Annotated in this window: 65 protein-coding genes, 1 tRNA gene and 1 pseudogene (2 of these 67 running past the window's edge); 39 read left to right on the top strand and 28 right to left on the bottom strand. The window is 65.5% G+C overall.

From position 1 onward, the window contains the following. Nucleotides 1-410, top strand: partial view of a Rieske 2Fe-2S domain-containing protein gene (locus I1E95_RS00625; RefSeq protein ID WP_197166905.1) — the 3' portion only. Its footprint begins 919 nt before the window's first position; 410 of the gene's 1,329 nt are visible here — the last part of the coding sequence; the start codon falls outside the window, past its left edge; its stop codon occupies nt 408-410. Nucleotides 411-428: 18 nt separating this feature from the next. Here I1E95_RS00625 and I1E95_RS00620 read toward each other — a convergent pair whose 3' ends face one another. Both I1E95_RS00620 and I1E95_RS00615 read right to left on the bottom strand, forming a co-directional pair. After that, a complete protein-coding gene (locus I1E95_RS00620; protein ID WP_197164439.1) occupies nt 429-1,724 on the bottom strand; it encodes a Y-family DNA polymerase in 1,296 nt (431 codons plus the stop codon). A gap of 8 nt (nt 1,725-1,732) precedes the next feature. Continuing rightward, on the bottom strand, nt 1,733-2,221 hold the full coding sequence (locus tag I1E95_RS00615; protein WP_231594754.1) for a LexA family transcriptional regulator: 489 nt from the start codon (nt 2,219-2,221) through the stop codon (nt 1,733-1,735). Nucleotides 2,222-2,442: 221 nt separating this feature from the next. Here I1E95_RS00615 and I1E95_RS00610 point away from each other — a divergent pair, with 221 nt between their 5' ends. The 3 genes from I1E95_RS00610 to I1E95_RS00600 are packed head-to-tail and all read left to right on the top strand — an operon-like array spanning nt 2,443 to nt 4,659. Continuing rightward, a complete protein-coding gene (locus I1E95_RS00610) occupies nt 2,443-3,117 on the top strand; it encodes a class I SAM-dependent methyltransferase (RefSeq protein WP_197166895.1) in 675 nt (224 codons plus the stop codon). Nucleotides 3,118-3,156: 39 nt separating this feature from the next. Continuing rightward, the gene (locus I1E95_RS00605; protein WP_197164437.1) at nt 3,157-3,378 is read left to right on the top strand and encodes a hypothetical protein; all 222 of its coding nucleotides are present in this window, start codon (nt 3,157-3,159) and stop codon (nt 3,376-3,378) included. Between the two features lie 36 nt (nt 3,379-3,414). Next, the gene (locus I1E95_RS00600; protein ID WP_231594753.1) at nt 3,415-4,659 is read left to right on the top strand and encodes an NAD(P)-binding protein; all 1,245 of its coding nucleotides are present in this window, start codon (nt 3,415-3,417) and stop codon (nt 4,657-4,659) included. On the opposite strand, the gene I1E95_RS00595 is transcribed toward I1E95_RS00600, so the two are convergent. Then, the gene (locus tag I1E95_RS00595) at nt 4,641-5,036 is read right to left on the bottom strand and encodes a hypothetical protein (protein ID WP_197164435.1); all 396 of its coding nucleotides are present in this window, start codon (nt 5,034-5,036) and stop codon (nt 4,641-4,643) included. The genes I1E95_RS00600 and I1E95_RS00595 overlap by 19 nt on opposite strands. 61 nt (nt 5,037-5,097) lie before the next feature. Between I1E95_RS00595 and I1E95_RS00590 the strand changes: the two genes are divergently transcribed. The 5 genes from I1E95_RS00590 to I1E95_RS00570 all read left to right on the top strand — a co-directional run bounded on the left by I1E95_RS00590 (nt 5,098) and on the right by I1E95_RS00570 (nt 9,390). Further along, nucleotides 5,098-5,703: a hypothetical protein gene (locus I1E95_RS00590; RefSeq protein ID WP_231594752.1), complete on the top strand. Its 606-nt coding sequence runs from the start codon at nt 5,098-5,100 to the stop codon at nt 5,701-5,703. 46 nt (nt 5,704-5,749) lie between these two features. Continuing rightward, nucleotides 5,750-7,240 carry an IS66 family transposase gene (locus I1E95_RS00585; RefSeq protein WP_197161742.1) on the top strand — a complete coding sequence of 497 codons (1,491 nt, stop codon included), beginning with the start codon at nt 5,750-5,752 and terminating at the stop codon, nt 7,238-7,240. A gap of 119 nt (nt 7,241-7,359) precedes the next feature. Further along, the gene (locus tag I1E95_RS00580; protein ID WP_231594751.1) at nt 7,360-7,929 is read left to right on the top strand and encodes a mechanosensitive ion channel family protein; all 570 of its coding nucleotides are present in this window, start codon (nt 7,360-7,362) and stop codon (nt 7,927-7,929) included. 22 nt (nt 7,930-7,951) lie between these two features. Then, entirely contained in the window at nt 7,952-8,578 is a 627-nt protein-coding gene (locus tag I1E95_RS00575) for a hypothetical protein (RefSeq protein WP_197164431.1), read from the top strand. 116 nt (nt 8,579-8,694) lie between these two features. Beyond that, nucleotides 8,695-9,390, top strand: a complete 696-nt coding sequence (locus I1E95_RS00570; protein WP_197164429.1) for a DUF305 domain-containing protein — start codon at nt 8,695-8,697, stop codon at nt 9,388-9,390. A 47-nt stretch (nt 9,391-9,437) separates the two neighbouring features. Here I1E95_RS00570 and I1E95_RS00565 read toward each other — a convergent pair whose 3' ends face one another. The 3 genes from I1E95_RS00565 to I1E95_RS00555 are packed head-to-tail and all read right to left on the bottom strand — an operon-like array spanning nt 9,438 to nt 10,197. After that, nucleotides 9,438-9,716, bottom strand: a complete 279-nt coding sequence (locus I1E95_RS00565) for a hypothetical protein (RefSeq protein WP_197164428.1) — start codon at nt 9,714-9,716, stop codon at nt 9,438-9,440. Continuing rightward, nucleotides 9,713-9,928 (bottom strand): DUF3721 domain-containing protein, encoded by a 216-nt coding sequence (locus tag I1E95_RS00560; protein ID WP_231594749.1) that lies wholly within the window; start codon nt 9,926-9,928, stop codon nt 9,713-9,715. Before I1E95_RS00560 ends, I1E95_RS00565 begins: the two co-directional genes overlap by 4 nt. A gap of 26 nt (nt 9,929-9,954) precedes the next feature. Continuing rightward, complete coding sequence (locus I1E95_RS00555; RefSeq protein WP_197164424.1) at nt 9,955-10,197, bottom strand: DUF3721 domain-containing protein; 243 nt, start codon at nt 10,195-10,197, stop codon at nt 9,955-9,957. 63 nt (nt 10,198-10,260) lie between these two features. Between I1E95_RS00555 and I1E95_RS00550 the strand changes: the two genes are divergently transcribed. Next, nucleotides 10,261-10,686: a heavy metal-responsive transcriptional regulator gene (locus tag I1E95_RS00550; RefSeq protein ID WP_231594748.1), complete on the top strand. Its 426-nt coding sequence runs from the start codon at nt 10,261-10,263 to the stop codon at nt 10,684-10,686. A 27-nt stretch (nt 10,687-10,713) separates the two neighbouring features. Here I1E95_RS00550 and I1E95_RS00545 read toward each other — a convergent pair whose 3' ends face one another. Beyond that, nucleotides 10,714-12,252 carry a SulP family inorganic anion transporter gene (locus I1E95_RS00545; RefSeq protein WP_197164422.1) on the bottom strand — a complete coding sequence of 513 codons (1,539 nt, stop codon included), beginning with the start codon at nt 12,250-12,252 and terminating at the stop codon, nt 10,714-10,716. A 71-nt stretch (nt 12,253-12,323) separates the two neighbouring features. On the opposite strand from I1E95_RS00545, the gene I1E95_RS00540 reads away from it, so the two are divergent. Both I1E95_RS00540 and I1E95_RS00535 read left to right on the top strand, forming a co-directional pair. Then, on the top strand, nt 12,324-12,824 hold the full coding sequence (locus I1E95_RS00540; protein WP_197164420.1) for a thermonuclease family protein: 501 nt from the start codon (nt 12,324-12,326) through the stop codon (nt 12,822-12,824). 72 nt (nt 12,825-12,896) lie between these two features. Then, complete coding sequence (locus I1E95_RS00535; protein WP_197164418.1) at nt 12,897-14,423, top strand: FAD-binding domain-containing protein; 1,527 nt, start codon at nt 12,897-12,899, stop codon at nt 14,421-14,423. Nucleotides 14,424-14,753: 330 nt separating this feature from the next. On the opposite strand, the gene I1E95_RS00530 is transcribed toward I1E95_RS00535, so the two are convergent. Continuing rightward, nucleotides 14,754-15,020 carry a hypothetical protein gene (locus I1E95_RS00530; protein ID WP_197164416.1) on the bottom strand — a complete coding sequence of 89 codons (267 nt, stop codon included), beginning with the start codon at nt 15,018-15,020 and terminating at the stop codon, nt 14,754-14,756. On the opposite strand from I1E95_RS00530, the gene I1E95_RS17210 reads away from it, so the two are divergent. Continuing rightward, nucleotides 14,974-15,300 (top strand): DUF2256 domain-containing protein, encoded by a 327-nt coding sequence (locus I1E95_RS17210; RefSeq protein WP_370594563.1) that lies wholly within the window; start codon nt 14,974-14,976, stop codon nt 15,298-15,300. The genes I1E95_RS00530 and I1E95_RS17210 overlap by 47 nt on opposite strands. Before the next feature lie 106 nt (nt 15,301-15,406). Here the strand turns inward: I1E95_RS17210 and I1E95_RS00520 are convergent, their stop codons facing one another. Next, nucleotides 15,407-16,129 (bottom strand): glycosyltransferase, encoded by a 723-nt coding sequence (locus I1E95_RS00520; RefSeq protein WP_231594747.1) that lies wholly within the window; start codon nt 16,127-16,129, stop codon nt 15,407-15,409. 571 nt (nt 16,130-16,700) lie between these two features. Between I1E95_RS00520 and I1E95_RS00515 the strand changes: the two genes are divergently transcribed. The 3 genes from I1E95_RS00515 (at nt 16,701) to def (ending at nt 20,294) form a co-directional block, all read left to right on the top strand. Continuing rightward, entirely contained in the window at nt 16,701-18,989 is a 2,289-nt protein-coding gene (locus I1E95_RS00515) for an ATP-dependent RecD-like DNA helicase (protein WP_231594746.1), read from the top strand. A gap of 237 nt (nt 18,990-19,226) precedes the next feature. Beyond that, nucleotides 19,227-19,598: an AbrB family transcriptional regulator gene (locus I1E95_RS00510; protein WP_197164408.1), complete on the top strand. Its 372-nt coding sequence runs from the start codon at nt 19,227-19,229 to the stop codon at nt 19,596-19,598. A gap of 24 nt (nt 19,599-19,622) precedes the next feature. Continuing rightward, the gene (gene def, locus I1E95_RS00505) at nt 19,623-20,294 is read left to right on the top strand and encodes a peptide deformylase (RefSeq protein WP_197164406.1); all 672 of its coding nucleotides are present in this window, start codon (nt 19,623-19,625) and stop codon (nt 20,292-20,294) included. Between the two features lie 207 nt (nt 20,295-20,501). On the opposite strand, the gene I1E95_RS00500 is transcribed toward def, so the two are convergent. Next, nucleotides 20,502-21,638: an SDR family NAD(P)-dependent oxidoreductase gene (locus I1E95_RS00500; RefSeq protein ID WP_197164404.1), complete on the bottom strand. Its 1,137-nt coding sequence runs from the start codon at nt 21,636-21,638 to the stop codon at nt 20,502-20,504. Next, entirely contained in the window at nt 21,635-23,167 is a 1,533-nt protein-coding gene (locus I1E95_RS00495; protein WP_231594745.1) for a serine hydrolase, read from the bottom strand. Before I1E95_RS00495 ends, I1E95_RS00500 begins: the two co-directional genes overlap by 4 nt. A 507-nt stretch (nt 23,168-23,674) precedes the next feature. On the opposite strand from I1E95_RS00495, the gene I1E95_RS00490 reads away from it, so the two are divergent. The 5 genes from I1E95_RS00490 (at nt 23,675) to I1E95_RS00470 (ending at nt 29,574) form a co-directional block, all read left to right on the top strand. After that, nucleotides 23,675-24,805, top strand: a complete 1,131-nt coding sequence (locus I1E95_RS00490) for an alpha/beta hydrolase (protein ID WP_231594744.1) — start codon at nt 23,675-23,677, stop codon at nt 24,803-24,805. A 577-nt stretch (nt 24,806-25,382) separates the two neighbouring features. Then, the gene (locus I1E95_RS00485) at nt 25,383-26,792 is read left to right on the top strand and encodes a polyketide synthase (protein ID WP_197164392.1); all 1,410 of its coding nucleotides are present in this window, start codon (nt 25,383-25,385) and stop codon (nt 26,790-26,792) included. Between the two features lie 100 nt (nt 26,793-26,892). Then, entirely contained in the window at nt 26,893-28,149 is a 1,257-nt protein-coding gene (locus I1E95_RS00480; protein WP_197161565.1) for an IS256 family transposase, read from the top strand. Between the two features lie 201 nt (nt 28,150-28,350). After that, the gene (locus I1E95_RS00475) at nt 28,351-28,515 is read left to right on the top strand and encodes a hypothetical protein (protein WP_197164390.1); all 165 of its coding nucleotides are present in this window, start codon (nt 28,351-28,353) and stop codon (nt 28,513-28,515) included. Nucleotides 28,516-29,217: 702 nt separating this feature from the next. Beyond that, nucleotides 29,218-29,574 carry a hypothetical protein gene (locus I1E95_RS00470; protein WP_197164388.1) on the top strand — a complete coding sequence of 119 codons (357 nt, stop codon included), beginning with the start codon at nt 29,218-29,220 and terminating at the stop codon, nt 29,572-29,574. 441 nt (nt 29,575-30,015) lie between these two features. Here the strand turns inward: I1E95_RS00470 and I1E95_RS00465 are convergent. Next, a tRNA-Leu gene (locus I1E95_RS00465) sits at nt 30,016-30,099 on the bottom strand. 57 nt (nt 30,100-30,156) lie between these two features. On the opposite strand from I1E95_RS00465, the gene I1E95_RS00460 reads away from it, so the two are divergent. Genes I1E95_RS00460 through feoB form a run of 5 tightly spaced genes read left to right on the top strand, consistent with a single transcriptional unit; the run spans nt 30,157 to nt 34,084 of the window. Next, complete coding sequence (locus I1E95_RS00460; RefSeq protein ID WP_304623246.1) at nt 30,157-30,411, top strand: NAD(P)H-quinone oxidoreductase subunit L; 255 nt, start codon at nt 30,157-30,159, stop codon at nt 30,409-30,411. Then, nucleotides 30,408-30,743, top strand: coding sequence for a DUF3007 family protein (locus I1E95_RS00455; RefSeq protein ID WP_197164386.1), 336 nt, complete (start codon nt 30,408-30,410; stop codon nt 30,741-30,743). The genes I1E95_RS00460 and I1E95_RS00455 overlap by 4 nt, the downstream gene beginning before the upstream one ends. Before the next feature lie 43 nt (nt 30,744-30,786). After that, nucleotides 30,787-31,617, top strand: coding sequence for a tryptophan synthase subunit alpha (trpA, locus tag I1E95_RS00450; protein WP_197164384.1), 831 nt, complete (start codon nt 30,787-30,789; stop codon nt 31,615-31,617). Between the two features lie 23 nt (nt 31,618-31,640). Beyond that, the gene (locus I1E95_RS00445) at nt 31,641-32,279 is read left to right on the top strand and encodes a DUF938 domain-containing protein (protein ID WP_231594743.1); all 639 of its coding nucleotides are present in this window, start codon (nt 31,641-31,643) and stop codon (nt 32,277-32,279) included. After that, nucleotides 32,276-34,084, top strand: coding sequence for a ferrous iron transport protein B (gene feoB, locus I1E95_RS00440; protein WP_197164380.1), 1,809 nt, complete (start codon nt 32,276-32,278; stop codon nt 34,082-34,084). The genes I1E95_RS00445 and feoB overlap by 4 nt, the downstream gene beginning before the upstream one ends. Here feoB and I1E95_RS00435 read toward each other — a convergent pair. The 3 genes from I1E95_RS00435 to I1E95_RS00425 are packed head-to-tail and all read right to left on the bottom strand — an operon-like array spanning nt 34,020 to nt 34,670. Continuing rightward, a complete protein-coding gene (locus I1E95_RS00435; protein WP_231594742.1) occupies nt 34,020-34,328 on the bottom strand; it encodes a FeoA family protein in 309 nt (102 codons plus the stop codon). The two genes, feoB and I1E95_RS00435, sit on opposite strands and share 65 nt — an antisense overlap. Nucleotides 34,329-34,344: 16 nt before the next feature. After that, on the bottom strand, nt 34,345-34,494 hold the full coding sequence (locus I1E95_RS00430; RefSeq protein WP_197164378.1) for a hypothetical protein: 150 nt from the start codon (nt 34,492-34,494) through the stop codon (nt 34,345-34,347). Between the two features lie 11 nt (nt 34,495-34,505). Then, nucleotides 34,506-34,670, bottom strand: a complete 165-nt coding sequence (locus I1E95_RS00425; RefSeq protein ID WP_322781462.1) for a hypothetical protein — start codon at nt 34,668-34,670, stop codon at nt 34,506-34,508. A 276-nt stretch (nt 34,671-34,946) separates the two neighbouring features. On the opposite strand from I1E95_RS00425, the gene I1E95_RS00420 reads away from it, so the two are divergent. Together I1E95_RS00420 and I1E95_RS00415 are read left to right on the top strand one after the other, a co-directional pair. Next, nucleotides 34,947-35,333 carry a molecular chaperone DnaJ gene (locus I1E95_RS00420; protein ID WP_197164374.1) on the top strand — a complete coding sequence of 129 codons (387 nt, stop codon included), beginning with the start codon at nt 34,947-34,949 and terminating at the stop codon, nt 35,331-35,333. A 78-nt stretch (nt 35,334-35,411) separates the two neighbouring features. Then, nucleotides 35,412-35,681, top strand: coding sequence for a YciI family protein (locus I1E95_RS00415; RefSeq protein ID WP_197164373.1), 270 nt, complete (start codon nt 35,412-35,414; stop codon nt 35,679-35,681). A gap of 24 nt (nt 35,682-35,705) precedes the next feature. Here the strand turns inward: I1E95_RS00415 and I1E95_RS00410 are convergent, their stop codons facing one another. Further along, entirely contained in the window at nt 35,706-36,116 is a 411-nt protein-coding gene (locus I1E95_RS00410) for a c-type cytochrome (RefSeq protein ID WP_197164371.1), read from the bottom strand. 25 nt (nt 36,117-36,141) lie between these two features. Further along, entirely contained in the window at nt 36,142-36,375 is a 234-nt protein-coding gene (locus tag I1E95_RS00405; RefSeq protein WP_197164369.1) for a DUF3136 domain-containing protein, read from the bottom strand. A 167-nt stretch (nt 36,376-36,542) separates the two neighbouring features. Here I1E95_RS00405 and I1E95_RS00400 point away from each other — a divergent pair, with 167 nt between their 5' ends. Both I1E95_RS00400 and I1E95_RS00395 read left to right on the top strand, forming a co-directional pair. Then, complete coding sequence (locus I1E95_RS00400; RefSeq protein WP_197164367.1) at nt 36,543-37,022, top strand: GNAT family N-acetyltransferase; 480 nt, start codon at nt 36,543-36,545, stop codon at nt 37,020-37,022. A 10-nt stretch (nt 37,023-37,032) separates the two neighbouring features. Beyond that, nucleotides 37,033-37,617, top strand: a complete 585-nt coding sequence (locus tag I1E95_RS00395; protein WP_197164365.1) for a Nif11 domain/cupin domain-containing protein — start codon at nt 37,033-37,035, stop codon at nt 37,615-37,617. Here the strand turns inward: I1E95_RS00395 and I1E95_RS00390 are convergent. The 5 genes from I1E95_RS00390 to I1E95_RS00370 form a co-directional block, all read right to left on the bottom strand. After that, nucleotides 37,508-37,999: a phosphate-starvation-inducible PsiE family protein gene (locus I1E95_RS00390; RefSeq protein WP_197164363.1), complete on the bottom strand. Its 492-nt coding sequence runs from the start codon at nt 37,997-37,999 to the stop codon at nt 37,508-37,510. The two genes, I1E95_RS00395 and I1E95_RS00390, sit on opposite strands and share 110 nt — an antisense overlap. After that, nucleotides 37,999-38,220, bottom strand: a complete 222-nt coding sequence (locus tag I1E95_RS00385; protein WP_197164361.1) for a hypothetical protein — start codon at nt 38,218-38,220, stop codon at nt 37,999-38,001. Before I1E95_RS00385 ends, I1E95_RS00390 begins: the two co-directional genes overlap by 1 nt. A gap of 108 nt (nt 38,221-38,328) precedes the next feature. Further along, nucleotides 38,329-38,691 (bottom strand): hypothetical protein, encoded by a 363-nt coding sequence (locus I1E95_RS00380; RefSeq protein WP_197164359.1) that lies wholly within the window; start codon nt 38,689-38,691, stop codon nt 38,329-38,331. Next, the gene (locus I1E95_RS00375) at nt 38,691-39,113 is read right to left on the bottom strand and encodes a YkvA family protein (protein WP_231594741.1); all 423 of its coding nucleotides are present in this window, start codon (nt 39,111-39,113) and stop codon (nt 38,691-38,693) included. Before I1E95_RS00375 ends, I1E95_RS00380 begins: the two co-directional genes overlap by 1 nt. 95 nt (nt 39,114-39,208) lie before the next feature. Beyond that, complete coding sequence (locus tag I1E95_RS00370; RefSeq protein WP_197164357.1) at nt 39,209-40,132, bottom strand: sigma-70 family RNA polymerase sigma factor; 924 nt, start codon at nt 40,130-40,132, stop codon at nt 39,209-39,211. A gap of 212 nt (nt 40,133-40,344) precedes the next feature. On the opposite strand from I1E95_RS00370, the gene I1E95_RS00365 reads away from it, so the two are divergent. Together I1E95_RS00365 and I1E95_RS00360 are read left to right on the top strand one after the other, a co-directional pair. Beyond that, nucleotides 40,345-40,851 carry a DUF2214 family protein gene (locus I1E95_RS00365; protein WP_197164355.1) on the top strand — a complete coding sequence of 169 codons (507 nt, stop codon included), beginning with the start codon at nt 40,345-40,347 and terminating at the stop codon, nt 40,849-40,851. A 9-nt stretch (nt 40,852-40,860) separates the two neighbouring features. Beyond that, nucleotides 40,861-41,610 carry a matrixin family metalloprotease gene (locus I1E95_RS00360; RefSeq protein WP_231594740.1) on the top strand — a complete coding sequence of 250 codons (750 nt, stop codon included), beginning with the start codon at nt 40,861-40,863 and terminating at the stop codon, nt 41,608-41,610. Here I1E95_RS00360 and I1E95_RS00355 read toward each other — a convergent pair. Beyond that, nucleotides 41,607-41,963 carry a hypothetical protein gene (locus tag I1E95_RS00355; RefSeq protein ID WP_370594562.1) on the bottom strand — a complete coding sequence of 119 codons (357 nt, stop codon included), beginning with the start codon at nt 41,961-41,963 and terminating at the stop codon, nt 41,607-41,609. The two genes, I1E95_RS00360 and I1E95_RS00355, sit on opposite strands and share 4 nt — an antisense overlap. A gap of 37 nt (nt 41,964-42,000) precedes the next feature. Beyond that, a complete protein-coding gene (gene hisIE / locus I1E95_RS00350) occupies nt 42,001-42,699 on the bottom strand; it encodes a bifunctional phosphoribosyl-AMP cyclohydrolase/phosphoribosyl-ATP diphosphatase HisIE (protein ID WP_370594561.1) in 699 nt (232 codons plus the stop codon). A 41-nt stretch (nt 42,700-42,740) separates the two neighbouring features. Between hisIE and I1E95_RS00345 the strand changes: the two genes are divergently transcribed. The 4 genes from I1E95_RS00345 to I1E95_RS00330 are packed head-to-tail and all read left to right on the top strand — an operon-like array spanning nt 42,741 to nt 46,229. Continuing rightward, the gene (locus I1E95_RS00345; RefSeq protein WP_197164353.1) at nt 42,741-43,208 is read left to right on the top strand and encodes a 6-carboxytetrahydropterin synthase; all 468 of its coding nucleotides are present in this window, start codon (nt 42,741-42,743) and stop codon (nt 43,206-43,208) included. A 5-nt stretch (nt 43,209-43,213) separates the two neighbouring features. Further along, nucleotides 43,214-44,179, top strand: a complete 966-nt coding sequence (locus tag I1E95_RS00340; RefSeq protein WP_197166878.1) for a permease — start codon at nt 43,214-43,216, stop codon at nt 44,177-44,179. After that, nucleotides 44,155-44,850 carry a TIGR03943 family protein gene (locus I1E95_RS00335; protein ID WP_197164351.1) on the top strand — a complete coding sequence of 232 codons (696 nt, stop codon included), beginning with the start codon at nt 44,155-44,157 and terminating at the stop codon, nt 44,848-44,850. Before I1E95_RS00340 ends, I1E95_RS00335 begins: the two co-directional genes overlap by 25 nt. Further along, nucleotides 44,847-46,229 carry a hypothetical protein gene (locus I1E95_RS00330; RefSeq protein ID WP_197164349.1) on the top strand — a complete coding sequence of 461 codons (1,383 nt, stop codon included), beginning with the start codon at nt 44,847-44,849 and terminating at the stop codon, nt 46,227-46,229. Before I1E95_RS00335 ends, I1E95_RS00330 begins: the two co-directional genes overlap by 4 nt. Here I1E95_RS00330 and I1E95_RS00325 read toward each other — a convergent pair. Then, nucleotides 46,218-47,021 carry a metal ABC transporter permease gene (locus I1E95_RS00325; protein ID WP_197164348.1) on the bottom strand — a complete coding sequence of 268 codons (804 nt, stop codon included), beginning with the start codon at nt 47,019-47,021 and terminating at the stop codon, nt 46,218-46,220. The two genes, I1E95_RS00330 and I1E95_RS00325, sit on opposite strands and share 12 nt — an antisense overlap. A 71-nt stretch (nt 47,022-47,092) precedes the next feature. Here I1E95_RS00325 and I1E95_RS00320 point away from each other — a divergent pair. Further along, nucleotides 47,093-47,344, top strand: a pseudogene (locus I1E95_RS00320) (transcriptional repressor); the annotation flags it as partial. A 294-nt stretch (nt 47,345-47,638) separates the two neighbouring features. Here the strand turns inward: I1E95_RS00320 and I1E95_RS00315 are convergent. Continuing rightward, nucleotides 47,639-48,865: an IS256 family transposase gene (locus tag I1E95_RS00315; protein ID WP_197161492.1), complete on the bottom strand. Its 1,227-nt coding sequence runs from the start codon at nt 48,863-48,865 to the stop codon at nt 47,639-47,641. 336 nt (nt 48,866-49,201) lie between these two features. Then, nucleotides 49,202-49,897, bottom strand: coding sequence for a metal ABC transporter ATP-binding protein (locus I1E95_RS00310; protein ID WP_197164346.1), 696 nt, complete (start codon nt 49,895-49,897; stop codon nt 49,202-49,204). A 130-nt stretch (nt 49,898-50,027) separates the two neighbouring features. On the opposite strand from I1E95_RS00310, the gene I1E95_RS00305 reads away from it, so the two are divergent. Next, complete coding sequence (locus tag I1E95_RS00305) at nt 50,028-51,074, top strand: metal ABC transporter substrate-binding protein (RefSeq protein ID WP_231595012.1); 1,047 nt, start codon at nt 50,028-50,030, stop codon at nt 51,072-51,074. 74 nt (nt 51,075-51,148) lie between these two features. Next, nucleotides 51,149-52,126, top strand: coding sequence for a multicopper oxidase domain-containing protein (locus I1E95_RS00300; RefSeq protein WP_231594739.1), 978 nt, complete (start codon nt 51,149-51,151; stop codon nt 52,124-52,126). 136 nt (nt 52,127-52,262) lie between these two features. On the opposite strand, the gene I1E95_RS00295 is transcribed toward I1E95_RS00300, so the two are convergent. Further along, a protein-coding gene (locus I1E95_RS00295; protein WP_197164332.1) for a hypothetical protein crosses the window boundary here: on the bottom strand, nt 52,263-52,284 show its 3' portion. Its footprint extends 149 nt past the window's final position; 22 of the gene's 171 nt are visible here — the last part of the coding sequence; the start codon falls outside the window, past its right edge; the stop codon is at nt 52,263-52,265.

Genomic DNA, 52,284 nt, shown 5'->3' with positions numbered 1-52,284 from the left:
AGGCCCGAGGCGGCAGTGCGGCCCTCAGCCGCGCCTGCCACCTGGCCACCGGCGCCGATGCCTATGTCAAGGCCCTCCGCGACTGGGTGGTGAGTGGGGCGGGTGAGCCGTTCCCGGATCAGCCGCTGCCGCCGCGCCTGGGGCGCACGGCCCTGGTGGAGCGCTATGAGAGCCACACCCGCCACTGCCGCAGCTGCTCCGGTGCCCTGCGCCGGATCCGGCGCTGGCGACCTTTGCTGCCGCCCCTGGCCTGGCTGAGCCTGCTGGCGATCGCCTGGTTCCACACCCCCGTGGCCCTGGCCGCCGGTGTGGGCGTGGCTGCCCTGGCGGGTGCCGGCTTCTGGAAGCTCGGCCAGTGGGAACGCCTGCTGCTGGCTGGCAGCGACCGGCCGCCCCGCAACAGGAGCTGAGCGGTTGCCGGGCCACCCTCAGCCGCTGTGCACCACCGGGATGTCGGCCAGGCGGGTGGTGGCGGCCCGCGACAGGCGCTGGCGTTTCATCGCCCAGGCCGGCTGGAGGCCGCAGGCGGCCCACTGCACCGTGCCGCGGCCGTAGCGGCGGTTGAGGCCATCGATGGTGGCCATCAGCGCCTCACGGCGCTGCTGCTGCTCCGGCGGCAGGGGGGCGAGCAGATGGTGCTGCAGCTGCTCCAGTGGCTGCAGGTTCTGCAGCAGCACCCCGGCCTTCTGCAGGGGTTTGTGGGGGCGGAACAGCCGCTCGGCCAGGGGAAGCGCCGCCGCCAGCAGCACGCTGGTGTCGTTGCTGGCCAGCGGCAGTGCCACGGTGGCGGCGTTGGCGTAGAAACTCGTGCCGTTGAAGGGGCTGCTGCGCACGAACACGGTGATCGTGCCGGCGCGCTGGCGCTGGCGGCGCAGCTTCTCGGCGGCGCGGCTGAGGTAGGTGGCGATCGCCTCGCGCAGCTGGCCCAGCTCGCGCACCGGTTCGCTGAAACTGCGGCTCACGCAGGTTTCCTGCTTGGCGGGCGGAGCGGCCACCAGGGGCAGGCAGCTGTGGCCCCGCAGTTCCTGCTGCAGGCGCAGCCCCACCACGCCGGCTTTGCTGCGCAGCTCGCCGCTGGCCATGTCTCGCAACTGGAGCGCAGTGGCCACGCCGCGCAGCCGGCACCAGCGCGAGAGCCTGCGGCCGATGCCCCAGACGTCCTCGACCGCGACGGCCGCCAGCCAGGGGTCGGGATCGGCCAGCGCCCCCAGATCGAACACGCCGCCGTGGGCCGGATCGGCCTTGGCCAGCTTGTTGGCCAGCTTGGCGAGCACCTTGGAGGGGGCGATGCCCACCGCCACGGGCAGCCCCAGGTGACGCCGCACCTGCCGGCGCAGGGCCCGCCCCCAGGCGCTGAGGTCGCCGGCTTCGGGGCCAGCGGCGGTGGGGCGGTGCAGCCGGCCGAAGGCCTCGTCGATCGAATAGATCTCCAGCTCCTCCACCCAGGGCTCGAGGGTGAGCATCAGCCGCTGGCTCATGTCGGCGTAGAGGGCGTAGTTGGAGCTGCGCACCACCACCCCGTGGCGCTCCAGCTCCCGCCGCACCTGGAAGTAGGGCTTGCCCATGGGGATGCCCAGGGCGCGCGCCTCGGCGCTGCGGGCCACGATGCAGCCGTCGTTGTTGGAGAGCACCACCAGCGGCCGCCCGATCAGCGATGGATCGAGCGCCGCCTCGCAGGAGGCGTAGAAGTTGTTGCCGTCGATCAGCACGGTGGCCCAGGCCATGGGCGCCCTCAGAGCGGGTGGATCACGTGGATGGCGACCCCCCAGAGGCGGGTGTCGTCGGCATCGCTCAGCTCCAGGGGCGGATAGGCGGGATGGGCGGCCTCCAGCCGCAGCCGGCCCCGGTGCCGCACCAGGCGCTTGAGCGTGAAGGCCCCGTCCAGCACCGCCACCACCACCCGGCCGTGGCGGGGTTCGACGCTGCGGTCGACGATCAGCAGGTCGCCGTGATGGATGCCGGCGCCGATCATCGAATCACCGCTGACGCGCAGGAAGAAGGTGCTGCTGGGGCGGGCGATCAGCTGCTCGTTGAGGTCGATGCCGGTTTCGACGTAGTCGTCGGCGGGACTGGGGAAGCCGGCCGCCACGCTGTCGCCGGCCAGGGGCAGCAGCAGGGGCCGGCGCCGCTCGCGCAGGGGCAGGGGCGTGAACGGTTCGCTGAACCCGCCGGTGATGGCCACTGAGTGGCCGGCTGGGTCGACGGCCGGGTCGGTGGTCATGGGCAGCCGTACAGGGATCGCCAGAGTAGTTCAGGTGTACTGATGTCTGTTGCGTGGCGCCCGCACGACCGAAGACGCACGACGGCAGGGTCTCCGTGTCCCTGCGGCGATCTGATCGGCCATGGGGTGGTTTCCGCTCCGCAGGCCAGCGCCCGGTGGCTCCGCCACCGGGCTTTGTTCTGGCCAGCATGGGGCGCGTCGATGACGTTGGGGAGCGGGCCATGGTGGTGCAGGTGCTGAGCGAGGCGGAGCGCTTCAAGCTCGACCGCTCCGATGACGCCGCCTTCTACGCCGAGCCCCGCTTCGTGCACCACCTCGACGGCGCCTTCCGTGACCGGCTGACGGCGCTCTACCGCGAGCGGATCCCGCCCTGCGCAGTGGTGCTGGACCTGATGAGCAGCTGGGTCAGCCATCTCCCCGAGGAGGTCCGCTACGAGCGGGTGATCGGCCATGGCCTCAACACCCGGGAGCTGGAGGCCAATCCGCGCCTGGATCAGCACTGGGTGCAGAACCTCAATCGCGACCAGGTTCTGCCCCTGGCGGACGCGAGCGTGGACGCGGTGCTGATCGTGGCGGGGTGGCAGTACCTGCAGCAACCGGAGGCGATCGCGGCGGAGCTGCTGCGGATCCTGCGGCCCCAGGGGCAGCTGATCGTCGCCTTCTCCAACCGGATGTTCATGCAGAAGGCCCCCCAGATCTGGGCCGACGGCAGCGACCGGGATCACCTGGAGTACGTGGTGCGGGTGCTGGTTGCCCAGGGCTGGCCGATGCCGGAGCTGGTCGCCGAGTCGACCCGGGCGGAGGGGCCGCTGGGCTGGCTGGGGGGCCACGGAGATCCGTTCTTTGCGGTGATCGCCCGGAAACCGGGGCCCGGCCACCGCGCCAACCACAGTTAACAGTTCTTTACACTAGGCTGTCTGGAAAGCCGGAAAACCATGACAACCCTCGTCAACGTGATCGGCCCACTGCTGTACATGGGCTGTTTCGCCGTCATTCTCGGCGGCGCGTTCGCCCTGATGACCCAGACCCTGCGCAGCAGCGAGCGGGTCGCCACGCCCCGCCGTCGCCACCCTGAAGCCCCCAGCCCCGGTGAGGAGGTGATGGTGGTCGACCTCAGCCGTGAGCGGCTTGAGCAGCTCTACCAGCAGGCTTCCTGAGGCCCTGCGTGACCCTGTGATCTGAGGCTGTTGGCGTTGAGTCCGGGGCAAGGTTGTGATCCTGCTGCTCCGTCGCTGGCTGTGATCGGTGCCGGGGTGTCCGGTTGTGCTCTGGCGGCCAGGATGCGCCGGCTGGGCTGGCAGGGGCCGATCAGTCTCTGGGAATCCGGCCGGGGGCCAGGAGGTCGTGCCGGCACGCGCCGTTCCCGCCACGACCTCCTGGGGCGACTCGATCACGGAGCACCACTGCTCTCGATCAGCAGCAGTCCCGCGCCAATGCTGCTGGCTTCCTTGCTCGATGGGGGCTGGGTCGAGCCCTGGTCCGGTGCACTGGCACTGCTCGATGGAGAGGGCCGGCTGATCCCCGGGGGCACCGATCCGCTCACGCAGGGGGATCTGTACCGGGGCAGAGGCGGAATGGATCAGCTCTGCCGGGGGCTGCTGGAGCTTGGTGGCAGCGGCCTCGAGCTGAACAGCCACTGCCTGGTGCGCCATCTGGCCCGGAGCGCGGACAGCGGCTGGGAGCTGCTCGATCAAGAGCGGCAGCGGCTGGGGGGCGCCGACTGGCTGGTGCTCAGTGGCACTCTGCTGGTGCATCCCCGGTGCCAGGCGCTGCTGGGCTGGCCCGAACCACCCTTGCAGCCGCTGGTCAGAACGCTGGGGGATCCGCGGCTGGAGCGGGCTGCCGCCGCCATCGCCGCCATCGACACCAGTCCGCGCTGTGCCCTGATGCTGCTGATCCAGTCCGACGCGGCTGAAGCCTGGCGGGGGCTTCCCTTCCGCCTGCTCAGCTTCGAGGCGGCAGCCCAGAGCCGTTGGGGTCTCTCGCGGCTCTCGATTCAGCCCCTGGAGGATGGACGCTGCGCCGTGGTGGCCCACTCCACGGCTGACGTGGCCAGGCTCCACGCCGGCGTGGCCGGATCGCGCTCCTCGGTGGCCCGGCTGCCCGGGGTCATCTCGTCGCCCCAGCGGGAGCAGGCGCTGATCGAGACCCTTGCCTCGGCCCTCTCGGCGGTGATGGAGCCCTGGATCGCATCGCTGGAGCTGGAAGGCGCCGATCCTCAGCTGATGCGCTGGGGGGCGGCTTTTCCGGAGGGAGAGGGCCTGGCCAGCGAGCTGACGCTCTGTCCGCAGAGCCGGATCGGCTTCTGTGGTGATTTCGTCAGCGGCCCCGGTCTCGGCCGGATCGAGGGTGCCCTGCGCAGCGGCGAAGAGCTGGCGGAGCAGTTGCTGGCGGAGATGGGGTCCGCGTCAGTGTCCGTTCAGGAGCAGCCGGCCTGATCCCTGCGCTCCAGCCAGCTGTCGGCCTCCCTGGCCAGGGCCGCACCTCGGGCTGTGTAGAAGACCAGGTGCCGCCGGTTGCGGTAGAGGGGTGCGCGTGTGGCCTGCAGTTCAGCTTCGGCGCGATGACGGCAGCTGAGCAGGGCGTCGAAGTCGATCGGCTCCGTCCCGGGCTGGGCCGACTCGGCCTGCTGGCTGATGGCGGGGCAGAGGCGCTGGCGCACGGCTTTGAGCAGAAGAATTTCCTGCTGCAACGCCTGATCGGCAAGGGCCTGGTAACGCTCCTGCAGGGTCGTGCAGCTCAGGACGTCCTGCGCCAGGGCCGAGGAGCTCAGCAGCCAGCCGGCGGCCATCAGGCTGAGGAGTCTGATCACCACCGCATCACCCTCAGGTCTTGCCGGTGAAGTGTATGGGGCGTTGCTGAGGCGTTGGGATGGCGTGGCGCAATGGCGGAAAAAGTTTGTTACCCTGACGAATTATCAAGAATTGCTTATGGCGGAATTCGGTATCTCGTTGCTGATCGCCACAGCGAAAGCAGTGCTGGGCAGCGCCCTGGTGCTGGTGTCGCTGCGGTTGACGGGTGGTTGGTTGATGCGTCTGGCCAGAAGAACTCCTGGTGACACGGACGGTCAACTGTTGCGCTCGGTGCTGACCACCGCCGCCCCCATCGGTTACCTCGGCGCGTTCTGGTGGGGTTGGCGCTCGCTGGTGGCTGATGTCGAGGCGCTCAACTTCGGCGAGGGTGTCGATCGCATGCTCGCAGCGGTCATGCTCTTCCTGGCCATCGTGCTGATCGTGCGGCTGCTCAATCGGGTGCTGCTGTTGCTGCTCGATCGCTCCCTGCGCCGCCTCAGGCGTGAGAACCAGCTCTCGGTGCTGCGGGGCCTCGAGCCAATGATTCGCTCAGGCGTGTGGATCCTGGGCCTGCTGGTGTTTCTGCAGAACCAGGGCGTTCAGATGGGTGCCATCTATGCCTCTCTGGCGGGGTATCCGTTCAGGGGGCGTGACAGCTCGCGGCGAACATCGGCCCTGCTGAACCCTTGACGACAGCTTGATTTCCGGTTGCATCTCAGGTAGAGACCCGCCTGTGATGACCGCACATCCGGCTGGAATTCCAGAAGCCGACTGGCTGGAAACTCCCGCCAGCGTCAGAGCGCTGATCAACGCCCAGCAGCAGGAGATCGAGCTGTTGCGCGGCCAACTCACCTCCTTGGCCACCGAGTTGGCAAACCTGCGTGAGCGGATCGGACGCAGCTCTCGCAACTCATCCAAACCTCCCTCCAGTGATGGTCTGGGTTTTAAGCCGCCAGAACGGCGCAAGGGCAGTGGCCGCAAGCGGGGCGGCCAGCAGGGCCATCCCGGATCCGGACCAGAGCTGCTGTCGATCGAGCGGGTGGATCAGGTGGTGGATCACCACCCTGATGCCTGCCGCCGCTGTGGCACCTTGCTCCAGGGAGAGGATCTCGATCCCCTGCGCCATCAGGTGATCGAGATCCCGCCGATTACCCCGCTGGTGATCGAGCACCGGCTGCATCGCCTGGTCTGCCCCTGCTGTTCCACCAGCACCTGCGCCTCGTTGCCGGCGGATGTGGAGGCCAGTCACTACGGCCCAAGGCTCAGTGCACTGGTGGGCCTGCTGGGCAGTGCCTTTCCGTTGAGTTTCAGCAAGACCCAGGCCCTGCTCCAGCAGCTGGTAGGAGTGGAGATGAGCCGCGGCGCGATTGGACGGGTCCGCCAGCGCTTGAGTGCAGCACTGGAGCAGCCCATGCAGGAGGCCCTTGCTTTTGCCCGCGTGCAGCCGGTGGCCTACGTAGATGAAACTGGCGCCCCCACCGGCAATGCCGACGGCAACAATCCCACTGGAAAGCGGGGCTGGCAGTGGGTCATGGTCACCGCCGTGGTGACGGTATTTGTGCAAGGGCTGAGTCGATCGACGACCGCTGCCATCGAGCTGCTGGGGAACGCCTTTGGCGGGATTGTGGTGAGCGATCGCTTCTCGGCCTACAACCACCTGCCCACCAAGCAGCGCCAGCTGTGCTGGGCGCACCTGATCCGCGACCTGACGGCCATCGCCGAACGCCCGGGCGCCAGCGCTGAATTCGGAGCCCAGCTGCTGGGCCTGCAGCAGCAGCTGTTTGGCCACTGGCACCGCTACAAGGAGGGAAAGATTGACTGGCCCGCCTTGCAGCAAAGCTGCCGGCCGATCCGCCAGACCTTTGAGACCACGCTGCAGCGGGTAGTAGAGCTCGGCTACCAGCGCGGCGAGCGAACGCCTTGGGCCAGCACAGTGCGCACGTGCCAGCAGCTCCAGAAGGTGACAGGTGGGTTGTGGACCTTCCTGGAGAACGAGGGAATAGAGCCCACCAACAACGCCGCAGAACGTGCCCTGCGCCAATCGGTGATTCAGCGCAAGATCAGTCAAGGAGTCCAATCCCGCCAAGGTGCGATCTGCCGGAGCCGCCTGCTCACGGTCACCACTACCCTCAGGCAACAGGGGCGGGATGTCTGGGAGTTCCTGGAGCAGGCCTGGATCGCCCATCACCGCGATGGGGTGATGCCGTCACTGCTGAGCGATCCCTGAAGGCAGAAGAAAGGACAAGGAAGAGTCTCTGATCGCTCAGCGGTGAGCGATCAGGCTTGCATTCGTGCGGTGGGGCGTCCCGACCCCTGAACGCATACCTGGCGGGGGCCGGCATCGGCGTGGGCCTGGCGCTGAAGGGGCCGATCTCCAACTTCCTGAACTACCTCACCATTCTCTTCGATGAACCCTTCCGAATCGGGCAGTTCATCTGTTTTGATGACGTCCTGGGGACGGTGGAAGGGGTGGGAATCCGCTCCACAATTATCCGCAGCCTCAGCGGCGAACGCATCGTGATCAGCAATGAAGATCTGCTGGGAAAGGTGATCCAGAATTACGGGGATCTGCCCAAGCGGCGGGTAGCCACCACGATCGGTGTGGTCTATCAGACGTCGGTCGAAACGGTCAAGGCGATTCCCGCCCTGGTTGAGGCGGCGATCCGCTCCAAGCGCCCGGCGGAATTCGATCGCTGTCATTTCACGCGTTTCGCCGACAGCGCCCTGGAATTCGAATTCGTCTATTTCATTCCCGATGCCGATATGGTCCTGTTCCTGGATGTGCAGCAGGAGATCAACCACGCCATCATGGAAACCTTCCAGAAGCACGACATTGAGTTCGCCTATCCCAGTCAGACACTCTTTCTGGAATCTTCCCGGGTGGCGACCAGGGAGGTGGCTCTGGCCGTCGGTTGAAGCTCCATCGTGCGGTTGGCCCATGAACGCACGACGCACCACGACCGGGCTGGGGGCGCTGATGCTCACGGCTGCCCTGGCCAGTGCCGTCGCTCAGGGGCTGCGGCCACTCCCCGTCTGGAGCCAGGCCGTCGAATCCGATCCCGCCGCTGCCGCTTCCAGGGGGGACTCCCTCAGCTTTGGAGGCCAGCGCTACTGGCATCGCTTCACCGCCGGTGGGCAGCATGAGTTCACCCCTGAGGGGCAGGGCAACCTGACCACCTGGCGTGACATGGTGACCCTGAACGTGCACGAGAGCGTGCGTAACGGTGACCAGCTGGCGGGCCTGGCCAACGGGGTGCTTGCCAATTACCGCCGGGCCGGCAGGGTCATCCGCACGGCGTCACGGCCCAGAACGGATGCCCGACCGGCGGAGCACCTGATCGTGGCCCTGCTGCAGGCACCCGGTCTGGTGGAGGCGGTGCTGGCCCGGGTGGTGCTGGTGGATGGCGTCGGGGTCGTGGTGGTGCGCTCCCACCGTGCCTACGGAGCCAGGGCGGCCGACTCGGCGGGCGACTGGCTCGCGGCCAATGGCCCGACACTGGAAACCAGCCTGATGGCCTGGAGTGTGACACCTGCCCCGGCTCAACTGCGTCAGCTCCAGCGCTGAGTGGCCAGGCCTCAGCCGCTCCACGTCTCGAGTTGTCACCTGCTGGGCACGGCAGCGAGGGCTTGACTCTCCAGTGGAGTGGAGACCATACGGTTGGCCTGCTCTGTTCTCCAGCGATGCGCCACTCCTCGCTCCCTGTCCTGCTGATCAGCCTCGGCGCAGTTGCCCTGATGGCTCCGGCCGCCCGGGCGCAGATGGATCCCGGCATGGATCACCGGCATCATGACCACTCGATGCCCGTGGACCATGGTGACCACGTCCATGACGTGGGCCCCGCCGGTGCCACCTACGACCTGCGCTTCCTCGACGGCATGGTTCAGCACCACACCGGTGCGCTGCGCATGAGCGAAGTCGTCTTCGACATCGGCCAGCCCGGCGTCGGTGCCCTCGGCAGGAGGATCTGGCGCGATCAGGCCGATGAGATCCGGGCGATGGGGCTGTGGCGCAAGGCCTGGTATCCCCAGGCGCCGGTGTACCCCGTGGCGCTGGCGCCCGGCGGTGATCCCGACAGCCTGTCGGGCCTCACGCGCATGAGTCAGTCCCAGATCGAGGGGATGCGCATGATGGGCTCCGGACCCACCAGGGAGAACCGGGTGGTGTGGTTCCTCGAAGGCATGCTCGAGCACCACGGTGGGGCGCTGAAGATGGCCCATGACGCCCTGGCCAAGAGCACCAACACCACCATCCGGCGCTTCGCCCGGGACGTGATCCTCGCCCAGCGGGCCGAGATCATCGAGCTGAGACGCATGCTCGCGTTTGAGGGACTGCACAAGCCGGAGTATCACAAGTTCGACGCTCTCTTCCGGCTCTGAGCACAACTCCGGTCCGGCTTGCTCCGGTCAGGAGGTCTCATGGACGTTCAGTTCTGGGGGCTTTGGCCCCGACGCGCACCGATCAGCAGGCCCAGACCCGAGCCGGCCACCACCAGGGTGAGCAGGCCGAGGATGGCGGAGTACCAGGGCTGCAGGTTGATCAGCCCGAAGTTGCCGGTGTGCAGCTTCATCAACCAGAAGGCCTCGATCTCCCGGGCCGAGAGCAGTCCGTAAAGGGACCCGGAGAGGGCGGTGAGGATGATCGGCAGGGCCGCCAGGGGCACGAGGGCACGGTGCAGGCGGCGCAGTTGATGGCGGGTTCTCATTCATTCTGCAGCGCCTTGTGCAGCGCCTGCTCATTGGCGCAGGGCATCCAGGCGCCGCCCATGGCGAACACCCCCTTGCAGTTCAGTTGGCTGGCGCGGCGTTCGGCCTCCTGACGGGTCCTGTACATCCCTTTGGCGTGCGCTCCGGCGGGAGCCGGATCGAGCCAGGGGACCGCGGCGGCCATCAGGACGAGCACAACGGGCATCGCCATGGCCACGGGTTGAGGCGTTCCTGAGTTCATCTCGATTTCGAGTCCGCCTTCTGAACCGCCTTCTGATAGGCGTCGAAGGAGCTGCAGGGCATCCACTCCCTGCCCATCGCAAAGACACCGCTGCAGGAGAGTGTCCTGGCCCGTTGTTCAGCAGCTGCCTTGGTGGGGAACATGTCGTTGGCCTGCCCGCGGGCCGCAGGCGATGCAAGGGTCAGCGAAGCGGTCCCCAGGCCCGCTGAAAGGAGCAGAACCAGACCGAGGCGCGGCATGGGCAGGGGATGGAGGAGGGTGATGCGAGCTTAGAGTCTCCTGAGGAGTGGAGAGTCAAGCCGATGCAGACCGCCCTGCACCAGGCACCGGGCGAGGCCATGAAGATCGGCGCCCTGGCTGCCCGCAGTGGTCTGCCGGTGAAAACCCTGCGCTACTACGAAGACCTGGGTCTGCTGCCGGCGATCGGCCGCACCGAGGGTGGCTACCGTCTGTTCAGTGAGCAGAGCCTGCGTCGCCTGGAGTTCATTCGCCGGCTCAAGACCCTCGGGCTTTCCCTGGAGGAGATTCAGAGCTGCCTGTCGGTGCATGATGCCGGCAAGCTGCCCTGCCAGGACATCCAGGTGATGCTCAACCACCAGATCGAGCGCATCGAGCGGCAGATCCACGACCTCGGGGAGCTCAGGACCGAGCTGGAGGGATTGCTGGCGGGCTGGCGCAGCGACCCCGCCCGGGAGGACGATCTGATCTGCCCGAACCTGAGGCTGTGAGCTTGTATCCCGAGCAGGCACCAGGATTCAGTGCAGCGGACCCGGTTCCCCTCCTCGCCCGCCTGCCTCCTGCGCCACTCCGATGCGGGCGAACAGATCGGTGCTCTCGCGGTTGAGGTTGATCACCTCCACGGCACTGCCGCCGAGCTTGAGCCGGCGGATCACCTGATCGAGCACGGTGACACCGCTCTGATCCCAGATGTGGGCCTCGGCCATGTCGATCGTGACCCGGGCCGGATGTTCGTGGACTTCGAAACCCGCACGGAAGTAGATGCTGCTCACGAAGAACAGCTGACCGCGAACCTTGTAGACGCGGTGATCGGGTGCCTCCAGGCGGCTGTCCACATCGATCACCTTGGCCACCTTGCGGCTGAACAGAATCGCGGCAAGGGCCACACCGGCGAGCAGGCCGATGGCCAGGTTGTGGGTCAGCACCGTGATGCCCACGGTGAGCAGCATCACGGCCGTGTCGCTCCTGGGGATCTTGCCGATCCCGGTGATCGAGCCGACATTGGCCGTGTTGATGGCGATCATGATCATCACGCCCACCAGGGTGGCCATCGGGATCAGATTCACCCAGTCGCGCGCCAGCAGGATCATCGCCAGCAGGCTCACCCCTGAGGTGAGGGTGGAGAGGCGGGTGCGGCCGCCGTAGCCCACGTTCATCACCGACTGACCCACCAGGGCACAGCCGGCCATGCCGCCGAACAGCGAGCTCACGATGTTGCCGATGCCCTGTCCCCTGGCCTCGCGGTTCTTGTGGCTGGTCTCATCGGTGAGGTCGTCGAGGATGTCCTGGGTGAGGAAGGTTTCCATCAGACCCACCAGTGAGATCGCCAGGGCCGTCGGCAGGATCAGCCCGAGGGTGTCGAGGCTGAAGGGCACATCCGGCAGGGCGAAGCGCGGCAGACCCGTGGGCAGGCGGCCCAGGCTTGAGACCGTGGGCAGATCCAGCTGGAGGTTGATCGACAGGCCCGTGGTGATCAGGATGGCGATCAGGGCCGAGGGCACCGCCCGTGTGAGGCGCGGCAGGACATAGATGATCAGCAGGGTGAGTCCGGTCACCCCCCAGACCGCCGGCAGCTGGTCCGGTTGCACCGCCACGGCTTCGGGATGAAAGAGATCAAGGCCGAGCTGAGGCAACTGGGCCAGCAGGATCAGGATTGCCAGGGCGTTCACGAACCCTGCCATCACCGGCTGCGGCACGAAGCGCATCTGCTGGGCCAGCCGCAGATAACCCCAGGCGATCTGCAGGACTCCTGTGAGCAGTCCAGCGGCGAGGAGGTACTGAAGTCCGAGTCCGGTGCCCAGGGCATCGCCCTGCTGCACCAGCCCCGTCATCAGCAGGGCGGTGGAGCCGGTGGCGGAGGTGATCATCGCCGTGCGGCCGCCCACCACCGCCAGGGTGACCGCCAGCAGAAAGGCCCCGAACAGACCCACGCTGGGATCGACACCGGCGATGCCGGAGAAGGCGATCGCCTCCGGAATCATCGCGAAGGCCACCACCAGGCCCGAGAGGATGTCGCGATGGGGCAGGCCCCACCACTCCTTGAGGGAGAGGGTCATCGACGGAAGGCGACGCGGCGCGGACTGCAGGCATCATGCAGGTTGGCCTCCACCGAGGTGGTTCCGGCGAGATGCTCCTGATCCCTGGCCTGCTTCTGGTTCTGCAGCTGTTCCCGGGTCCGGTTCCGGTGGCCATGGCTCTGGCCGATGGCCGCGCCACGGTGCTCTCGATCGGGGATGGCGACACGATCCGTGTGCAGCAGGGCCCGCGCCGGATCAGCGTGCGTCTGGCCTGCATCGATGCCCCCGAGCTGGATCAGGCCCCCGATGGCGCCAGGGCCCACCGCTACCTCAGGATGCGCCTGAAGATCGGCTCCAGCGTGACCCTCAGGCCCCAGACCGTGGATCGCTTCGGTCGCCTGGTGGCCGAAGTGATCAGCGAGACCAACCTCGGCCTGGCGATGGTGGAAGACGGCGAGGCCTTCGCCTTCCGCCGGTATCTGGCCAGCTGCGACGCCAGGGAATATCTCGACGCCGAAGACCGGGCGATGCGTCGTCGCCTTGGGGTGTGGCAGGTGCCCGGGGGCATCATGCGGCCGTGGGACTTCCGGCGGGGAAGGAGCCGCCGTTGATCAGACCAGCGTTGCGGCTGCTCTGGGGCCGGGCCTGTCGACGCTCTGGCTGGGATGGATAGGGTTGGGCCCATGGGTCCGGTTCAGGTCGTCTGGTTCAAGAGGGATCTGCGGGCGGCCGATCATCAACCGCTGGTGCAGGCCAGTTGTCGTGGCCCTGTGTTGCCCCTGGTGGTGGTGGAGCCTGACCTGTGGCGCCAGAGCGATGCCTCCGCCCGGCAGTGGGACTTCTGTGCCGAGAGCCTGGAGGACCTGCGCCAGGCTCTGGCTGGGCTGGGCCAGCCGCTGGTGCTGCGGATCGGCACGGTCGAGGAGGTGCTGGAGCAGGTCCGCCGCCGGTTCGGCATCGCTGGCCTCTGGAGCCACGAGGAAACCGGCAACGGCTGGACCTATGCCCGCGACCGGCGCGTGGCCCGCTGGGCCAGGAGCCAGTCCATCCCCTGGATCGAGATCCCCACGTTCGGCGTGATCCGCCGGTTGGACAGCCGCAACGGCTGGGCACGACGGTGGGAGGCGCGTATGGCCGAGCCGGTGGCTCCGCCGCCGGATGCCTTGCAGCCGCTGCATGGTCTGGATCCCGGCGCCATCCCCTCGGCCAGCGACCTGGGACTGACGGCTGACCCCTGCCCGGGTCGGCAGATCGGGGGGAGAGCGGCGGGGCTGGCTGTTCTGGAGAGCTTTCTGAATGGGCGGGGGGCTCGCTACCACCGTGAGCTGTCCAGTCCGCTCACGGCATTCGAGAGTTGTTCATGTCTGTCTCCCCACCTCGCCTGGGGCACCCTGTCGATGCGCGAGGTGGTGCAGCGCAGCCGCCTGAGTGGGGCTGCGCCGGTGGGTTTCGAGGCCAGGCTGCACTGGCACTGCCACTTCATCCAGAAGCTCGAAAGCCAGCCGGATCTGGAGTTCCGCGAGCTCCATCCACTCACCGCCGGCCTGCGCCGCAGCGACCCCGGGCGGCTGGCGGCCTGGGCCGAGGGACGCACCGGACTGCCGTTCGTGGATGCCTGCATGCGGGCCCTGATCGCCACCGGCTGGATCAACTTCCGCATGCGGGCGATGCTGATGTCGGTGGCCAGCTATCACCTGTGGCTGCCGTGGCGGGAGAGCGGACTGCATCTGGCCCGCCTGTTCGTCGATTACGAGCCCGGCATCCACTGGAGCCAGTGTCAGATGCAGTCAGGTACCACGGGCATCAACACGATCCGGATCTACAACCCGGTCAAGCAGGGCCAGGATCACGATCCCCGCGGTGCCTTCATCCGTCGGTGGCTGCCGGAACTGGCTCCCGTGCCGGCCGTGCACCTCCATGAGCCTTGGACGATGGCGGCGGTCACCCAGCAGCGCCTGGGCTGCGTGCTCGGGATGCACTACCCCCTGCCGATCGTGAAGCCCGATGATGCGGCCCGGGAGGCCCGTGCGCGGATCTGGGCCGCCAGGCAGGAGCGGGGCTTCGCGGAGCTGGCCGATGCGATCCAGCACAGGCACGGATCCCGCCGCTCCGGCCTGGCGGCCGCTCGGGATCGTCGTCCTCGCCGATCCAGGCCTCTCCCATCGGCCGGTCAGCAGATTCAGCTGCCGCTTGATCTGGATCTGGCCTGAGTCCCGTGGCCAGCCCAGCGGCACGGAACTGCACCTGCGCAGTCGTGACAGTTTGCTGCGCTGGCAAGACGGAGTGATTGCACACTTTAAGGATTGCTCTAGATTTTGAGTCTGGTGGATGTCCCCATGGCTCAATCTGTCTCGCTGCTTGCCGCCACCGGTCTGGCTGGGCTGGCCTTGGTGAGCCTCTCCATCACCCTGCTGATCTGAGTGTGGTCCAGATGCCCGGTCTGCGGTCCCCGGAGCCGCAGACCCTTGCAGTGTTGCGCTTCGGCAATCCTGTGGCTGGAGTTGCCCCGACAGTGAACGACTCGCTCAAGGGACCGACCGTTACCGTCCTGCCGGTGCGGTGGCGTGATGGCGGTGGCGTCCCAGTGGCTCGATCCAGTGCTCGCGGACCATGTCGTGGCGAATCTTGGCTGTGTCAAGACGGCAGCCCAGCTGAATGGACCCCTGATCCAGAAGACGCCCGAGCCTCAGCGCGGTGGCCTCCTCGACGCGTGAGAAGTTGTCCTGCTGATCAGTCAGCCAGGACAGCTCTCCGTAGGTGATGACACCGGTTGAAAGGGATTCAAGGAAAAGCTCGCCAACCGTCATGGCCTTTGTTGCGGTATGTAAACATTCTGGCATCCCACCGGCCTGTCCGTGGGGGTTCGCCCTCAAGGGGGGGGGCTCCCGCCAGCTCTCTCGCCTCACCTGGATGCCTCACCACATTGATCGCCCCACCAAGATCTGCCAGGTCTGCGGACGACCGTTTCAATGGCGGAAGAAATGGAAGGATGTGTGGGCTGAAGTCCGCCACTGTTCGGATCGTTGCCGTAGAAACCGGAATCGTCTTGATCCAGTCGTGCCCGCCAGGCAAGGTGCAAAGGATTGAATGAGTCTGGCCGAATTCAGCATTCAGGCTATTGGATCAACACTTCGGGATACATGCGTGTCATGCCCAATCTAATTTGTGTAACGGTTGCACTCTTGCGGAAAAGTTATTCTCCCGCTGAGGATCTCCAGCTGCCTGCTTGAGCACTTTGTGGGCTGAAAGGTGCATGTTGTATCTGATTCTGGGAAAGAATCTGCTGACCCCGTTCCCAGGCGCATCGCCGTGAGAGAAGTTCCAGGTCGTCAAACCAGGTTGTTTTGGTCATTTGTCCGCCATGCAGCCGGATGTGGTAAACATTGGCTTCGATGATAATGCCTGGAGCCATACAGGTTACAGCAATCATCATGCCAATATCTTCGCCTTGAGATAGCCCCATCCAGCCGCCGGCTCTCTTCAGCAGGTCGGCATCAACAAGTAACGTCGTCGGCCCCAATGGGATACTGGCCTTTGGTGTTGGCCAGGCACGCCAGACATCCCCTGGGTAGCTGGGTCCAGGCGGCACTATTGCAGGGTCACCTTTGCTGTCATCTGTGCAATATCCAGCAGACCACTTGGCACCATGCTGAGACAGGATCGCCTCTAGCCGTTGATCAATGGAGTGGGGATAAAGCCAGTCATCATCATCAGCGCTGGTGATCCAGTCACCACGGGCAATCACCAATCCAAGATTGCGAGCCGCAGCTTGACCGATCGGTCGATCAGTTGCGATCACTGTGGCCTGGTCGCTGATCGCTGCAGGGAGCCCAGAGCGACTGGCCCCATCAATCACGATGACATGTTCCACCAGGCAGTCGTTCTTCTGCAGGCTCTGATTCAGTTCCACCAGCATGCTCAGCCGATCTTGAAGTAGCCTGGTTGGCGTGATCACGCTGACGGCCATTGAGTTTTCTGGGGAATTCATTCCTATCTTGGTCTCGAGTCAAAAGGCTCGGGAGCCTCAATCTTTTCCTGGCGTGAGGCTTGAGATGAACGCTTGAAGGGATACCGGTGTGAAGGGAGCGATGCGGCGGGCCAGCCCCTCAAACCTGGACGATGCCACCCGACACTACCAGTCTCAAGGCCGCCTCTGGCCTCTGCAGGGACATCTTCAGCGCGTCCAGATCTCCCTCGTTGCTGGTCTTCATGGCTTCAAGGTGAGTCCATGATCTCCCGGTCCATGGATCAGGCCGGCAGCGCGGCTCCGAGCTGCACGTCAGATCCCGGCCAGGGAATCCGTTGCATCCCCAAGGCTCCGCCATGGCTTCGAGCAGCTCAAGCCAATCTGCCGATCTGTTCAGAGCATTGATCCCTGTTCTCTGTCCGCACTGGATGCCTTCCTGCTCAGATCCGGACGTCCTCTGACTGGAGCCGGCCGTTCCGATCGACGCTGTAATGGGTCGGTGAGGGGGAAGCCTGCTGTGGTGCGTGACTCTCCGTCCGATCAGGCCAGAGCGAATCCACAACCCACCGAGGTGCTGGCTGGCTCGATCGAGCGCGTCACCTTCCATAACGCCGAGAACGGCTTCTGCGTGCTGCGCATCAAAGCTCGCGGCCACCGGGACCTGGTCACGGTGGTGGGTCATGCCGCTGAGATCAGCTCCGGCGAATGGGTGACGGTGAGCGGCACCTGGGTGAACAGCCGGGAGCACGGCCAGCAATTCAAGGCCTCCTTCCTCAAGGCTTCCGCGCCCACCACCGCCGAGGGCATCGAGAAGTACCTGGGTTCAGGGATGATCCGCGGCATCGGTCCGATCTATGCCAGCAAGCTGGTGGCGGTGTTCGGGGATCAGGTGTTCGAGGTGATCGAGCAGGCCCCCGAGCGGCTGCGGGAGGTGCCCGGCATCGGTCCTGTGCGCGGTCAGCGGATCAGCCAGGCCTGGGCCGATCAGAAGGTGGTGCGCGAAATCATGGTCTTCCTGCACAGCCATGGCGTCGGCACCGCCCGGGCCGTGCGCATCTTCAAGACGTACGGCAACGATGCCGTGCAGGTGATGGCCGAGAACCCCTACCGCCTGGCCCGCGACATCCGTGGCATCGGCTTCCGCACCGCTGATGCAATCGCTGCGCGGCTGGGCATCAAACCCGAGGCGATGATCCGCCTCCGCGCCGGTATCAGCTATGCGCTGGTGGAGGCCAGCGGGGATGGCCACTGCGGCCTGCCCAGCGCCGAGCTGCTCAAGCTGGCCGGTGAGCTGCTGACGGTGGAGCGGCCCAGGGGGCCCCTTGATGAGACCGGCGCCACCTCTCGGGTGCCCCTGGAGAGCGGCCTGATCGAGAGCGCCCTGGATTTGGAGCTGAGCGAGGGCTCCGTTGTGGCCGACACCCTCGCCGGTGAGCCGGCGATCTTCCTCTCCAATCTGCACCGCGATGAACGCCGCATCGCGGCAGTCCTCCAGGCGCTGGCCCAGGGCCGCCCGCCCTGGGGAGCGATCGAGGCCGCCATTGCCATCCCTTGGGTGGAGCAACGCCTGGGCTTGGAGCTGGCCGCCAGTCAGAAGCTGGCGGTGGAGCAGGCGCTGGCGTCCAAGGTTCTGGTGATCACCGGCGGGCCGGGGGTGGGGAAGACCACCTTGATCAACGCCATCCTGCGCATCCTGGCGGCCAAGAAGCTGCGCATCCTGCTCTGCGCCCCCACCGGTCGTGCCGCCAAGCGGATGGCGGAAACCACCGGACTGGACGCGAAAACGATCCACCGGCTGCTCGAGTTCGACCCGGCGGCCTTCGGCTTCAAGCGCAATGCCGAGCTGCCGCTGGAGTGCGATCTGCTGGTGGTGGATGAGACCTCCATGGTGGATGTCCCTTTGATGGCCTCCTTCCTGGATGCCCTGCCAGCCGAGGCGGCGCTGTTGCTGGTGGGCGACGTGGACCAGCTGCCCTCGGTGGGACCCGGCCAGGTGCTGGCCGATCTGATCAACAGCGGCGCATTGATGGTGGCCCGGCTCACGGAGGTGTTCCGCCAGGCGGCCTCCAGCCGGATCATCACCACGGCCCATGCCATCAATGCCGGCACCATCCCCGATCTGCGGCCACCACCCGCTGAGGCCACCACCGACTTCTATTTCCTTCCCGCCGAGACACCCGAGCAGGCGGTGGCCCTGATTCTCAAGGTGGTGGGCGAGCGCATCCCGGCCCGTTTCGGCCTCGATCCGATCGCCCAGGTGCAGGTGCTCTGCCCGATGGCCCGCGGTGGTTGCGGGTCAAGGTCGCTCAACATCGAGCTGCAGCAGCTGCTCAATCCCGACCCCACCGAGCAGGTGGAGCGTTTCGGCTGGCGCTTCGCCCCTGCCGACAAGGTGATGCAGGTGGCCAACGACTACGAGAAGGAGGTGTTCAACGGCGATGTGGGCACTGTCGAAACGATCGACGCTGATGCCAGTGAACTGACGGTCCGCTTTGACGGGCGTGAAGTGACCTACGGGTGGGGTGAACTGGACCACCTGGTGCCGGCCTACGCCTGCACCATCCACAAGAGCCAGGGCAGCGAATACCCCGCCGTGGTGATCCCTTTGCTCACCCAGCACTACGCCATGCTGCAGCGCAACCTGGTGTACACCGGCATCACGAGAGGCAAGCAGCTGGTGGTGCTGGTGGGCCAGAAGAAGGCTTTGGCGATGGCGGTCAAGAACCACCTGGGCCGCAGGCGTTTCACCAAGCTGGCGGAGTGGCTCATCACCACACCAGAGGCCTCGACCGGGGTGGTGAGAACCTGATCCTCGACGTGATCACAGAACTGGCCAGCGGACCGTCTCGAGCACTCCGTCGGGTGTGTTCTCAGATCCCATTGGCCGCCGGGATCATAGCGATGAGATTGCTCCATTCAGCAGGCCCGGAGCCTGCAGAGGCAGGGCCATCCCCTGTGCCGATGGCAGAGGACGGTCAACCGTATCTTCGTGGTCTGATTGCCATCAGCCTGGACGTTATCATTGATCCATTGACTGTTTGAACTCATGGCTCTGACCGGTGCTGATCTGCTCGCCAAAGTGAAAGAGCTGGGCGATGCGTCCAAGTCCGATCTGGTGCGCGCTGCAGGTTATGTGAGCTCCAAGAAAGACGGCAGCGAGCGGCTGAACTTCACGGCCTTCTACGAGGCACTCCTCAAGGCGAAAGGAGTCAGCCTTGGGGATGGAGCTGAAAGGAGCAAAGGGCGTGGTGGCCGTTCACTGAGCTACATCGCCACGGTGCAGGGGAACGGAAACCTGCTGGTGGGCAAGGCTTACACGGCCCTGCTCGACCTCAAGCCAGGCGATGAGTTCGAGATCAAGCTGGGTCGCAAACAGATCAGGTTGGTGCCCGTGGGTGGGACTGACGAGGAGGAGTGATGACGACAGGTTGGAGGCCCGCTCATGACACAACGAACCGTCCTGCGCCTGGGTGACCCACGTCTGCGTCAGGTGTCACGCCCCGTCGAGCGGTTTGGAACGCCTGAACTGCACGCCCTGATCACGGATCTCCGGGACACCATGGCGGCCTGCGCTGGAGCAGGCCTGGCCGCTCCCCAGATCGCCGTGCCCCTGCGAGTCGTGATCTTCGGAATCACGGTGAACCCGCGTTATCCGGAGGCCCCCCCGATCCCGGAAACGGTGCTCATCAATCCGGAGATCACCCCGATTGATCGGGATCGTGCTTCAGGCTGGGAGGGGTGCCTCAGTGTTCCGGGGTTGCGGGGACAGGTGAGTCGCTGGCGGAGGATCCTTTATCGGGGCTTTGATGCGGAGGGCCATCCGATTGAGCGATCCGTTGATGGATTTCACGCCCGCGTGGTCCAGCACGAGTGCGACCATCTCGATGGCGTGCTCTTCCCGGACCGGCTGGTGGACTCCAGGTCCCTGGGCTTCACGGAAGAACTCGAGGCCAGCGGACTGCTGCCGGTAGCCGGACCCCTGGCGCCAGCCAGCCCAGAGCACACTCTCGACAGGATGCGCCAGCAGCTCGAGCGGCACTCCGCGCTGGAGGATCTGGGCCCTCTGTTCGGCCCGAAGGCCCAGGGGCTTGCCCCTGGCCGCGATCCCAGCTGAACAGCGTGAGCCATCCCCACCTGGGACTGGATCAGCCCATGAAGGCAGATCAGCCTTGTCAGAATGGGTAGCCCGAGCCCCCCTTTCATGCTGTTCCCGGCCCCCTTCTGTTCTCCCCTCGCGCCGGTCCGGATCGCCGGGCTCCAGGCCGCCGTGATCCTGCTGCTCACCCTGCTGATCAAAGCGAGGATCCAGATCAAGGTGGCTTCAGCCGTGGGGGTGTTCCTCCTGGTCCTGCAGACCCTGGTGTTCCTCACCGCCAGTGGAGCCCTGGGGCTGACGAGTCTCGGTGGACTGGCCTCTGCCCTCAACCGGCGCTCGGAGCGGACGGTGTGACAGCCCGTCAGGCACGTCAACCAGCTGTGCGCTCACAGTCCAGAGTGCGTCAGCGAGGGCATCGTCCTGGGCTTCGGGGCTGGGGTCGGCTGACTCGAAGCGCAGCTGCCCAGGAGCGATCAGGCGGTTGACGTGATAGCTGAATTCCGGTCTCCCATAGGCGGCAGAGCTGGCCAGTTGCGCCAGCAGAGCCCCGGCCTGCCCAGGAGTTGCCGTGAGGCGCAGCAGGTCACGGGCCACCAGGGCGAACAGCCGCTGACCCCATTCGTTGTGGTGACGACTCTGGCGGAAGAACCCGCCGCTGCTGCGCGGGATCACCAGGCCCGGACTCCAGGCCAGCACCGACATGGGTGTGCCGCGCTGGCGCAGGCGACGCTCCAGGCCTCGGGCGAAGAGCAGGTTGCACAGCTTGCTGTCCTTGTAGGCCTTGTCGGCGCTGAAGGGCGAGTGACCGTCCACCATTGAAAAGCCTGCACCTGTCCTGAGGCCCGCCAGATCACCCAGACCGGCCGCCTGAGCCACCCGCCCGCCGGGCGAGTGAGGATCATGCACCTCCGAGGCAGTGATCACCAGCCGCGGGGACTCGCTGCGCTCGAGCAACGGAAGGAGCTGCATCACCAGGGCCTGATGGGCCAGGTGGTTCACCGCGACCGTGAGCTCATACCCCTGGGCCGATCGCTGTGGCTCGGCGGCGCCGCTGTACTGCAGTCCGGCATTCAGCACCAGGGTGTCGATCGGCGTGCCGTGGGCGATCAGCTCCTGGGCACAACGCTCGACGCTCTTCAGATCGGCCAGATCGCAGATGGGGGTGAGCAGATCGGCACCGTCGACGCCCAGAAGCTTCTGGCGGGTGGCGTCGGCACGGTCCTGATCACGGCAGGGCAGGGTGAGCCTGTGGCCAGCCTGCAGCAGCAGCAGGGCCGCCTGCTGGCCGATGCCGGAGCTGGCGCCGGTGATCAGGATCCGCCGTCGCCGGGAGAGCGTGCTGGTCCGTGGGTCGTCGCTCATGGGCTGGCTGCCGGGCTCTGGCGTTGGAACACCCCCTGGCCATCGACGTTGAAGTTGTCGATCTGGACGCGGCTGGCCGGTCCATCACCACCCACGCTGAAGGCCACTGCGCTGGGGCCAGAGGCGTTCTCGCCGCTGGGCTGGTATCGGAAGGTGTCGCCGCTGATGTGAGTGAGGGGATAGGCCCTGCGCTGCGGGCCCAGTTCCAGCACCAGGCCACTGCCCTGGGGTTTCACGGCGATCTCTCCAACGAAGCCGTTGCTGTAGCGGCCGCTGTAGGTCGCCAAGGGCCGTGCCGGGGCTGGATCTGTGGGCTGCTGGGGCACCCGCGGGTAGTCCTGTCGGGCGATTCCGGCGAACAGAGCCCCCAGGGGCTTGAGATAGTCGAGCTCAACCTTGCCGAAGCGAGCCAGGTCGAGGAAGCTCAGCGCCACCGTTTCAGGCACTCCGATCGGCTGGCCGTTGGTGAGCACCACAAGTCCCAGCGACTCCCCCGGCAGCAGGTACACCGCCGTGGAGGCCCCAAGCTCGAAGCCTCCGGAGTGGCTGAGCTGCACGGCGCCCTGATCGGTGCTGCTCACGTTCCAGCCCAGCCCGTAGAAGCCCGTGCGATACACCGCTGGATTGGGTGAGGGCGCGCTGGTGATCAGCGGGCGGTGGGTGTCAGAGAGGGCGACTGGAGACACGATCTGGTGGCCTCCGGCGGCTGCCCCCAGTCGCCCCCCCGCCAACTGCAGCCGCAGCCACTGGGACAGGTCTCGCGCCGTGGAGCTCACTCCACCGGCGGGCGACTGGGCATCAGCGTTCCTCTGGTGGCGGGCCACCCAGCGGCGGCTGTCCGCTCCGGTGGCTGCCTCCCGCACATGCAGGGCGGCACGGTTGGAGGCTGCGACGAAATCGGCGTGACTGGAGCTGGTGCGGCCCATGCCCAGCGGACGATAGAGCCGTTCCTTCGAGAGCTCCTCCCAGCCCTGGCCACTGGCGTTGGCCGTCGCGATGGCCCCTGCCGTGAACCCGAAGTTGGTGTAATTGAAGACGGCCCGGAAGCGGTTTCCCAACGGCAGCACCCCCAGACGCTGGAAGATGGTGTCGCGATCGAAGCCGATATCCTCCAGCAGGTCGCCCGCGTGGTCGGGCAGACCGCTGCGGTGCGAGAGCAGATCCCGCAGGGTCACCTCCTCAGCGATGGTGGTTGGCCCGAGTCGAAATCCGGGAAGGTCACCGATCACCGGATCGTCCCAGCGCACGCGCCCATCCCCCACCAGGGCCGCCACCACCCTGCTGGCGATCGGTTTCGAGAGCGAGGCCAGCTGAAAGATGGTGTCGGGATCCACCGCCCCGGCCATGCCTACCTCACGCTGCCCATAACCCCTGAGAAACACCACCCGGTCGTCGTGAACCACGGCGATCGCCATGCCGGGAACTCCCGTTCGCTGCAGGATCCTGGTGGCGAGGGCATCGAGCTTCGGCAGTGCTGCCGAGATCTTGGCCGTGGTCACCAGCCGCAGCGGCGGAGGCGGACCGGCCATGGCTTCGGCGGCCTTCAGCGATGGCCCTTGACCAATCGCGCCAAGGACCAGAACCAGCGCTGCCAGCCTCGCCACCTGGTGACGCCGTTGCACGGAACCAGAACTCGGATCATCGAGCCCGGGACCACCAGGCATTGAGTGTGCACCAGGGGACAACGACGGGTTCATGACGGGTTCAAGCAAGCCCACGCTATCGATCGTGTCGCTCCCCTGCAGGATTGACCTTCGGATTCCGTTCGGGGTTCGTCCTGAGGGCGGCCTCCGGGGTGAATTCATTGCGACGGAGCTGTGACCAACTCCAACCGAAGCTCAGGGGACAACGTCCCAGCGGTGGGGTCATCCAGGAGCTGATTCAGCCCGGAGTAGTCAGTGGTGGGAACGGATCATGCTCATGGATCAGGGGAGGAGGTGGCTCGCCACCTGGGTCACAGACCGGTCCACACACTGCAGCCTGCTCCATTGTTCTTTCACCATGCCAGGTACGATGCCCGAATGAAGCACTCGAACATGATGGTGTTCAAGCCGAGAACTCATAAAACTGAGATAAATGGAGGCGACATGTCAGGTCAAATCATGATGAAATTCGAGTGTTCATGTATTGAACTGGAACAAAGAAAACAATCGCAATCCGGCGCTTTGTTCGACGCAATCCCTGCTATTCTGTCAACAGAGAATGGTTGCCGTCGGCCCAGAGCCAGAAGGAGGTTCTCTCTGCTTCTGCTGGCCATGTTTCTGCTGATGGAGACCATGCTCTCAAGTTGCGCGATGGCAAGTTCGTTCAAGCGTCGCGTTCAGGGAAATAGGCAATCTGCAGCATCTAAACCAGTCAATGTGTCTACAAGTGGTTTGGCTTACTCGCCATTGATTCCTGGTGCTCCTGCGGGCAGTAATACCCTCGATATTTTTGCCTGTAAGCAGTCGTTTGGCTCACCATGCCCGACTCTTGTTTATGTTCATGGAGGATCTCTGATGAGAGGCGATAAAAGAAGTGTCGGTTCCATGCCAGACCTTATGAATCGCAATGGCTTCTGTCTTGTCTCCCTGAACTACCCAGTCTACGGACGTCCTGTCAACGGATTGATCGAGCAGCAGATGTCTGCGCTTTCCTCCGCAACGGCATGGCTTGAAGGCAATCTCAGTAAAATCAGACCTTCATGCACCATGAAGGATGCTGCCATGATTGGACATTCAGCTGGAGCATATCTGGCAGCGCTGACTGCCACCAGTCCGCGATATCGAGCAACTGCAGATACTTACCAAAAATTCATTCTAAACGATTCTAACTGGTATACAGGCAAAGTAGCGCGATACAAAGATAGTCTGGCCACTATTTTTGGACAAAGTGCCATGAGCGGATCGGGCAAAAATTCCCTTCTTGCCGAATGGGTCCCCGCTCAGCTTGTCAGGACATCATGCCCGAAGAAATCATCACCAACCGATGTGATGATTATGTATTCAACCCAACGGCCCGAAAAACAGCAGTCTGAAATCAGGTCGTTCGCCAGTGCACTCAATGATTGCAGGGCTTTCAACGCCTCTCTTTCGGCTCATCCATATGACCATAAAGGTATGCACACGAGTATCGGAGAGCCTGGAAGCAGCACGGGGGCGGCCATTCTTGCTGCTCTGAAACGTTGATCTCTATACCTTGTCTCAGCAAAAGAGATCGAACTCTCTGTGGACGTCTCTTGTCAGCTCATCCCTGACCCTGTCGCAACAGATCTGCTGATTCTGCAGGAATCACTGAATTCCTCAGCTGCAACGAAAGGATGGGGCCATTGTTGCCGACTTCGATCTCAGCTGCACGGTCCCCGGTGGTCTCAATGGCCGTCCTTCAAGTACACCCTGTCAGGGAACTGAGTCATCAGGCGATCCCTGGGCTGATCGGTGCGGAGCGGGCGTGGGTTATGCCGCCTGGTCTGAGAGTCTGCGCCCCCACCAAGGAGCCAAGGTTGGATTCATCGTCCTGGCTGTCAACTGGCTTTACATCAGCTCAGGTTGGGCAGTGCTGGATCACTGTGGCTGGATCAGTGATGCGACACATGGAAGCGCAGCCTGTGGCGATGGGGACGTGGGGCTCAATCGGATCATTCCCAGGCTGACAGGGCATCACCTTCCCCGTCTCAGCCAGGCGTTTCTTCCATCCGTTGGGGGTCTCACCAACAGTCTCATCTTCGGATATTCATGCTAACCTGATATCAGTGACAAGGCTTCTATGCAGGGCTACGCAATTGTAGGCATGGCTTGCAGATATCCAGGGATCAAGGATACTTCATCATATTGGCAGGCACTTGTTAACGGAGAGTCACTCCTCAGGGAGATGACTGACTCCTGGTCCAGACTTTACTACAATAAAGACCAAGACAGGTCTAATCCACGGGAATCGTATTCCACGATATACACTAAAAAGTATGGATCTATAGCTGAGAATAGTTGGATAGATTCTCTAAGATTTGCTTTTCCTCCTAATCTCGTTGAAGGAGATCCGTCCCAGTACCTCTGCCTGCAGGTGGCCGCCGAGGCCATGGCAGATGCTTTGCGCGGACGGGCCCCAGAGTGGATTCCCCATGAGCGGACAGGTGTGGTGGTCGGCATGGGTGACCACCCTCACAGAGGGATCGTCGGGGCGCTGATGAACGGCATGATCATGGAGCATTTCATTGACGTTCTTGCGGATTCCGTAGGTGCAGTTTTGAAAGGAGAGCGGAGGAAGCAACTCCGCTCCCTGCTTTCTTCAACTTATGAGTTGGTTGCTGATCCAGCAATCACACCTAACCTTATATCCAATGTAGTCTCCGGAACGATTGCAAACAGACTTGGTCTGCTTGGCCCTAACTATCTTGTGGATGGTGCCTGCACTTCAGGCATGATCGCTGTGGATCATGCAATCAAGCAACTGGATGCCGGTGATGCCGATCTGATGCTGGTAGGTGGTGTTCAGGCTACGATGAACTTTCCAATTTATCAATTGTTCTGCACAATTAATGCTTTGTCGGAGGAGGGAATATTCCCGATGTCGAAGTCCGCATCTGGGACACTTCTCTCTGAAGGAGTAGGATTCATTGCCTTGAAACGCTTGTCAGATGCCGTAAAGTCTGGCGATACAATCTATTCTGTAATTCGCTCGGTTGCCTTGGCCAGTGATGGAAAAGGTGAGGGCCTTTTAGCCCCCAATCGACAGGGTCAGGTCGTGGCGATGAAGAGGGCGTACGAAAAATGTGATATCAAGCCTTCAGATGTTTCATTGGTCGAAGTTCATGCAACGGGAATTCCTCACGGAGATAACACTGAGCTTTCATCGATGCTTGAAGTGTTTGCTGATTGTCACCGTGGTCTTTCCACTATTGCTATTGGATCTATTAAATCACTGATAGGCCATACGATCCCTGCATCTGGGGTGGCTAGTCTGATCAAGATCTCACTCGCACTTCAGAACAAATTGATTCCCCCTTCAATTTGTCCGGATCCCTTGGAGGCTGTTGCTGACCACTCGACACCTTTTTATATCAACCGCACACTTCGACGTTGGTTCCATTCTCCAGCCAAGCCGCGTGTTGCCGCCATAAATTCGTTTGAGCGGCGTCCCAGCAAGTGGTGTAACTCAGGAGGATCAGCCCCGGCGTAGCCGGGGCTGACGGCTCACCTCCCTCAGATTTCAGCTGTGGCAATGGGTGGGCCGGTCTGTGACCCTGTTCGGAGAACTACCACCAAACCGAACACAGACCATGACCCTCACCCATAGTGGCGCCTCCGAGCTGAGCCAGCTCATGGAGGGCACCACCGCTGGCGCCCTGATCCCAGAGATCGTGCGCCGGGGTTTCCAGGACCTGCTGGAAGCCGAGGTTTCTGCCCTCACGGGCGCTCAACTCCATGAGCGCTGCCCCGATCAGCGCTCCACCCATCGCAACGGCTACCGGGAGCGGCTGCTCACCACCCAGGTGGGCGACCTCAGCCTGGCCATTCCCAGGTTGCGGCAGGGCAGCTTCTTTCCCAGCTGGCTGGAGCCACGCCGCCGGGTGGACAAGGCGCTCTACGCCGTGGTGATGGAGGCCTACACCGGCGGGATCTCCACCCGCAAGGTCGACGCCCTGGTGGAGGCGCTGGGCGGGGCCAGCGGCATCTCCAAATCGGAGGTGAGCCGCATCTGCCAGGGGCTCGATGAGCAGGTGAAAGCCTTTCTGGGCCGGCCGCTTGACCATGCCCGCTTTCCCTACGTCTACCTCGACGCCACCTACCTCCACGGCCGCCTGGGCCGAAATATGCAGGTGGTGTCGCGGGCGGTGGTGGTGGCGATCGGCATCAATGCCCTCGGCTACCGCGAAGTTCTCGGCATTGCCGTGGGCGACAGCGAGGCGGAGGGCTTCTGGCGTCAGTTCCTGGGCTCACTCAAGGAGCGTGGCCTCGACGGCACCCGCCTGGTGATCTCGGATGCCCACCTGGGCCTGACGGCAGCGATCAAGCGGATGTTCCAGGGCAGTAGCTGGCAGAGGTGCCGGGTGCACTTCCTGCGCAACCTGCTGAGCCATGTGCCCAAGGCCGGCCAGGACATGGTGGCCGCTGCCATGAAAGCGGTGTTCGTGATCCAGGCTCCAGATCAGGTGCGCGCCCACTGGCAGCGGGTCACCGAGATGCTGCGCAAGCAGTTCCCCGGCGCCGTGCCCGTGATGGAAGCCGCCCGGGACGACGTGCTGGCCTTCCTGCACTTCCCCCAGGAGCACTGGCGCAAGGTCTGGAGCACCAACCCGCTCGAGCGCCTCAACAAGGAGATCAAACGCCGCACCAACGTGGTCGGCATCTTCCCCAATGATCCAGCGATCGTGCGCCTGGTGGGCAGCCAGCTGCTGGAGCAGCAGGAGGAATGGCAGCTGGAGCGTCGCCGCTTCTTCTCTGAGGCCACCATGGCCAAGATCCCAGAGCCAGAAGAGCCCTTGGAGCTCACCGATGCAGATCCGAACGCCCAGCCGGCTGCAACCATCAGCTGAAGCGCACCAGCTTCTACCTCGATCTACACAGAACACATCGATCGCTGAGTTGCCAATTCAGCGATCAGGGTTCATAATGGATCAATGGAGCTGCGCAATCAGCTTCCAAGCAGTCATCCCCTGACTGCTCCTGTTCACCCTCCGGAGAGGGTCACAGGACCTCCTGAGTTACACCACTCGGAGGGGCGCTACCCAGCGATCGTGCGCCTGGTGGGCAGCCAGCTGCTGGAGCAGCAGGAGGAATGGCAGCTGGAGCGTCGCCGCTTCTTCTCTGAGGCCACCATGGCCAAGATCCCAGAGCCAGAAGAGCCCTTGGAGCTCACCGATGCAGATCCGAACGCCCAGCCGGCTGCAACCATCAGCTGAAGCGCACCAGCTTCTACCTCGATCTACACAGAACACATCGATCGCTGAGTTGCCAATTCAGCGATCAGGGTTCATAATGGATCAATGGAGCTGCGCAATCAGCTTCCAAGCAGTCATCCCCTGACTGCTCCTGTTCACCCTCCGGAGAGGGTCACAGGACCTCCTGAGTTACACCACTCGGAGGGGCGCTACCCACCGTGTTGTTCACCACGGCTCCTGAGGCTCAGATCCTGGTCGATCGTAGGGGCTGGGAGTACAACTCACTCAGGCCGCATTCGACCTCCAGGGGCTGACGTCCCTGGAGGCAGCTCAACAGAGAGCTGCAGCATGACCACAACCACCCACTCTCATAAGGCCTGGTCCGATAAAGGGGTCACGTCAGTCATGCAAGAGACGAGGGCGTGGAGTATGTGCCCGAGGGTTGGCCGCCTTGTCGCCACTGAGAAGGATCGGCAGCTCGCAGGCTTCCATGATGAACTTGTCCTTCCTCTAGGGGGAGGCCTGTCCAGTTCCATGGGAACCCTTCACAATGTGCTGCCTCAAAACGGTATCGCGAGTGGATTGGTCGTTTTCATTTTCCGCGCAACATGACCGGCTGATTGCATCGTCCCCAGCCGCCGCGCTGCTCAGTCGGTTCTCCATTCCCTGACGCACCGCTCCATCGAGTGCAGCCGACTCTCGTGGTGGGCGCCGGGGTCCAGCATGATCAGCCGCCTGAGGGTCTCTGCGACGTTCATCGTCGACTCCCTCAACCCACTGCTCGATCTGCTCTGGTGTTCGGCCCTGGTTGCAGGGCAGTTTCTGCCAGGGTTCCTGCAGCGGTTGGCTCCCCTGTCGCAACAACTGCAGATTCCCCAGAAACCGGCTGAGCCTGAGCTGCTCCATACCGGCCTGCTCCGGATCGCTTGCCGCTGCCCTTGGTCTCTGCTGCTGGTGTTCCTGCCCGGACGGCAGACCCGCCAGGGAGGTCTGGCAGCGAGGAACCGTTTTCCGCTGGGTGACCGGACACTGCTGCACCGCAGCTCCTCCTGCCACTTCCGGAAGGCATCCGAGAGCTGACCGAGCGCCAGCAGGCACTGCCGCGGTGTGCGCGATGGGTGGTGACTGACGGTGATCACCACCAGCTCATCCCCAAGTGACTTCTTCCCCGCCACACTCCACTGCCACGGCTCTGGCCGGCCTCTCTCCCCTTGCGCTTCCTGACAGGCCTGCCTGCAGAACGGGCCACAGCAGCAACAGTTCAGTCGAGGCGTCAGCCTGGCTGTCAACGGTTTTCACGATGCACTGTGTGACCTTGCGAGAGACCTGACTGCCAAGATCCCGCTGAGCCCTGTTGATGCGCCCGAGATTGGGTTCATTGACAGGCACGGGCCCCCGAGCGAAACCATGACCACTCTGGTCGTCATTGGGCTTTTTTCTGATCAAAGCGTGACCAGTGGCTCAGAAGTCGCCAATTCGCTTGATCCAGCTGATTCACTGTGCTGCAGTGGTTCTGGGTGATGGGGGCAGGGGGACTTGAACCCCCACAACGTCGCCGTCTGCGGATTTTAAGTCCGCTGCGTCTACCAATTCCGCCATGCCCCCGGCTCTGGGATCCTAGATTCGCGGTACGTTGCCTCCACGGTCGTGCTGCTGCCCGGGTTGCTGAGCTCCATCACCATCGACCCGGGGTCGATCCCCCCCGACACTCTGCTCGTGCTCGGCGCCTATCTGGTTCTCGGCGGGGCCTACCTGGTGGTGGTGCCCCTGGCCCTCTATGCCTGGATGCACAAGCGCTGGACCGTGATGGGCAAGATCGAGCGCACAGCGGTCTACGGCCTGGTGTTTCTGTTCTTCCCCGGCCTGATTCTGTTCGCCCCCTTCCTGAATCTGCGCATGGCGGGTCAGGGGGAATGAATCGGGGCCAGGCACTGCTGATCGGGCTGGGGGTGTTCCTGGCCGGCGGGCTCGGCTACGCGGGTTTCAAAGCGGCGGGCTTCGAAGGGTTTTCCGCCGGCATCGCCGCGGAGGCGCTGCTGATTCTGCTGGTGATGGGCTGGACGGGGACCTACCTGCTGAGGGTGGTCACCGGAAAGATGAGTTTCATGGAGCAGCGACGCCGCTATCGCGCCGCCTTCGATGCCCTCACCACCGAAGAGCTGCAGAAGGAATTCGATGCCCTCAGCCCTGCTGAGCAGGAGAAGCTGCTTCGCGAGATCGGGCAGTGGAAGGACGACGCCGCAGCCTGACCCCATAGGCTCGGAGGATGCCCGCCTCCGCCCCTCGGCCCTGATGAGCGCAGCTCCAGCCACCGTCGCCAGCACCCCCATCCAGCGGTGCTTCACCGGGCTCCTGCAGCAGGGCCGCTGCGCCCTGATGCCGTTCCTGATGGCCGGGGATCCCGACCTGGCCACGACCCGGGCCACCCTTCTGGCCCTGCAGTCCGAGGGCAGCGATCTGATCGAGCTGGGCATTCCCTACAGCGATCCTCTGGCGGACGGACCGGTGATCCAGGCCGCCGCCGGCCGGGCCCTCGCCGCCGGCACCACCCCCACTGGGGTGCTGGAGATGCTCGCCAGCCTGAAGGGAGAGCTGACTCTGCCCGTGGTGCTCTTCACTTACACCAACCCGCTGCTCAACCGCGGTCTCGAGACCTTCTGCCGAGAGGCCGCCGCCGCCGGTGCTGCCGGACTGGTGGTGCCCGACCTGCCCCTGGAGGAAGCGGAGCGTCTCTCACCCATCGCCACCAGCCACGGCCTCGATCTGGTGCTTCTGGTGGCCCCCACCACCCCCGCCGGGAGGATGGCGAGGATTGCCGAGGCCAGCCGGGGGTTCACCTACCTGGTGAGCGTCACGGGGGTCACGGGGGTTCGCACGAGTCTGGAGAGCCGGGTGGGTGATCTGGTGCAGCAGCTCAAGGGCCTGGGTCCACGACCGGTGGCGGTGGGCTTCGGCATCTCGGGCCCCGAGCAGGCCCGTCAGGTCCGTGACTGGGGAGCGGATGGAGCCATCGTGGGCAGCGCTCTGGTGAACGTGATGGCAGCGGCCCATGAGCAGGGCTCGGATCCCGCGGCAGCGGCCGCGGACTTCATCGCCGGGCTGCGCAAGGCCCTCGACGCCTGAGACCGGCCATGGCAGCCGACGAGTTGAGCTTTTCTCTTCCCTGTTCGGAGGCCTGCGAACGCAACAAGGGACCGATCCTGGAGGTGCTGCGTCAGTGGTTGGAGAGGGGCCAGCGGGTGCTGGAGGTGGGTTCCGGCACCGGCCAGCACGCCGTGCACATCTGCCGGCATCTGCCGGTGGTGTGGCAGCCCAGTGAGCGGGCCATCAACCTGAGCGATCTGCGCCGACGCTGTCAGCTGGAGGGCCAGGCCAACGGGCCTCTGGGCTGGCTTCTCCCTCCCACCGAACTTGACGTGCTCCAGCCGCACTGGCCTGAAGGACCCTTCGACGCGGTGTTCAGTGCCAACACCATTCACATCATGCCCTGGAGCGCTGTGCCGAAGTTGCTCGAGGGCAGCGCCCGGGTGTTGCGGGAGTCAGGTCTGCTGCTGCTGTACGGCCCCTTTCACGACGGCGGCCGTCACACCAGCTCCAGCAACGTCGCGTTTGATCAGCATCTGCGCAGCCTTGATCCCGCCATGGGGGTTCGCGACGCTCATGAGCTCACCGTCATGGCCGCAGGCTGCGGATTGCAGGCCATCGACGATCTGGCGATGCCGGCCAACAACAGGCTGCTGGTGTTCCGCCGGCAGGCCGCAGCAGCCTCTGACCCTCGGCCATGACCAGTGCCCCTGCGGTGCAGGTGGCTCTGCTGGGGCTGCCCAACACCGGCAAATCGACGCTCTACAACAAGCTCACTGGAGGCCATGCCCACGTGGCCAACTGGCCTGGGCTCACGGTGGAGCTGATGCGCGGTGCCCTGCCCGCCGATGTCGCCGGCCGCCCCTACGACCTGATCGATCTGCCCGGCATCCACGACCTGCGCGGCGACAGTGAGGATGAAGCTGTGGTGCGCCGCTTCCTGGGCGCCACTCGCCCCGATCTGGCGGTGGTGGTGCTCAACGCCAGCCATGCCGATACCCAGCTGAGACTGGCGTTGGAGCTTCAGGCCACCGGACTGCCCCTGATCCTGGCGTTGAACATGGCCGATGAAGCGCAGCGCTTCGGCGTGAGGATCGACCATCAGCGCCTGTCTGCCGACCTGGGGCTGCCGGTGCTGTTGCTCAGCGCCCGTCAGGGCGAGGGACTGGACACGCTGCTGGAGTGCATCCACGGCCTTGATCAGCTGCAGCCCGCGCCCACCCGGCTGCTGCCCGAAGCGGAGCTGGAGGCACAGCAGGCGCAGCTGGTGGAGGGCTGCATCAAGGGTCACGACCGACCCAACCGGGATCCCCGGCAGGACCGTCTCGATCGGGTGCTGTTGCACCCACTCCTGGGACTCCTCAGTTTCTTTGTGGTGATGCTGGCTGTGTTTCAGCTGATCTATGCCGTGGGCGGACCGATCCAGTCCTGGCTGGGAACGCTGTTCGACGCTCTGGAGGCCCAGCTGCTGCAACCGGCCCTGCAGGGCCTGGGCCTGCCGGATTTTTTCCGTCGGTTACTCAGTGAAGGGCTGTGGATGGGTGCCACCACCGTGATCAGCTTCATGCCGATCATCTTTCTTTTTTACATGATGATCGCCCTGATCGAAGACTCGGGATATCTGGCCCGTTCGGCCTTTCTGATGGATGGAGTGATGCATGCACTGGGGCTCGATGGCCGCAGCTTCGTGCTGCAGATCATGGGCTTCGGCTGCAATGTGCCGGCCATCATGGGCACCCGGGTGATCCGTGAGAGGCCCCAGCGCTGGCTGGCAATGCTGATGATCCCGTTTTCGCTCTGCCAGGCCAGGCTCACGGTGTTCGTCTTCATGGCCGGAGCTTTCTTTCCAAGGCCCTGGTGGGCAGCTGGGGCGGTGATCTTCGGCTTCTACATGGTCAGTTTCGCAGCGGCTGTTCTCACCGCCCTTCTGTTCAAACGGGTGTTCCCGAGCCAGGGGGGGTTCGTCCTGGAATTGCCCCCTTACCGGACTCCCAGCCTGGGAACGGTGTTCAGCCGGGCCTGGCGTGAAATGGTGACCTTCTTCTTCACCACCCGCCGCTTCATCATCCTGGGGGTCATCGCCATCTGGCTGCTCAACAACCTTCCCCCAGGGGTGGATCACCTCTCCGGACAGTCACTGGCGGGTCAGATCGGTCGACTGGTGCAACCGCTGCTGGGACCGATCGGCATGACTCCTGAGCTGACCATCTCCCTGATCTTCGGCTTCATCGCCAAGGAAATCCTGCTGGGGGCCATGGCAGTCATCTACGCCACCCGCGAGAGTGCGCTGGCCGGCGCGGTGGTGGGGGCGATCCGACCGCTGCAGGCCCTCAGTTTCATGATGTTCACCCTTCTGTACACCCCCTGCCTCTCCACGGTGGCGGTGCAGCTGAGGGAAAGCCGCAGCGGCCGCTTCGTGGCACTGTCACTGGTGTGGTCGTTCAGCCTGGCCTGGGTGATGGCCTTCCTCCTGTACCAGGGGGGTCTTCGCCTGGGGTTGGACTGAGGGGAAGGGCCTCCATCTGGGCGGCGTCCCCACGGCGCAGCATGAAATCCAGCAGGCCCATGCGCAGGTGCAGGATGCCTCCCGGGCGCCCGCGGCGCACCACCACGAGGTGGCAGCCCGGCTTCACCCCCATGGCACGCAGGCGATTCCCGAGGCTGGGACGACTGGGGAGGCTGAGCAGCTCCAGCGGCTGATCGAGCGGCGCGTCGGCCAGGTTCATGTCCTGGTTCAGAGCTGCCTGCACTTAAGCAGCGCGGCGATCAGAGGCCGGTGTGCACGAGCAGTTCGCCGAGGGTGGCCGTGAGCGCTCCAACCAGGAGCAGGCGGGTGGTGCCGCCCAGGAGGCGAGAACAGATCAGGTAACGGATGGGAATCACAACGGGGTCTCCTTGAATCGGGAGGTCAGACACGGAGGGAGAGATCAGGCCCTGGCGGTGTCGAGCACCTGGAGCTGATCGAGTGTCAGGGCAAAGGCTGGTGAGCCATGGCGGGAGAGGGGCCAGCGGCGCACCCAGCAGGTCCTGGAGTCGAGGTCGATGCTGAGCACCTGATAGGTGTGATCAGGGCTGCTGGTGAGCCGGACCATCTGTCCTTGGTGGAGAGTCATGGGATGTGGGGAGTTCACTGGACTGTCCGGGCCCCGGTGCTTGGAGGCCGCAGGTTGTTGAACAAAAGGGTGACGGCGGCCGTGGGAGAACCCGGACTGCCAAGCAACGTAACGGAGTATTTCGGCGGCTTGACAAGCAGTCATTGTTCTGTAGTCACTGTTCGGGGATGAACACCTGGGACCCGGCTGCCCATGACGTTCAACTGAGCCCGTGGCTGGTGATGCATCAGGCTTGACTCACGAACGGTGATGGAGATGCCTCAGACGCTGCGTGAACCTGTCTCCCCCCTGGCGCGCAGCCGGCGAGCTGAGCAGGAGCCGAGCAAGGGGTTCGGGGCCAGCAAGGCCACACGAACCAGGAACGGCCGCTCCAAAAACCCGACCAAGGGAGGCAGGAAACGCCATCCGGTCCTGAGCAAGGCGGACTGGGGTCCCCTCGGCAAGCACCCCGACCTCGACGCCATCGTCGCCCGCCAACGCCTGCACCTGCCCCGCTGCGGCCGCATCACCCCCAGCGCCGTGACCCGTGCCTGGAAGCTGGCAGCCGCCGAGCACCATCCCGACCGCGGCGGCCAGCACGACACCATGCAGCTGGTCAACGGCGCGCGCGACCTGCTCCTGGGCCGGGGCGTGAAGGGCTGAGATCAGGGAGTTCGGTGGTTCCACAACCCAGCGCACCCTTAACCTTCCCCAGCGGAAGCAGTCCCACAGGGGCAATCGATGGCCAAATTCGTCCTCTGGGGCACCTACAGCTCCGATGCTCTCGAGCGGCGCGGGCCCTTCCGGGACGAGCATCTGGCGGGGCTTCAGCTGCAGAAGGAGGAGGGGGTGCTGCTCACCCTCGGGCCCACCGCCTGCACCACCCGGGTGTTCGGTCTCTATGAAGCCGAGAACCAGGAGCAGGTGGAGGCCCTGGTGAAAGGGGATATCTACTGGAAGCAGGGGATCTGGACCAGCGTCGAGGTGTATCCCTGGATTCAGGCCTTCTGAACTCCCGCAGCAACCTTCGGTTCATCACGCTGTTGGACCTGCGCTGGGCGGTGTCGGTGACGCCCAGTTCTGCAGCGCCTGCTGCCACACCCAGGCAGCCACCGCCTCAGCTCCCCCTGGTCCAAGCACCTCTCCATAGCCCGACATCTGGCCCAGACCAGTGGAGGCGATAGAGGCGATGGCCTCTGGCCCTGTGATGCCGTTGCGCTCCAGAACCTTGAGCTTGAGGGTCTTGCCGCGGCGCAGGATGTTACCGCCGTTGATGTGGCAACCGGCGCAGTGGTTCGCGAACAGGCTCTCGCCGGAAACCGCCGCCGTGTCACCCCACACCGGCCGGGGCCACCAGAGCAGCAGCAGCAGGCCAAGCAACGCCAGGAACCCAAGCCAGCGGCGCCAGGCCGGTGGTCCTGAGGTGGGTGAATGGATCGAGGACATCCGGGCTCGCGTCGTGCCAGGACGTTCAGTCTGACCGCTGTTCAGACGACAGGGCCCGCAGATAGCGGCGGTACAGATCCTCCGGGGAGCGGTACCGGTGGGGCAGCGAGCCGTGCAGGGCGCTGAGGTTGTGCCAGCAGAGCGTGCGCTCGATGCGCTCGAGGCTGCGTCCGTCGGCCACCAGCCGCCTGAGGGCCTGGCAATAGGCCGAAAAGCCCGCTTCCAGTTCACCGATGCTGAGCGGTCGTGAGTCGGCCATGGCGATCCCTGGCGCTCACCGTGTGGGCACGGGCGAACGCTGAACCTGAATCCACGCTATGTAGCAGGCCGCGCGACACCGGGCGAATACCAGCCTCCACCGGCAAAGTTGTCTCAAATTGTTGGGCGGCCCCGATACCTTCCGAACAGCCAGCCAGGGGTCTCCCCATGCCTAGCCTGCGACCGCTCACCCCCCACGATCTCGAAGCGGTCCGCGAGGTGTACCGCGACGCGGTGCTCAGCCAGGCCCCGCTTCTCTACACCCCTGAACAGGTGAAGGCCTGGGCGGATGTGGTGCTCGAGAACTCCAGCCTGGCCACCATCCTGGAGCAGGGTGTGGGACTGGCCAGCTGCTCCGGCGCCGGCTCGGTGATCGAGGCCTTTGCGGTGCTGGAGCCAGCCGATCGGATCTCACTGCTCTACTGCCGGGGACGGGCCAGCCGCCAGGGACGGGCCACAGCCCTGCTGCAGGCCCTCGAAGCCCTCGCCAGGGGCTACGGCAGCAGGCGGCTGCGCACCGAGGCCAGCTTCCTCTCGCGCCCCTTGTTCGAGCGGCAGGGCTGGTGCGTGGACTGGATCGAGGAGCTCACGATCGCCTCGGTACCCTTTCGCCGCTTCCGTATGGTCAAGGATCTGCCGCACGACTGAGCGCCCTGCCATGGCCGAGGAGCAGCTGCAGGCCTTTCTCGAGAAAGTGCGCCAGCTCAACGCCTTCGTGGCCCAGAGCGAAGCACGGCCCGACCTGCGCGCGGCCCTCGCAGCCTGCTCCAGCCACCACGAGGTGGTGGCCCTGGCGCGGGCCCAGGGCTATGAGATCGGCAGGCGCTGGGGAGAACCGGTCCCCGGGCCAGGGGCGACTGCAGGACAGGACAATCTGCTGGACAGCCCCTGTCCTCCAGCGGGAGAGGAACGGATGGATGTCCTGCTGGAGGGCCCGGGCCTGCGGCTGGAGCGGATTCACTCCTGTGCCCACAGCACCGCCTTGGGCCGGTGGTACGACCAGCCGGAGACCGAGTGGGTGCTGCTGCTTCGCGGCAGTGCCAGGTTGCGCTTCGAGGATGAGGCCGAAGCGCGTGATCTGGCCATAGGCGACAGCCTCCTGATCACGCCCCGTCGCCGCCACCGGGTGGTGGCTACTGATCCGGATCCCGGAACACTTTGGCTCGCCCTCTTCTGGACGTCTTCTCCATCAGGGTGGAGGAGCGCACCAGCCAGTAGCCTGCCGACAGGCTCACCACCGTGATCCCCAGGCCGACCAGCAGCAGTGGCTTGTCTTCGGCACCGGGCTGAAGCACGATCACTTTTCGCGCCACGGCCGTCAGGGCGGTGAGCAGCACCAGCTCGATCTGAACCACATGGTGGCGCAGGTAGGCGGTGACGTTCTGAAGCACCTCCAGGGCGATCAGCACGGTGAGGACATCACCGAGGATCTTGATCAGATCATTCCCCAACCAGCCGGTGCCTGGATTGAAGAACTCCTGAAACACCCGATAAATCAGCTGTGAGGTGGCAGCGATGAGCACCACGCAGAGCAGGATCGAGAGCACCTTGGCCAGTTGGCGCTCGAATCGATCGACAATCGCCAGAAACGAGCCGTCGTCGAAGAGACGGGAGAATCTGGCCATCAGTTGTTGAAGGGCTCGAACTGGGGTCGAGCAGGGGTGTCCCCTGGAGGGTTCTTGAGCCTGGTGCCGCAGGTGACCGACCCATCCTTGGGATCAGTGACGCAGTCGGTGGGCTCCACCTGTGTGGGTTCACCCACGTTGCTGCCAGGGCCGAGCTGGTAACGCAGGCTCTGGGCCTGCAGGGCTGAAGGGGCCAGGAGGAGCAGGGCGACGACCGCCATCCACAGTGGCGCGGCTGACTCTGGAATCAGACCTGGGCTCGTCAGGGTTGGTGGGGACGTGGGTGCCATGGGAAGCATCGTGGCTGATGCCACTCTGCCTTCCGGAGGCTAGATCCGACGGTCCTGCCGGATCTCCTCAAGCAGGAGATCCAGCTGACTTGGGGAAATCTCTCCAGCCTCACTCGAAGGGCCTTCGTCCACCTCACTGCGTTGCCAGAGCTCCTCGATGCCACAGAGGCGGGCGGCCAGAGCGCTCAGTCCCCCCTGGGCGTGAAGCTGAAGGAGATGATCGAGCAGCACCGGCATCCGGATCGACTCAGCCCTCAGGGCCCGACGCAGATCGGCCTGAGTGCGTCCCTGGTGGCGCAGCCAGTCCTTGAGGAAGGTCTGGAGATCCTCCAGCTCTTCGCTGCTGAAGGATCCAGGAGCGACGGGTGCCGTGCTGACGGGTGGGGTGCTGTGGTCTGGCATCAACGACCGGGAGGAAACCAGCGATCCAGCTTGCGCCGGGCCCTGGAGCGGATGTCGGGGGTCAGGTGGCGCCCTGTCAGGCCAAGCAATGCCGTGAGCGCGACCAGATCATCGCTGAAGCCGGCTGCGGGGATGAAATCGGGGATGAGATCGAAGGGCAGCAGCAGGTAGGTGAGGGCTGCCAGCATCGTCAACCGAACCTGGCTCGGGGTGTTGCCATCCAGCAGCAGTTCCAGACACTCCAGGGCCGGCAGGGCGATCGCCCTGCCGGCTCGGCGCAACAGGCGTCGCAGCACTCCTTCATCGACGACTGTGCTCTCCAGCACTTCCGCTTCCACGGTGGTCTGATCTCCCGAACCTGAGTCTCCTGTGGAGGAGGACCCGTCGGAGAAATCGGAAAGGCCGGCGTCGGATGGAGCCATAGCTCGCTCTGGGAGCATTGGACACCCCCATCATCGTCAGCTGAGCCTGAGCGGACAAGGACGGTTTCAGTCCTGTTTGGGACGGTGATCCGGCCCTAGCCCGCTTCCACGAGGCCACTCTGGACTCCGGCCTTGCGCAGCTTGCGCAGGGCCCGCTGCACCACCTGACGGCAATACTCACGGCTGCAGCCCAGCTGACGCGCCACTTCGGCGAGGGTGCGCCATTCGTGGCCGCCATCAAGCCCGAAACGCAGCATCACCACCGTGCGCTCCCGGGGGGTGAGGTTCGAGACGTCCAGCAATCTCCACACCGATGCGCTGCGCTCGGCCAGCTCGGCCCGCTCCATGGGGGGCATTTCATCACTCGCCAGCACATCCACCAGCTCGGTGGGATCCGACTTGGATTTGACCACTCCCTGCAGGCTGACCGTGACACTGCGCAGTTCACAGGACAGCAGGTCCTCCACTTCCGTGAGGGGAAGATCCAGGCTGGCGGCCAGTTCCTTCGGTGAGGCGGTCAGTCCGTTGGCCTGCAGAAGGCGTGCCTTGGCGGCACGCAATCTGGTGAGTTTTTCATTCACATTCACCGGGATACGGATCGTGCGGCTCTGGGTGGAGAGGGCACGGTTCAGTCCCTGACGAATCCACCAGTAGGCATAAGTGCTGAATCGGTGACCGCGAGTGGGGTCGTACTTCTCGACGGCCCGCACCAGCCCCAGGGTCCCTTCCTGGATCAGATCGAGAAGATCCAGACCCTTGCCCTGATAACGCTTGGCCAGATTCACCACCAGGCGCAGATTGGCCGTGATCATCTGATCCTTGGCCCGCTCGCCCGTGCGGATGGTGCGGCGCTCCACATCGCTGTACTCACAGGCTTCGCCGTAGCCACCGGCCTGGGCACAACGCTCATTGAGCGCGATCATCGCCTGCACCTTGCGCCCGAGAGTGAGCTCCTGGGATGGGGTGAGCAGTTGATGTCGTCCGATCTCTCCGAGAAAGGCACTCAACGAACTGGCCATGACTCACCTCGAAGCTTTGTTGAATCTAGAGCGGAAATTCAATTGAACCAAAATCACCTGAAAGGCTTCCAACTTCCAACTTGCTTCGGTATTCGGAATTAATTTCGAATGTGGTTTGCAGGACAGAGCTCCGGGACGATCGTCTGCACTGGCGTCTCAGTGCCGCCCCCGGGTCGCTACCGTCATGGCCCCGATCGATCACGGCCCTGGCCATGACTGCCCTGGTTCATCTGCCCGCCGCCCTGGTGCTGCCCACCGGCGTGCTGCCCAGTGCGGCCGTGGCCTATGTCCACTACCTCAGCTTCATGGTCTGCTTCGGAGCCCTGGTGCTGGAACGCCGTCTGATCCGGCCGGATCCCGATCGCTCGGTGGCCATCACCATGGTGATCACTGACATCGTCTACGGGATCGCCGCCCTGCTGGTGCTCCTCAGCGGGATCCTGCGGGTGCTGCACTACGGCCAGGGCAGCAGCTTCTACACCGAGAATCCACTGTTCTGGTGGAAGGTGGGGATGTATCTCAGTGTGGGAGCCCTCTCGCTCTACCCCACAGTCACCTACATCCTCTGGGCCCTGCCCCTGCGCAAGGGCGAGCTGCCCAAGGTGAGCCAGGGGCTGGCCACCCGGCTGGCATGGATTCTCAACATCGAGCTGGTGGGTTTCGCCACCATCCCCCTGCTGGCCACCCTGATGGCCCGCGGTGTGGGTCTGCCGGGCTGAGGGCGCTCAGTGCCCCGCTTCCTTCTGTCACGGCATGGTCGAGGTCGGGCCACCCTTGTCCTGAGCGTCCTGATTCTGGTCGCACCGGTTGCAGCAGGAGAGGAGAGCTGCCCCGTTGCCGACGCCAGCCGTCCTGCCCGACCCGCTCCCCCTACGGCAGAGGTCGAGGCTTCCACCCCGAGCCCAGCAGCAGCCGGGGAGCCCGGAGCCCACGACTACCGGCACGTCCTGGAGGCCACACCGCTGGGCTGGCCACGGCTCGATCGCTGGTGTGTCTGGGTGCAGCCCCTCGGGGAAGAGGGGCCCGGCTCCCGATTCGAGCAGCGCTGGCAGCAGGGCGTCAACGCTGCTCTGACCAGCTGGGCCTCGGAACTCACCCTGGTGAGGGTCAGTGATCCCTCCAGGGCCCAGATCCTGATCCAGCGGCGGCGGCCGCCGCTCCTGGACGCCCAGGGCCGACGTCGGGCCAGCCATGGCCGGGCCCTGCTGGAGCTGCTGGAGGTGCAGCGCCAGGGGACCTGGCGCCTGGAACCCCGTGTGGAGGTGCTGCTCAGCCCCGATCAGCGACTGGACGCCCTTCAGGCCACCGCGCTGCATGAGCTGGGCCACGCCATCGGGCTCTGGGGCCACAGCGATGAGCCCACCGATGCGATGGCGGCCGTACCCGGCGCCAAGCCGGTACTCAGCCTCAGCGCTCGCGATCGGGCCACCGTGCGCTGGCTGTACCGACAACCAAGCCGTTTCGGACTGCCGCCCTAGGGCGTGTGCTGATGGTGTTGATGACCGGGATCCCTGGCCGGATCCACCGGCAGGGCCACAGGCGGGGTCGCCGGTGCGTTCAGCCGCACCAGTCCATGACCTTCGAGTCCGGCCCACCACACACCCATGGTGGTGACCCCAGCGGTGAGCACCCCCATGTTCACCACCGCCGCCGACACCAGTCCCATCGAGACAGCCCCGAGGCTGATCACCCCCATCGGCACCACGCCGATGGCCACCACCCCCATGGGAACGATCCCGATCGAGATGATCCCCAGGGGGGCGACGCCAGTGGCCACGAGCGGCGGTCGGCCTCCGCAGTTGGCGGAGGGGTCCTGGGGCGTGGGAACCAAGGGGCTGGGCGCAAGTGCTCCGACCCTATTCGCGGCTTCAACTCCGGCGCGGAGCGCCACGGCGGGCGGCGAGCACCTCCAGCACCCGCCGCCACTCGACCCCGTGCCGGGCCAGGGCCACCTGGATGTGAAAAATCAGATCGGCCGCTTCACCGGCGATGCCATCGGCCTCGTCGTCCTTGCAGGCCATCACGAACTCGGCACTCTCCTCACCGATCTTCTTGAGGATGCGGTTGTCCCCCCCCTCCAGCAGACGGTTGGTGTAGCTCCCATCGACGGGGTGATCCCGGCGATCCCTGATCTGCCTGGCGAGCTCGGTGCAGGCATCCGCCGGAGGGTCGGCCGACTCCGGCGTGCCGACCGCCTGAGGCGGAACAGCCGTGAAGAAGCAACTGCGCGTGCCCGTGTGGCAGGCCACATCGCCCACCTGCTCCACCGTCAGCAGCAGCACGTCGCTGTCGCAGTCGTAGCGGAGGCCCTTCAGCCGCTGCAGATGACCACTGGTGGCTCCCTTGTGCCACAGCTCGGACCTGGAACGGCTCCAGTAGTGAACCTCGCCCGTGGCCAGGGTCCGCTGGATCGACTCCAGGTTCATCCAGGCCAGCATGAGCACCGCCCCATCGAGCCAGTCCTGGGCGATGGCGGGGATCAGGCCGGCCGCATCGAAGCGCAGCTGATCCAACCAGGGGACTGGATCGGCCCCGATCGGGCTGCGGGGCTGAAATGATGCCTCCAAGGAGGGGAGTCCGGCTGCTGAGATCCTCTCCCATCCCGGCGATGGCCCTGTTCACCTGCTCGAAACAGTTCAGCGGGTATCCCTGCTGCCACCGCCAGTGGAGGCACCCGGGACACTGCCGCTACGTGCATGGCTACAGCCGCAGCTTCACCTGCTGGTTCCGCGCCCGTCAGCTCGATGCCAACGGCTTCGTGGTGGATTTCTCGGGCCTCAAGGAGCTGGAGGTCCGGCTGGCAGGGCAGTTCGACCACACCTTTCTGGTGAATGCCGATGACCCGTTGCTGGAGCACTGGCGCTCGCTGCACGATCTGGGGGCCCTCGACCTGCGCGTGATGGCCAACGTCGGGATGGAGAGCAGCGCCGAGCTGGTCTGGTGCTGGGCCAACGAGCTCCTGCAGGCCCGCGACGACGGCCGCAGCTGCTGCTGGAAGGTGGAGGCGCGCGAGAACGAACGCAACGCCGCCTGCTATGAGGCATCCCCTGCGTGGTTCGACCTGGAGAGGCCGTGACGGGTGTGGAGCGGCTGGCCACCACCTGGGCGCTGTTCCAGGCCTTGCTGGTGGAGGCGATGCCCTTTCTGCTGATCGGGGTGGCTCTCTCCAGTCTGGCCCGCTGGATCAGCCCCGGAGGGCAGTGGGTGCGGGCCCTGCCAGCCCACCCGCTGCTGGGCCCCCTGAGCGGCGCGGCCCTGGGCTTTGCCCTGCCCGCCTGCGAATGCGGCAACGTGCCCATGGCGCGGCATCTCCTGGTGAAAGGGGCACCGATCGCCACCGCCCTGGGGTTTCTGTTCGCGGCTCCGGTGCTCAATCCGATCGTGCTGGCCAGCACCTGGGCCGCCTTTCCTGATCAGCCCTGGCTCCTGGCAGCACGGCCCCTGGGGGCCGTGCTGATCGCCGTGACTCTGGCCACGCTGCTGCGGTTCCTGCCTGAAAGTCAGCTGTTGCAGCCAGCCCTGCTGGAGGAGCGGCGTCTGAGTCAGCCCCTCGGGGAGGTGACCCTGCTGGAGCGGCGCAGTGGCCTGATCGGTGCTCCGGCCAGCGGCTCCACACCAGCCGTGCTGGGATCGAGCCGCCGCCCCCCCCTCGGCCAGGTGCTCTCCCACGGCGGCAGCGAGTTTCTGGAGCTGGCCCTGCTGTTGGTGATGGGTTGTGCCATCGCCGCCCTGGTTCAGACCCTCGTGCCCCGCCAGTGGCTGATCGCGGTGGGGGGCGCCCCCACCCTCTCGATCCTGAGCCTGATGCTGCTCAGCCTGGTGGTGTCCGTGTGCTCCAGCGTGGATGCCTTTCTGGCCCTGGGATTTGCGGCTCAGGTCACCCCCGGGGCGGTGCTGGCCTTCCTGCTGCTGGGGCCGGTGATGGACCTCAAGCTGGTGGGTCTGTTCGGCATCCTGCTGCGGCCGCGCGCCATCCTGCTCACGGCCGGGGCGGCGTCCCTGGTGGTCTTGCTGATCGGTCAATGGGTCAATCTGGTCCTGCTCTGAGCCATCAACGGCTCAAGGCCCTGGCTCTGGGCCTTTGGGGCCTCGCGCTGCTGCAGAGCGCCCTGAGCGGACGCCTCGATCTGCTCCTGAGGTCGGTCTTTCATCCACTCGTCTGGGGCAGCGGGATCCTGCTGCTGCTGCTGGCCGCGGTGGAGATGAGCGGCCGCTGGCGGAACGACAGCCGCAGGAGCGGGCGCATGACTTCTCTGCTGAGCATCGGTGCGGCACTGGCGGTGATGGTCCTGCCCCCCCGCCCCTCCTTCTCCGGTCTGGCCGCCAACCGCCAGGCCAACCTGCTGGAGGAGCCCGGCCTGAGCTTCGTGCTCCCCCCCGCCCAGCGCAGCCTCACCGACTGGGTGCGCCTGCTGCGCAGCGATCCGGATCCGGATCTCTACGCCGGAGATGCGGTGCGGATCAGCGGCTTTGTGCTGCCGGTGCCCGGTGAGGACCCTCACCTCGCCCGTCTGCTGGTGCGCTGTTGCCTGGTGGATGCCGTGCCGGTGGGGCTGCCGGTGCGCTGGCCCGCCGGTCAGCCCAGCCCCCGGGCTGACCAGTGGCTGCGCCTGGAGGGGGTGATGGTGAGCGAATCGGTGGGAGGCCGCCAACGCAGCGTGGTGGAAGCCCGGCGGGTGGAGCCGATCCCCAGGCCCCGCCAACCGCTGGAGCCATGAGGGTGTCTCCACTGCACTGGTGGCGCCGGCAGAAGCGCCTGAGAGTGATGCTGATCGTCGCTGTGGCCGTGGCTCTGCTGCAGCAGCAACTGCTCTGGCACCGGCCCCCACGCCTGCTGGAGCTGCGCCAGGCCAGCGCCAGCTCCGGACCGGCGGCTCTGAGCTTGCGCTTCAGTCGGCCGATGCGGGCTCCCAGCGTGGCCACGAGCAGCCAGCTGCAACCGCCCCTGCCCTTCAGCATCCAGGGGGAGGGCAATCCGCTGCTGCTGCTGCCCGCCGTCGGGACCCGCATTGAAGAACCCCTGCAGTTGCGGCTGGAGGGGCGCGACCAGCGGGGGCTGTCCCTTCCCCCCCAGCGCTGGTTCTGGGATCCCCGCCCCGATCTGCTGGCCGTGGTGCCCGTGCCCGGAGGCGAGCAGGTGCGACTTCGCACAGCCGGGGGGGCCTGGAGGCCCCTGACTCCCGTATGGCCCTCCATCCCCCAGACCGTGGCCCTCGGCGATGGCTCGGGTCTTGGAGTCGTCAGCCGCGACCTGCAGGGGGGCCATCGGGTCTGGAAGCTCGAACTGAAGCGCCGGCACCTGGCCCCACGCTCCAGCGAACTGGCTCCAGCCCAGGTTGGGGCCCTGGAAGCCTTCAGTTCCGAGAGCTTTGTGTTCGCCAATTTGAGCAGCAACGCCAGCGGCGATCTGCTGGTGCAGGCGGCCGCCCAGGCCCAGGGGCCTGAGCCCCCGCAGGAGGAGGTGGTGCTGTGGGAGCGCAACGGCAGCCGTCGCCGTCTGGAGCTGGACCCCCGCGGGCCGATTGCCCTGGTGCCCCAGGGGGGAGCGCTGGTGGTGCCCGAGGCCGATGGCCTGGCGCTGAGGACCCTTCCCCCACGTCCGGAGCGCCGCCAACTGCTGCCGGGCAGCCGCGATCTCAGCAGTTTCTGCCCCGTCGCGGGCCGGGCCCTGCTCAGCCGCCACTGGCCCGACTTCCGCCGCTCCCTGGAGCTGGTGGAGCCGGCCCAGGCGCCCAGAACCCTCTGGCTGGGGCCGGAGGCTCTGCTGGCCAGTGCCTGCTCCAGGGGAGGCGAGCGGGTCTGGGCCCTGCTGCTCGATGGAATCGAGCGGCCCGAGCTAACCATCCTCGCCCTCCGCCGCGGGGGCGGCGAACGGCGGCAACGCCTGGAGGGCTGGGAACTGGAGCCGGGCACCGGCCTGAGCTACGACCCCACCACCGACCGCTTGCTGCTGGCCCTGCGACCCCTGCAAAGCTCAAAACCGGCGCCGGGCACCTCCCGAGCGGAACCCCAGGCTGCCCTGATCGATGCCACCAGCCTGGAGCTGACCCTTCTCAAGGGTCCGGTGCGACAGGTGAGCTGGCTCTCACCGGGCTGACCCTCGGCGGTGCAGCACCAGGGGCAGCAGCAGCAGGCTCAGCACGCCGATCAGGGGCCCGGGAGGCAGGTTGATGGCTGGCTGGATCGCCAGCAGAAAGCCACTGCCGGCCAGCAAGGAACCGATCAGCGCCCCCCGCAGCAGAGCCTGGCGCAGGCTGATCGCCCCCTCCAGGGCCAGCAGAGCCGGCGCCCCCATCAAAGCAATCACCAGAACCACCCCCACGGCTGTCATCGCGCTCACCACCGTCAGGGCGGTCACAAGGGTGAGCAGCAGGCGCAGGCGTCCCACCGCCAGCCCGGAGCTGGCTGCCCCCAGAGGGTCCACACCGAGAAACACCAGCTGGCGGTAGCGGAACGCCAGCAGCACCAGCACCGCCAACAGCGACAGGCCGGTGCGCAGCAGATCCGGTAGTCCAGCCGCGAGCAGATCACCGAAGAGCACGGCTTCGAGGTTCACCCGGATGCGCAGCAGCGGAATCAGCAGCACCCCAAGACCCAGAAATCCGGCCAGCACCGTGTTCAGCACCGCCTCATCGCCACGGCCGCCGGAGCTGGCGGGCCGGCTGAACCGCTCCGCCAGCAGGGCGCCAGCCACCCCGCTCACCACACCACCCAGACCTGGATCGAGGCCCAGCGCCAGCGCCACCGCCAGACCGGGCAGCACCGCATGGGAGATGAGGTTGGCCTGGAACAGTCGCCCCTGCACCAGCAGAAGGGTGCCCGCCAGGGGGCAGAGCAGGCCGCTGAGCAAGGCCAGGGCCAGTGGCAGTATCCACCAGCTCGCGCTCATCGGGCTGCCACTGGGCGAAAGAACGGGGCCGGTCTGCATAAGATCCCGGCCAGGGGCCCGAACAGACACCGATGGATTCCGAGGCGGCCACCCAGCAACTCAACGCCAAACAGGTGAGCGTCCTGGCGATGTTGCGCGAGAGCCCCGAGGAGCTCTCCGGGCAGGACCTGCATCAGCGCCTGCGTCTCAACGGCCAGCCGATCGGGCTGGCCACGGTCTACCGGCACCTGCGCCAGCTCCAGCGCCTGGGACTGGCCCGCTGCCGCCACCTCCCCAGCGGCGAGGCCCTCTATGCCCCCCGGGAGCGGGACACCCACCACCTCAGGCCGCGTCCCTTTGCGTGGTGTAAAACCCGAGGCCCGAATGCCCTAGTCAGAGGGTGAACAGGGTGGAATGACGGGCTGTCATTCCGGAGGTGCAGATGCGCCTCGTTCAATCACGATGAATCAGGACGAATGACTTGTCAAGTCTTTCGTCAGCTTGCGGATGTGTTGTGAGTTGGAGTGACTTCTGCGGCCTGGAGGTGGCAGCGGCCGGCCCCCGGGCTGCGATCAAGGCCGCTGCGCCCTCTGGGGGCGCTGCAGCCTCGATCACCTGGGGCCTGCGTCCTGCCTCTCTCAGGTGCTGAGGGCCTGGAGAGCAGGGATGGCATCCAGCTCCGGGATGGTCGCCATGCTCTCGGCTGAGAACATGCGCCGGCCCTCCAGCTGCCAGTGCTCGTGCTGCTCCAGCAGTACCGCGCCCACCAGGCGGGTGATCGACGCGTCGTTGGGGAAGATGCCGACGACCCTGGTGCGGCGTTTGATTTCCTCGTTGACCCGCTCGAGCAGGTTGGTGCTCCAGATCTTGCGCCAGTGGTCCTTGGGGAAGTGGCGGAACGCCAGCACGTCCTCCTTGGCCTCATGCATCAGCGCAGCGGCCTTGGGGAAGCGCTCCGCCAGCGAGGCCGCCAGATCATCCCAGCGGGACTCGATCTCTTCCGCGCTCTCCTGAGCGAACACGCTGCGCAGGGCGGCGGTGACCATGCCCTGGTGAGCCTTGGGAACGCACTGCAGCAGGTTGCGGGCAAAGTGGACCCGGCAGCGCTGCCAGACGCTGCCCTGCAGCTGCCGTCGGATGGCCTTGGTGAGTCCGCTGTGGGCGTCAGAGATCACCAGCTTGACGCCAGCGAGGCCTCGCTCCTTGAGGTGGGCGATGAACTCCGCCCAGAAGGGCTCGCTCTCGCTGTCGCCCACCTTGAGGCCCAGCAACTCCCGGCGCCCGTCCTCGTTCACCCCCATGGCGACGACGACGGCGCGGGAGCAGACCTGCTGAGCCTTGCCCAGCCGCCCCTTGAGGTAGGTGGCATCGAGGTAGACGTAGGCGTAGCCGCTGCTCTCCAGCGGCCGGCCCAGGAACGCCTGCACCTGCTGGTCGATCTCCTGACAGATGCGACTCACCTGCGACTTGGAGATGCCGCTCTGGGAGCCGAGCGCCGCCACCAGGGCATCGACCTTGCGGGTCGAGACCCCACCGATGTAAGCCTCCATGATCACCGCGTACAGGGCCTGATCAACCCGGCGGCGGGGTTCGAGGATCGAGGGGAGGAAGCTGCCCGCGCGCAGTTTCGGGATCTGCAGTGCCAGATCCCCCACCTGGGTGGTCAGGGTGCGAGGCCGGTAGCCGTTGCGGTGGCCGAGCCGCTCCTCGGTGCGCTCGTGCCAGTCCGCACCGAGGAAGGCAGCGAGCTCCAGCTCGATCAGCTGCTGCAGGCCGTGGCGTGCCAGTTCAGGGATCAGCTCCCCGGCACTGCTGCCATCGAGTAGCGAGGCCAGCTCAGGTACGGCAGCATGGGTCTTGGGCATGGTCTGTCTGGTTGAGGTGGTTCTCAAACCAGGGAAACGGGCCTGCCCACCCCTTGCAACGTCAGCCGTGGAGCCGATCGCCTGAGGTGCGGACGCTCAGCCCGGCTACGCCGGGCTGAGGCCCTGGGGATTTACACCACTGCCGGGGACGCCAGCCCACCTCACCTGCGTGTCCTGCGGCCTGACGCTGCCTCTGGATCACTGTCCGATGCATGGCATCCAGCCCCAACCCGAGGCGGCCCATGGCTTCGAGCTGCTCTTTCACACCCTGGAATACTTCGGCCGCTGCTCCAGCTGCCGCCAATCCGCCACGGCGGACCCCTGAGGACTCACGCATCAGCCGCAGCAATGGTTCCCCAGTCGCAGGTCCCCCAGCGAGTGACGCACCGAAGCCGGGGGGCCATCGGCCAGGAGCCGGCGGTCGATGACCAGCACGCGGTCATACGCGTCGAGATCATGGCCCCAGTCGTGGCTGCTCACCAGCAGGGTGAAGCCGGCATCTCTTAACTGGCCCATCACCTGCAGCAGCTGGGTACGGGAGGGAGGATCGATTGCCGCGCAGGGTTCGTCCAGCAGCAGCACCGAGGCGGGCTGCACCAGCAGGCGGGCCAGCAGGGCCCGTTGCTGCTGGCCGCCGGAAAGCTGATCGAGGCGGCGTGAGGCCAGGCCATCGATCCCAACCCGCTGCAGGGCCGCCTCCACGGCGCAGCAGCCGGGCCGGGCCGACATCAGCCGGCCGAGGCCCACCAGCTCACGCACGCTGATCGGGAACTGCCAGGCAATCTCACCCCGCTGGGGCATCAAGGCCAGCTGGCGCCGGGCCAGACGGGGGGTGAGCGGCTCACCATCGAGCAGAAGTTCACCGGAGACCAGGGGGATCTGGCCTTCGATCGCCTGGAGCAGGGTGCTCTTGCCGGCGCCATTGGGCCCCACCAGGGCGGTGAGCGTGCCGGGCTCGAGCCGAAAGCTGATGTCCTCCAGGGCCAGCCCCTCTCCACGGCGCACGCTGAGATGACGAGCCTCGAGGGCCATCGGCGCCGGCAGCGGCAGAACGTAGAGGCAACCTACCGAGAAGCGAGAGGTGATCCAGCTGTCGGGCCCGCGGAAGGCAGCGGCAGAAATGAGAACTGTTATCGTTTCCGGTCTCTGCCTGTGGCCCTTGGTGCAGCTCTCCGGATTCCGGTTTGACCGCCCTCGCAACCCGAACATCCCGGCTCTGCTCCTGGTCTGCGGCGGACTCTGGCTCTCACTGCAGGCCTGCGGCCAGGGACCGGGCGGCTCAGCCCCCGCGGGCCAGCCCCCCGGCCAGCCTCAGGTGGTGGCCGCCGATGGTGTGCTCTGCGATCTCACCCAGAGGCTGGCCGCCGGCAAGCTGGCCGTGAGCTGCCTGCTGCAACCCGCCGATGATCCCCACGACTTTCGGATCAGACCTGACCAGAAGGCCCAGATCACCGGCGCCAGCCTGCTGCTGATCAGTGGCTTCGGCCTCACCCCTGCCCTGGAGCCCCTGCCTGGAGCGGTGGCCGTGTCCGAGCAAGCCGTGCCCCAGCCCCTCAGGCTCACGCCGGCCGACGGCCATCCCGCCGGCGACCACGACCACGGGGCTGGACATGACCACGGTGACTTCGACCCCCATGTGTGGCACGACCCGCGTCAGGCTGCAGCCATGGCGGTGGTGATCGCGAGCCAGCTCAGCCGCCTCGATCCCCCCGCAGCCGAGGCCATCCAGCGGCGTTCCCGGGCGATGGCCGAGCAGCTCGGCCGCCTCGATGGCTGGAACCGGATCCAGTTCAGCACCCTTCCCAGGCCCTGGCCTCCTCTGGCCAGCAGCCACCGCGCCTTTGCCAGCCTGGCCCGGACCTACGGCCTCGAGGAGATGCCTCTGGTGGATGCCACCAGCAGCAGCGATGCACTGCGGCCGGAAGGATTCCGCCAGGTGATCGAGGCTCTCAAGGCCGGCTCCACGCCTCGGCTGTTCGCCGAGCAGACCCCTCCGGCCAGGGCCCTCCAGCGCATCAGTGAACTCAGCGGCGTGCCGATCGCCCCGGTGCCCCTGGCCGCCGATGGTCTGGCGATGGGCCCCGATGGTCCGCTCAGCCTGATGGCCACCCTTGTGCGCAACACCTGCACAATCGTCGAGGGCTGGGGTGGCCGCTGCGACCGCAAGGGCGGCGAGTCCCTGATTCAGGCCTGGGCGCGGATCAGTTGAGACCCGCCCGGGTGCCATTGGTCACACCACCTGGAGTCTGTGGTGGGCCGAGGATGAGTGGGCCGTTCCTCGCCATGGCCTCCCCACCGGATTCAGGACCCCAGCGCCTTTGGAGGCGGCGTGAGCTGCTGCCGCTCGGCGCCGCCGCCCTGGGTGTTGGGCTGGGGGGACTGCTGCTGCGACGAGGTGGCTCCCCCGGCTGGACGGAGAACGCAGCCACGCCGCAGCCGCCGGCGCCGGGCGGATTGCGGGAGTTCGAGGCAGGCCGTGTTCTCTGGGAGAACGGCCGCCGGGTGCGTGAGTTCGATCTCACGGCCAGCACCACCCTGCTGCAGCTCAACCCGGCGGTGACCTTCAAGGCCTGGGCCGTGAACGGTCGGGTGCCGGGGCCCACCCTGCGCGCCCGGGCCGGTGACCGATTGCGCATCCGCTTCCGCAACGAGGACAGCACCTCCCACAGCCTTCACTTCCACGGTGTCCACCCGGCGGATATGGATGGCATCCGCCCGGTGCGCCGCGGTGGCAGCACGGTCTACGAATTCGACGCGGAATCCTTCGGCCTGTACCCCTACCACTGTCATGTGGCGCCGGTGACGCGCCATGTGAGCAAGGGTCTCTACGGGCTGCTGATTGTGGATCCCCCGTCCCCCCGTCCAGCGGCTGACGAGATGGTGCTGGTGATGGGTGGTTATGACCTCAAGGGCCGGGGCCGCAACGATCTCTATGCCTTCAATGGCCGTCCCAATCTGTATCGCGATCAACCCATCACCATCGTCCAGGGACAACGGGTTCGCCTCTATCTCCTGAACATGGTGGAGTGGGATGGTCCGTTGACCTTTCATCTGCATGCCAACCTCTTCGACGTGTTCAGAGGTGGCTTCTCCACCAGTCGCGATGACATCACCGACGTGATCACGATGGGAATGGCCGAGCGCCATATCCTGGAGTTCACCTACCGCGATCCAGGCCTCTACATGTTTCATCCCCATCAGGATCAGATCGCCGAGCGTGGCTGCATGGGTCACTTCCGCGTTGTGCCCGGCGGCCTGTGACTTTGGTCACTGGGGCCCGTCTCATCTGATCGGTTGGACCACCGGCTCACCATCACGATGGGGCGAGCAAGCCGAGACCCTCGTGATTGACAGGCGCCGCACCCTTTCTCTCTTTCTTTCTGTCGCCACAACCGCCTCACTGTCCGTGGCCTGCGGGG

This window comes from Synechococcus sp. CBW1107, assembly GCF_015841355.1.
GTDB lineage: Bacteria > Cyanobacteriota > Cyanobacteriia > PCC-6307 > Cyanobiaceae > Regnicoccus_A.
This window is presented reverse-complemented; position numbering and strand designations above follow the sequence as displayed.

What these genes read in the sequence shown, in the direction of transcription:
- I1E95_RS00620 (WP_197164439.1), bottom strand. Translation starts at nt 1,724, where the DNA reads ATGGCCTGGGCCACCGTGCTGATCGACGGCAACAACTTCTACGCCTCC.
- I1E95_RS00615 (WP_231594754.1), bottom strand. Translation starts at nt 2,221, where the DNA reads ATGACCACCGACCCGGCCGTCGACCCAGCCGGCCACTCAGTGGCCATC.
- I1E95_RS00610 (WP_197166895.1), top strand. Translation starts at nt 2,443, where the DNA reads ATGGTGGTGCAGGTGCTGAGCGAGGCGGAGCGCTTCAAGCTCGACCGC.
- I1E95_RS00605 (WP_197164437.1), top strand. Translation starts at nt 3,157, where the DNA reads ATGACAACCCTCGTCAACGTGATCGGCCCACTGCTGTACATGGGCTGT.
- I1E95_RS00585 (WP_197161742.1), top strand. Translation starts at nt 5,750, where the DNA reads ATGACCGCACATCCGGCTGGAATTCCAGAAGCCGACTGGCTGGAAACT.
- I1E95_RS00575 (WP_197164431.1), top strand. Translation starts at nt 7,952, where the DNA reads ATGAACGCACGACGCACCACGACCGGGCTGGGGGCGCTGATGCTCACG.
- I1E95_RS00570 (WP_197164429.1), top strand. Translation starts at nt 8,695, where the DNA reads ATGCGCCACTCCTCGCTCCCTGTCCTGCTGATCAGCCTCGGCGCAGTT.
- I1E95_RS00565 (WP_197164428.1), bottom strand. Translation starts at nt 9,716, where the DNA reads ATGAGAACCCGCCATCAACTGCGCCGCCTGCACCGTGCCCTCGTGCCC.
- I1E95_RS00560 (WP_231594749.1), bottom strand. Translation starts at nt 9,928, where the DNA reads ATGGCGATGCCCGTTGTGCTCGTCCTGATGGCCGCCGCGGTCCCCTGG.
- I1E95_RS00555 (WP_197164424.1), bottom strand. Translation starts at nt 10,197, where the DNA reads ATGCCGCGCCTCGGTCTGGTTCTGCTCCTTTCAGCGGGCCTGGGGACC.
- I1E95_RS00550 (WP_231594748.1), top strand. Translation starts at nt 10,261, where the DNA reads ATGCAGACCGCCCTGCACCAGGCACCGGGCGAGGCCATGAAGATCGGC.
- I1E95_RS00545 (WP_197164422.1), bottom strand. Translation starts at nt 12,252, where the DNA reads ATGACCCTCTCCCTCAAGGAGTGGTGGGGCCTGCCCCATCGCGACATC.
- I1E95_RS00540 (WP_197164420.1), top strand. Translation starts at nt 12,324, where the DNA reads ATGCTCCTGATCCCTGGCCTGCTTCTGGTTCTGCAGCTGTTCCCGGGT.
- I1E95_RS00535 (WP_197164418.1), top strand. Translation starts at nt 12,897, where the DNA reads ATGGGTCCGGTTCAGGTCGTCTGGTTCAAGAGGGATCTGCGGGCGGCC.
- I1E95_RS17210 (WP_370594563.1), top strand. Translation starts at nt 14,974, where the DNA reads ATGACACCGGTTGAAAGGGATTCAAGGAAAAGCTCGCCAACCGTCATG.
- I1E95_RS00530 (WP_197164416.1), bottom strand. Translation starts at nt 15,020, where the DNA reads ATGACGGTTGGCGAGCTTTTCCTTGAATCCCTTTCAACCGGTGTCATC.
- I1E95_RS00520 (WP_231594747.1), bottom strand. Translation starts at nt 16,129, where the DNA reads ATGCTGGTGGAACTGAATCAGAGCCTGCAGAAGAACGACTGCCTGGTG.
- I1E95_RS00510 (WP_197164408.1), top strand. Translation starts at nt 19,227, where the DNA reads ATGGCTCTGACCGGTGCTGATCTGCTCGCCAAAGTGAAAGAGCTGGGC.
- def (WP_197164406.1), top strand. Translation starts at nt 19,623, where the DNA reads ATGACACAACGAACCGTCCTGCGCCTGGGTGACCCACGTCTGCGTCAG.
- I1E95_RS00500 (WP_197164404.1), bottom strand. Translation starts at nt 21,638, where the DNA reads ATGAGCGACGACCCACGGACCAGCACGCTCTCCCGGCGACGGCGGATC.
- I1E95_RS00495 (WP_231594745.1), bottom strand. Translation starts at nt 23,167, where the DNA reads ATGGCCGGTCCGCCTCCGCCGCTGCGGCTGGTGACCACGGCCAAGATC.
- I1E95_RS00490 (WP_231594744.1), top strand. Translation starts at nt 23,675, where the DNA reads ATGATGGTGTTCAAGCCGAGAACTCATAAAACTGAGATAAATGGAGGC.
- I1E95_RS00485 (WP_197164392.1), top strand. Translation starts at nt 25,383, where the DNA reads ATGCAGGGCTACGCAATTGTAGGCATGGCTTGCAGATATCCAGGGATC.
- I1E95_RS00480 (WP_197161565.1), top strand. Translation starts at nt 26,893, where the DNA reads ATGACCCTCACCCATAGTGGCGCCTCCGAGCTGAGCCAGCTCATGGAG.
- I1E95_RS00470 (WP_197164388.1), top strand. Translation starts at nt 29,218, where the DNA reads ATGATCAGCCGCCTGAGGGTCTCTGCGACGTTCATCGTCGACTCCCTC.
- I1E95_RS00455 (WP_197164386.1), top strand. Translation starts at nt 30,408, where the DNA reads ATGAATCGGGGCCAGGCACTGCTGATCGGGCTGGGGGTGTTCCTGGCC.
- trpA (WP_197164384.1), top strand. Translation starts at nt 30,787, where the DNA reads ATGAGCGCAGCTCCAGCCACCGTCGCCAGCACCCCCATCCAGCGGTGC.
- feoB (WP_197164380.1), top strand. Translation starts at nt 32,276, where the DNA reads ATGACCAGTGCCCCTGCGGTGCAGGTGGCTCTGCTGGGGCTGCCCAAC.
- I1E95_RS00425 (WP_322781462.1), bottom strand. Translation starts at nt 34,670, where the DNA reads ATGGTCCGGCTCACCAGCAGCCCTGATCACACCTATCAGGTGCTCAGC.
- I1E95_RS00420 (WP_197164374.1), top strand. Translation starts at nt 34,947, where the DNA reads ATGCCTCAGACGCTGCGTGAACCTGTCTCCCCCCTGGCGCGCAGCCGG.
- I1E95_RS00415 (WP_197164373.1), top strand. Translation starts at nt 35,412, where the DNA reads ATGGCCAAATTCGTCCTCTGGGGCACCTACAGCTCCGATGCTCTCGAG.
- I1E95_RS00410 (WP_197164371.1), bottom strand. Translation starts at nt 36,116, where the DNA reads ATGTCCTCGATCCATTCACCCACCTCAGGACCACCGGCCTGGCGCCGC.
- I1E95_RS00405 (WP_197164369.1), bottom strand. Translation starts at nt 36,375, where the DNA reads ATGGCCGACTCACGACCGCTCAGCATCGGTGAACTGGAAGCGGGCTTT.
- I1E95_RS00400 (WP_197164367.1), top strand. Translation starts at nt 36,543, where the DNA reads ATGCCTAGCCTGCGACCGCTCACCCCCCACGATCTCGAAGCGGTCCGC.
- I1E95_RS00395 (WP_197164365.1), top strand. Translation starts at nt 37,033, where the DNA reads ATGGCCGAGGAGCAGCTGCAGGCCTTTCTCGAGAAAGTGCGCCAGCTC.
- I1E95_RS00390 (WP_197164363.1), bottom strand. Translation starts at nt 37,999, where the DNA reads ATGGCCAGATTCTCCCGTCTCTTCGACGACGGCTCGTTTCTGGCGATT.
- I1E95_RS00385 (WP_197164361.1), bottom strand. Translation starts at nt 38,220, where the DNA reads ATGGCGGTCGTCGCCCTGCTCCTCCTGGCCCCTTCAGCCCTGCAGGCC.
- I1E95_RS00380 (WP_197164359.1), bottom strand. Translation starts at nt 38,691, where the DNA reads ATGCCAGACCACAGCACCCCACCCGTCAGCACGGCACCCGTCGCTCCT.
- I1E95_RS00375 (WP_231594741.1), bottom strand. Translation starts at nt 39,113, where the DNA reads ATGGCTCCATCCGACGCCGGCCTTTCCGATTTCTCCGACGGGTCCTCC.
- I1E95_RS00370 (WP_197164357.1), bottom strand. Translation starts at nt 40,132, where the DNA reads ATGGCCAGTTCGTTGAGTGCCTTTCTCGGAGAGATCGGACGACATCAA.
- I1E95_RS00365 (WP_197164355.1), top strand. Translation starts at nt 40,345, where the DNA reads ATGACTGCCCTGGTTCATCTGCCCGCCGCCCTGGTGCTGCCCACCGGC.
- I1E95_RS00345 (WP_197164353.1), top strand. Translation starts at nt 42,741, where the DNA reads ATGGCCCTGTTCACCTGCTCGAAACAGTTCAGCGGGTATCCCTGCTGC.
- I1E95_RS00335 (WP_197164351.1), top strand. Translation starts at nt 44,155, where the DNA reads ATGGGTCAATCTGGTCCTGCTCTGAGCCATCAACGGCTCAAGGCCCTG.
- I1E95_RS00330 (WP_197164349.1), top strand. Translation starts at nt 44,847, where the DNA reads ATGAGGGTGTCTCCACTGCACTGGTGGCGCCGGCAGAAGCGCCTGAGA.
- I1E95_RS00325 (WP_197164348.1), bottom strand. Translation starts at nt 47,021, where the DNA reads ATGAGCGCGAGCTGGTGGATACTGCCACTGGCCCTGGCCTTGCTCAGC.
- I1E95_RS00315 (WP_197161492.1), bottom strand. Translation starts at nt 48,865, where the DNA reads ATGCCCAAGACCCATGCTGCCGTACCTGAGCTGGCCTCGCTACTCGAT.
- I1E95_RS00310 (WP_197164346.1), bottom strand. Translation starts at nt 49,897, where the DNA reads ATGGCCCTCGAGGCTCGTCATCTCAGCGTGCGCCGTGGAGAGGGGCTG.
- I1E95_RS00300 (WP_231594739.1), top strand. Translation starts at nt 51,149, where the DNA reads ATGGCCTCCCCACCGGATTCAGGACCCCAGCGCCTTTGGAGGCGGCGT.